Source organism: Pseudomonas fluorescens, from assembly GCF_018614655.1.
Taxonomy (GTDB): Bacteria; Pseudomonadota; Gammaproteobacteria; order Pseudomonadales; family Pseudomonadaceae; genus Aquipseudomonas; species Aquipseudomonas fluorescens_BX.
Genome location: NZ_JAGGOG010000013.1, coordinates 1 through 57,671 on the forward strand (window position 1 = coordinate 1; position 57,671 = coordinate 57,671).

At 59.2% G+C, this 57,671-nt stretch carries 45 protein-coding genes (1 of these 45 running past the window's edge); 24 read left to right on the top strand and 21 right to left on the bottom strand.

Annotated features, from left to right (window positions below; translation table 11 throughout):
* Positions 1 to 296: 296 nt before the first annotated feature.
* Entirely contained in the window at positions 297 to 3,902 is a 3,606-nt protein-coding gene (locus J7E41_RS12150; RefSeq protein ID WP_214993202.1) for a hypothetical protein, read from the bottom strand.
* A 229-nt stretch (positions 3,903 to 4,131) separates the two neighbouring features.
* Here J7E41_RS12150 and J7E41_RS12155 point away from each other — a divergent pair, with 229 nt between their 5' ends.
* The 5 genes from J7E41_RS12155 (at position 4,132) to J7E41_RS12175 (ending at position 10,708) form a co-directional block, all read left to right on the top strand.
* A complete protein-coding gene (locus J7E41_RS12155) occupies positions 4,132 to 7,632 on the top strand; it encodes a response regulator (protein ID WP_214993203.1) in 3,501 nt (1,166 codons plus the stop codon).
* 15 nt (positions 7,633 to 7,647) lie between these two features.
* On the top strand, positions 7,648 to 8,463 hold the full coding sequence (locus J7E41_RS12160; protein ID WP_214993204.1) for a CheR family methyltransferase: 816 nt from the start codon (positions 7,648 to 7,650) through the stop codon (positions 8,461 to 8,463).
* Positions 8,460 to 9,065 (top strand): chemotaxis protein CheB, encoded by a 606-nt coding sequence (locus J7E41_RS12165; protein WP_214993206.1) that lies wholly within the window; start codon positions 8,460 to 8,462, stop codon positions 9,063 to 9,065. Before J7E41_RS12160 ends, J7E41_RS12165 begins: the two co-directional genes overlap by 4 nt.
* Positions 9,059 to 10,252 carry a hybrid sensor histidine kinase/response regulator gene (locus J7E41_RS12170; RefSeq protein ID WP_214993208.1) on the top strand — a complete coding sequence of 398 codons (1,194 nt, stop codon included), beginning with the start codon at positions 9,059 to 9,061 and terminating at the stop codon, positions 10,250 to 10,252. Before J7E41_RS12165 ends, J7E41_RS12170 begins: the two co-directional genes overlap by 7 nt.
* A gap of 78 nt (positions 10,253 to 10,330) precedes the next feature.
* Complete coding sequence (locus tag J7E41_RS12175) at positions 10,331 to 10,708, top strand: response regulator (RefSeq protein WP_214993210.1); 378 nt, start codon at positions 10,331 to 10,333, stop codon at positions 10,706 to 10,708.
* Positions 10,709 to 10,767: 59 nt separating this feature from the next.
* Here J7E41_RS12175 and J7E41_RS12180 read toward each other — a convergent pair whose 3' ends face one another.
* The 5 genes from J7E41_RS12180 to J7E41_RS12200 all read right to left on the bottom strand — a co-directional run bounded on the left by J7E41_RS12180 (position 10,768) and on the right by J7E41_RS12200 (position 20,066).
* Entirely contained in the window at positions 10,768 to 14,562 is a 3,795-nt protein-coding gene (locus J7E41_RS12180; RefSeq protein ID WP_214993211.1) for a hypothetical protein, read from the bottom strand.
* A 167-nt stretch (positions 14,563 to 14,729) separates the two neighbouring features.
* Positions 14,730 to 16,400: a response regulator gene (locus tag J7E41_RS12185; protein WP_214993212.1), complete on the bottom strand. Its 1,671-nt coding sequence runs from the start codon at positions 16,398 to 16,400 to the stop codon at positions 14,730 to 14,732.
* Positions 16,397 to 17,899, bottom strand: coding sequence for an ATPase domain-containing protein (locus J7E41_RS12190; RefSeq protein WP_214993213.1), 1,503 nt, complete (start codon positions 17,897 to 17,899; stop codon positions 16,397 to 16,399). Before J7E41_RS12190 ends, J7E41_RS12185 begins: the two co-directional genes overlap by 4 nt.
* A gap of 139 nt (positions 17,900 to 18,038) precedes the next feature.
* Entirely contained in the window at positions 18,039 to 19,097 is a 1,059-nt protein-coding gene (locus J7E41_RS12195) for a tetratricopeptide repeat protein (protein ID WP_214993214.1), read from the bottom strand.
* 75 nt (positions 19,098 to 19,172) lie between these two features.
* The gene (locus tag J7E41_RS12200; RefSeq protein WP_214993215.1) at positions 19,173 to 20,066 is read right to left on the bottom strand and encodes a bestrophin family protein; all 894 of its coding nucleotides are present in this window, start codon (positions 20,064 to 20,066) and stop codon (positions 19,173 to 19,175) included.
* Positions 20,067 to 20,294: 228 nt separating this feature from the next.
* Between J7E41_RS12200 and J7E41_RS12205 the strand changes: the two genes are divergently transcribed.
* From J7E41_RS12205 to J7E41_RS12225, 5 genes are read left to right on the top strand one after another with little or no spacing between them, the layout of a single operon-like run.
* Positions 20,295 to 21,959, top strand: coding sequence for an AMP-binding protein (locus J7E41_RS12205; RefSeq protein ID WP_214993217.1), 1,665 nt, complete (start codon positions 20,295 to 20,297; stop codon positions 21,957 to 21,959).
* Between the two features lie 23 nt (positions 21,960 to 21,982).
* Positions 21,983 to 22,750 carry an SDR family NAD(P)-dependent oxidoreductase gene (locus tag J7E41_RS12210; protein ID WP_214993218.1) on the top strand — a complete coding sequence of 256 codons (768 nt, stop codon included), beginning with the start codon at positions 21,983 to 21,985 and terminating at the stop codon, positions 22,748 to 22,750.
* Positions 22,751 to 22,762: 12 nt separating this feature from the next.
* Entirely contained in the window at positions 22,763 to 23,956 is a 1,194-nt protein-coding gene (locus J7E41_RS12215; RefSeq protein WP_214993219.1) for an acetyl-CoA C-acyltransferase, read from the top strand.
* A 9-nt stretch (positions 23,957 to 23,965) separates the two neighbouring features.
* Positions 23,966 to 25,093, top strand: coding sequence for an acyl-CoA dehydrogenase (locus J7E41_RS12220; protein WP_214993220.1), 1,128 nt, complete (start codon positions 23,966 to 23,968; stop codon positions 25,091 to 25,093).
* Between the two features lie 10 nt (positions 25,094 to 25,103).
* On the top strand, positions 25,104 to 25,877 hold the full coding sequence (locus J7E41_RS12225; RefSeq protein ID WP_214993221.1) for an enoyl-CoA hydratase: 774 nt from the start codon (positions 25,104 to 25,106) through the stop codon (positions 25,875 to 25,877).
* Between the two features lie 154 nt (positions 25,878 to 26,031).
* Here the strand turns inward: J7E41_RS12225 and J7E41_RS12230 are convergent, their stop codons facing one another.
* The gene (locus tag J7E41_RS12230; protein ID WP_214993222.1) at positions 26,032 to 27,027 is read right to left on the bottom strand and encodes an aldo/keto reductase; all 996 of its coding nucleotides are present in this window, start codon (positions 27,025 to 27,027) and stop codon (positions 26,032 to 26,034) included.
* Between the two features lie 120 nt (positions 27,028 to 27,147).
* Here J7E41_RS12230 and J7E41_RS12235 point away from each other — a divergent pair, with 120 nt between their 5' ends.
* The gene (locus J7E41_RS12235) at positions 27,148 to 28,065 is read left to right on the top strand and encodes a LysR family transcriptional regulator (protein WP_214993223.1); all 918 of its coding nucleotides are present in this window, start codon (positions 27,148 to 27,150) and stop codon (positions 28,063 to 28,065) included.
* On the opposite strand, the gene J7E41_RS12240 is transcribed toward J7E41_RS12235, so the two are convergent.
* Positions 28,056 to 28,961 (bottom strand): AraC family transcriptional regulator, encoded by a 906-nt coding sequence (locus tag J7E41_RS12240; protein WP_214993225.1) that lies wholly within the window; start codon positions 28,959 to 28,961, stop codon positions 28,056 to 28,058. The genes J7E41_RS12235 and J7E41_RS12240 overlap by 10 nt on opposite strands.
* 102 nt (positions 28,962 to 29,063) lie before the next feature.
* On the opposite strand from J7E41_RS12240, the gene J7E41_RS12245 reads away from it, so the two are divergent.
* From J7E41_RS12245 to J7E41_RS12265, 5 genes are all read left to right on the top strand, one after another.
* Positions 29,064 to 29,624, top strand: a complete 561-nt coding sequence (locus tag J7E41_RS12245; RefSeq protein ID WP_214993227.1) for a carboxymuconolactone decarboxylase family protein — start codon at positions 29,064 to 29,066, stop codon at positions 29,622 to 29,624.
* 78 nt (positions 29,625 to 29,702) lie between these two features.
* Complete coding sequence (locus tag J7E41_RS12250; RefSeq protein WP_214993229.1) at positions 29,703 to 30,764, top strand: acyl-CoA dehydrogenase family protein; 1,062 nt, start codon at positions 29,703 to 29,705, stop codon at positions 30,762 to 30,764.
* Positions 30,761 to 31,564, top strand: a complete 804-nt coding sequence (locus tag J7E41_RS12255; protein ID WP_214993230.1) for an ABC transporter ATP-binding protein — start codon at positions 30,761 to 30,763, stop codon at positions 31,562 to 31,564. Before J7E41_RS12250 ends, J7E41_RS12255 begins: the two co-directional genes overlap by 4 nt.
* Positions 31,551 to 32,750, top strand: a complete 1,200-nt coding sequence (locus J7E41_RS12260; protein WP_214993231.1) for an ABC transporter substrate-binding protein — start codon at positions 31,551 to 31,553, stop codon at positions 32,748 to 32,750. Before J7E41_RS12255 ends, J7E41_RS12260 begins: the two co-directional genes overlap by 14 nt.
* Positions 32,751 to 32,764: 14 nt before the next feature.
* Complete coding sequence (locus tag J7E41_RS12265; RefSeq protein ID WP_214993662.1) at positions 32,765 to 33,523, top strand: ABC transporter permease; 759 nt, start codon at positions 32,765 to 32,767, stop codon at positions 33,521 to 33,523.
* Here the strand turns inward: J7E41_RS12265 and J7E41_RS12270 are convergent.
* Positions 33,520 to 33,723 carry a hypothetical protein gene (locus tag J7E41_RS12270; RefSeq protein ID WP_214993677.1) on the bottom strand — a complete coding sequence of 68 codons (204 nt, stop codon included), beginning with the start codon at positions 33,721 to 33,723 and terminating at the stop codon, positions 33,520 to 33,522. The genes J7E41_RS12265 and J7E41_RS12270 overlap by 4 nt on opposite strands.
* A 173-nt stretch (positions 33,724 to 33,896) precedes the next feature.
* Here J7E41_RS12270 and J7E41_RS12275 point away from each other — a divergent pair, with 173 nt between their 5' ends.
* Positions 33,897 to 34,091 (top strand): hypothetical protein, encoded by a 195-nt coding sequence (locus J7E41_RS12275; RefSeq protein WP_214993232.1) that lies wholly within the window; start codon positions 33,897 to 33,899, stop codon positions 34,089 to 34,091.
* Position 34,092: 1 nt separating this feature from the next.
* On the opposite strand, the gene J7E41_RS12280 is transcribed toward J7E41_RS12275, so the two are convergent.
* Complete coding sequence (locus J7E41_RS12280; protein ID WP_214993233.1) at positions 34,093 to 34,473, bottom strand: fe2+ zn2+ uptake regulation protein; 381 nt, start codon at positions 34,471 to 34,473, stop codon at positions 34,093 to 34,095.
* Between the two features lie 247 nt (positions 34,474 to 34,720).
* Between J7E41_RS12280 and pvdQ the strand changes: the two genes are divergently transcribed.
* Positions 34,721 to 37,027 carry a bifunctional acylase PvdQ gene (gene pvdQ / locus J7E41_RS12285; RefSeq protein WP_214993234.1) on the top strand — a complete coding sequence of 769 codons (2,307 nt, stop codon included), beginning with the start codon at positions 34,721 to 34,723 and terminating at the stop codon, positions 37,025 to 37,027.
* On the opposite strand, the gene J7E41_RS12290 is transcribed toward pvdQ, so the two are convergent.
* From J7E41_RS12290 to arnC, 10 genes are all read right to left on the bottom strand, one after another.
* Positions 37,008 to 37,541: an AAA family ATPase gene (locus J7E41_RS12290; RefSeq protein WP_214993236.1), complete on the bottom strand. Its 534-nt coding sequence runs from the start codon at positions 37,539 to 37,541 to the stop codon at positions 37,008 to 37,010. The two genes, pvdQ and J7E41_RS12290, sit on opposite strands and share 20 nt — an antisense overlap.
* Positions 37,538 to 38,101: a nicotinamide riboside transporter PnuC gene (pnuC, locus tag J7E41_RS12295; RefSeq protein ID WP_214993238.1), complete on the bottom strand. Its 564-nt coding sequence runs from the start codon at positions 38,099 to 38,101 to the stop codon at positions 37,538 to 37,540. The genes J7E41_RS12290 and pnuC overlap by 4 nt, the downstream gene beginning before the upstream one ends.
* Positions 38,102 to 38,209: 108 nt before the next feature.
* Positions 38,210 to 39,832 carry an ArnT family glycosyltransferase gene (locus J7E41_RS12300; RefSeq protein WP_214993239.1) on the bottom strand — a complete coding sequence of 541 codons (1,623 nt, stop codon included), beginning with the start codon at positions 39,830 to 39,832 and terminating at the stop codon, positions 38,210 to 38,212.
* 3 nt (positions 39,833 to 39,835) lie between these two features.
* Positions 39,836 to 41,215 carry a UDP-glucose dehydrogenase family protein gene (locus J7E41_RS12305; protein ID WP_214993240.1) on the bottom strand — a complete coding sequence of 460 codons (1,380 nt, stop codon included), beginning with the start codon at positions 41,213 to 41,215 and terminating at the stop codon, positions 39,836 to 39,838.
* Positions 41,212 to 41,625 carry a 4-amino-4-deoxy-L-arabinose-phosphoundecaprenol flippase subunit ArnF gene (gene arnF, locus J7E41_RS12310; RefSeq protein ID WP_214993241.1) on the bottom strand — a complete coding sequence of 138 codons (414 nt, stop codon included), beginning with the start codon at positions 41,623 to 41,625 and terminating at the stop codon, positions 41,212 to 41,214. Before arnF ends, J7E41_RS12305 begins: the two co-directional genes overlap by 4 nt.
* Positions 41,622 to 41,969 carry a 4-amino-4-deoxy-L-arabinose-phosphoundecaprenol flippase subunit ArnE gene (arnE, locus tag J7E41_RS12315; protein WP_214993242.1) on the bottom strand — a complete coding sequence of 116 codons (348 nt, stop codon included), beginning with the start codon at positions 41,967 to 41,969 and terminating at the stop codon, positions 41,622 to 41,624. The genes arnF and arnE overlap by 4 nt, the downstream gene beginning before the upstream one ends.
* Positions 41,966 to 43,621, bottom strand: coding sequence for a lipid IV(A) 4-amino-4-deoxy-L-arabinosyltransferase (gene arnT, locus J7E41_RS12320; protein WP_214993243.1), 1,656 nt, complete (start codon positions 43,619 to 43,621; stop codon positions 41,966 to 41,968). The genes arnE and arnT overlap by 4 nt, the downstream gene beginning before the upstream one ends.
* Entirely contained in the window at positions 43,618 to 44,502 is an 885-nt protein-coding gene (arnD, locus tag J7E41_RS12325; RefSeq protein ID WP_214993245.1) for a 4-deoxy-4-formamido-L-arabinose-phosphoundecaprenol deformylase, read from the bottom strand. The genes arnT and arnD overlap by 4 nt, the downstream gene beginning before the upstream one ends.
* Entirely contained in the window at positions 44,502 to 46,505 is a 2,004-nt protein-coding gene (gene arnA, locus J7E41_RS12330; RefSeq protein ID WP_214993247.1) for a bifunctional UDP-4-amino-4-deoxy-L-arabinose formyltransferase/UDP-glucuronic acid oxidase ArnA, read from the bottom strand. The genes arnD and arnA overlap by 1 nt, the downstream gene beginning before the upstream one ends.
* On the bottom strand, positions 46,502 to 47,536 hold the full coding sequence (gene arnC / locus J7E41_RS12335) for an undecaprenyl-phosphate 4-deoxy-4-formamido-L-arabinose transferase (protein WP_214993249.1): 1,035 nt from the start codon (positions 47,534 to 47,536) through the stop codon (positions 46,502 to 46,504). The genes arnA and arnC overlap by 4 nt, the downstream gene beginning before the upstream one ends.
* Before the next feature lie 611 nt (positions 47,537 to 48,147).
* Here arnC and J7E41_RS12340 point away from each other — a divergent pair.
* Together J7E41_RS12340 and J7E41_RS12345 are read left to right on the top strand one after the other, a co-directional pair.
* Positions 48,148 to 48,951, top strand: a complete 804-nt coding sequence (locus J7E41_RS12340) for a M949_RS01915 family surface polysaccharide biosynthesis protein (protein ID WP_214993251.1) — start codon at positions 48,148 to 48,150, stop codon at positions 48,949 to 48,951.
* Between the two features lie 116 nt (positions 48,952 to 49,067).
* Positions 49,068 to 49,982 (top strand): site-specific integrase, encoded by a 915-nt coding sequence (locus J7E41_RS12345; RefSeq protein ID WP_214993253.1) that lies wholly within the window; start codon positions 49,068 to 49,070, stop codon positions 49,980 to 49,982.
* Positions 49,983 to 50,643: 661 nt separating this feature from the next.
* On the opposite strand, the gene J7E41_RS12350 is transcribed toward J7E41_RS12345, so the two are convergent.
* Positions 50,644 to 50,916, bottom strand: coding sequence for a DUF2790 domain-containing protein (locus J7E41_RS12350; RefSeq protein ID WP_214993255.1), 273 nt, complete (start codon positions 50,914 to 50,916; stop codon positions 50,644 to 50,646).
* Between the two features lie 277 nt (positions 50,917 to 51,193).
* Between J7E41_RS12350 and J7E41_RS12355 the strand changes: the two genes are divergently transcribed.
* The 4 genes from J7E41_RS12355 to J7E41_RS12370 all read left to right on the top strand — a co-directional run.
* On the top strand, positions 51,194 to 51,706 hold the full coding sequence (locus tag J7E41_RS12355) for a sigma-70 family RNA polymerase sigma factor (protein WP_214993256.1): 513 nt from the start codon (positions 51,194 to 51,196) through the stop codon (positions 51,704 to 51,706).
* Positions 51,703 to 52,647 (top strand): FecR domain-containing protein, encoded by a 945-nt coding sequence (locus J7E41_RS12360; protein WP_214993257.1) that lies wholly within the window; start codon positions 51,703 to 51,705, stop codon positions 52,645 to 52,647. Before J7E41_RS12355 ends, J7E41_RS12360 begins: the two co-directional genes overlap by 4 nt.
* A gap of 101 nt (positions 52,648 to 52,748) precedes the next feature.
* Positions 52,749 to 55,658: a TonB-dependent receptor gene (locus J7E41_RS12365; RefSeq protein ID WP_214993258.1), complete on the top strand. Its 2,910-nt coding sequence runs from the start codon at positions 52,749 to 52,751 to the stop codon at positions 55,656 to 55,658.
* 138 nt (positions 55,659 to 55,796) lie between these two features.
* A protein-coding gene (locus J7E41_RS12370) for a TonB-dependent receptor (RefSeq protein ID WP_214993259.1) crosses the window boundary here: on the top strand, positions 55,797 to 57,671 show its 5' portion. 774 nt of this gene lie beyond the right edge of the window; only the first 1,875 of its 2,649 coding nucleotides appear in the window; the start codon lies at positions 55,797 to 55,799; the stop codon falls past the right edge of the window.

A 57,671-nucleotide genomic window follows, 5' to 3' on the forward strand; every position in this document is an offset into this window, starting at 1 on the left:
TAAATCCATCATCAGTTCGGTGCATAAAGCAAAGCTGAGTGCGACCAAAAATAAATTAATGGATTAACCGCTCAGGACACTAGTGAGTCATGGCGATCACGGCAAGTTCCCGAAACTGAGGCAGCATTGTGCCGTCTCCGGGCAGGAATGTCCCGTCTGGTCGTCGCGTGGTAAAGGCGTTTTTGTTCGGTCGGTGATTCGGGCTTTCGACGTGTCAGGGGCGCACCTTGTGCGCTCGATAGTGAGTACCTGGCGGGAGTGCCAGGTACTCGGTGTTGAATGTTTTAGTTTGTGAATTACGCCGCTTTCGAGAATAAACTGGAAAGGCTATGAATGTTTTGGGTGGTGTTTATCAGCTCCAGCTCGTTGAACTCGGAAACTTTATATTCAGGGTTTGCGCGATCTATACCATAGGGCTGGGCGAAGGTAGCAGATTTTCCGCTGTTTAATGTACGCTCCAATGCGATTTCCATCGACTGTTGGTTCTTGAATCTAGCCAGTCCATAGTTGGGGTTGAAGTAGAACCATTCCCGGTTATTGTTTTCTACCGTCACGCCCGCGACAAGGCCGTGCCCCTTGTCACGAATCATGAATGTCTTCGAGGTTTGTGCATTAGCCAAGTCGGAAATTATTGTCTGATAATGTACTTGTCGAGGTGTTTGAGTGCCGTGGAAATTATACCCCAGCACCTCTTGGAAGGCGCTGAGCCTGCTGCGAAAGTTTATGGTTTCAAGTGCGTCGGGTTTGGCCGTGGTCATGAAAAGGTTGTCAATGAGGATGTGTTCTTTTTTGTATTGAATCGCCAGCGCCATGGCGTTGGATAGCGCTGCGCATTCGCCTTCGTTAAGGGCATCGAAGTTACCGAGATAAAAGCCCTGTGGCATTGCTCGGATTTCGCTGTCTGCGCCGCCAGCTCTTACATCAATGCTGAAGTGTTTTGAGTTGGAGATTGAAGTGCTGATTCTATTTTTTTCCATGAGCCTGACAATGCAGCCTATTTCTTCTGATGTGCGGTTTGGCAATACCGCCAGCTCCGCCAACTGGGTGACACTCATTGTTGGAAAGTATCCGCTGACGATATCGGAGTTTCCTGTTTGATAACCATGGTTGTAGGCATCAAGTCCGGTGAATTTTGCCTGGCCGACGGTCTTTTCAAATACCAAGGCCAAATCCTGCGTGGGAGGCGTGGGGGCAACTATGCTGCCGATCTTATTGATGAAGTGGTTAATGCCCTTGACTTCCCCCTCTATCGCACCGATTTTAGGGGTGAACTCTTTCAACGGGGTTCCAAAAGGTTGCATGCTTATGGGGTCGTAGCCATACCATTTACCATTTTGCAGGACGGCACTTCCTTCCATAGTCTTGTCTGCATAGTTGAAGGTGCCTGTTGCCGAAATACCATAGCGCTTGCTGGCCTCTACCAGATCATAGCCACCCGATGCGCCTCGGATTTTATTGATCCCATCGGACACCAGCGACAAGCCAGCGTTGCCAGCGGAACCCAAGCCCCTTGCTGCGACCTTCACGCCACCTGCCACAACCCTTCCTGCACCCACAAGCAGATCCCCGACACCGCCCGCCGGATTGAATGCGTTGATCGTGCCCACGCCAATGATTTTTGCCACTTTCACGGCCTTGGCGGCCGTGCTGGCGGCTGTGGCTCCGACCTTAGCGACTTTTGCTGCCACTCCCACGCCGGCCGTCACGAAGCCAAAGACATCCATCGCCAAGTCTGTCGCACCGTCCAGGTAGTTGCCGTTCTGAAAGTTGACAATGGCCGACCTGAGCGGCACCAGGTTCAGGAAAAAGTCCGCGACTTTCCATTCATGTTCTTTCTGTTTATCGAGTGTGCTGGCTCCCTTGGCTTGTTTCACCACGTCTTCACTGTCGATATCAAGATGCTCAACAAATACATCGGCGATGGACTGTGTTCGAGTGGAGGAAAAGCTGGGAGGCACGGTCGATGAGCCGCCTTGCGGTGTTTGGCTCAGGTCTGATTCGCTGGTTTTGGACGGTGTGAACAGTTCTATTTTTTCTACCTTATTGGCTTGCCGCTCCCTGGTCCTAGTTAGTGCAGATGCTGAAACAGCGGTGATTGCGCCTTTCTTGATGTCAATTTCATAGACGGTCTCCCCATTTACCCCAGTGGTTTTAACCAACAGTTTGTTGTCTTTGTCGTGAAGTGTTTTAGACGTGAAGTCCAAACCCAAGGCGTAAGTTTTTTTCTGGAAAAATTCGAGCTTTCCATGTTCCAGGTTTTGCCTGTCGGCCAATGGGAGCTGGGCAATAAGGTGTTTGATGGTCGTGCCAATACCTGTTTGGCGCGACTCGATGGCTGTTTTGAATTGATCGTTGAATGTCTTGTTTACCTCGAGCTCGAGAGGCGCGTTGATCGCGACAATAGGAATGCGCTCGTCGGTTGTTTTCCATCGGGCGTCGCCTAACTCCATCATGGCAATATCGAGCATCGAATGCAGGCCGGCAGGGCGTCGATTCGGGTTGTAGAGCGGTTCGGCGTAGGGTGTGCCGGGCTCGTCAAGGCGCAAGAGTTTTTCTTCAAACGGGACCTTGTCCCCAAACTCCTGCTTAAGCTTGGCCAGCGCAATTTCTTTTCGGCTCGGGATCGGCGTGTCCAACAAGCCCGAGGCTGCTATCCGTTCACTTTGTTGTTGATTGAAGGCGACTCTTACCGTCTCCAGTTGAGCGGGCGTATAGGTATCGTCGTTAATCTTAGGAACGATGCCATTGGCGACGGCCCAGTCCACCAGCGCGGCTTTCTGCGCAGACTCGGGTGCGGCCGCGTCGGATCCGCCACTGGCTTTCATGACCTGAGCAAACGTCATGTTGGCGGCGGTTCCAGGGGCTTCAGCTTCCACTTTGGCGACCGCAATGCAGAAGTTGGCCCATGCCTGGCTACCGTAAACGGTGGAGGCAGGAATCTCCTTGACCAGAAACTGAGGTGCGGTACGTGCCAGCAGCAGGTGAGTGGCAAGCTTGGCCGTTGCATTTGTAGCTTTGCCTTCGCTGACCAGATGCAGGCTCAGGTTATTGACGACAGATGAGGCTGGTTTGCCCCAGTGTTGTTCCTTTGCCAAGTCAAATCCTGCGACGCTGTTTCTCTGCGCCACAAACAGGGAGTCCGCATCAAGGCCTATGTTGATGGCTGCCAGTACATAATCAGTGACGCTGTTGGCGGTGGGAATACCGTTCAGTTGAGTCTGGATGGCTTGGCCCAACGCTTGTGCTGCGGGGGAGGCAACAAGTTTTTCCAGCGCTTTGGCAGGATCTTGCAGTTCAGCAGTGGACAAGGGGGTACTACTGAGCAGGTAACCAAGCGCGCCCTTGTGTACGTCCTGTAGTGGGAGGCCCGGCAAGTCCGCCGTATTCTTATCTACCAGGGTGCCGACCTTGCTTTGATCCTCCACGCTCAAGGGGATTGGCCAGGACAGACCACCACCAAAATTGCCTAAAGGATGTTGCAGTGCTTTCTGGGCTACAGCATCTGCCAGGTAGACACAGTGGTTTTGGGTTTTTGGCAGGGCCAGGCGACTCTGGGTGATGAATGATTCAAGGCTGACGCTTCGCCTGCTTGCCTGCGGAGTTTCCTGGGGGTAGCTGGAGGCAGGATGAATGTCCATTTGCTGGTTTTTCAGAGCGGCCAATACGGCCTGCTCATCGGCGTTTTTGGGTAAGCCTTGGGCGACTGTATAAAGTGCTTGCGCCAGGTTGTGCCGGTTACCTTGGTCGCCGAGTGCCTGTTGCAGCGCTTGGGGGGTGTTGAGGGTGGAAGTGGTTGTCGCGCTTGTACTCCCAGGCGGGGAAGCAATTGTATCGGAGGTGGTGACAGGTGCTGGTTGGAGGTTGGTGGTGGGGGACAGATGTAGGCTGTTGACTGCATTCATCTCGGATTACCTGTTTGAATGTTCCGGAAAAACGCCTTCCCAAAGGAGCTTCCCTGTACCCGAGGCGTATCGTTGGGTGTTCAAAACAGATAACTGCGTTCCGCCTGGCAGTGCTGGCAGTTGTCAGGTTTTATGTGGGTGACACGCTTGATACACGTCAGAAACATAGCCCTCGACATCGGCTTTGGGGCAAACTCGCGGTTTTTCCGCACTTGGCCAAGGCATGCCCATGACTCCCGCGTCGTCTATCGATGAGAACAGTTTCCGCAAACTCCTGAGCCGCAACGTGGCGTTGCCGCTGGGGGTTGGTGTACTCAGTGCGGTGTTTTTTGTATGCCTGATTACCTATTTGCTGTCGGTGATCCAGTGGGTGGAGCACACCGATCGTGTGATCACCAATCTCAACGAAACCTCGAAACTGACCATTGACCTGGAAACCGGCATGCGTGGTTTCCTGATCACTGGCGACGAGCATTTCCTCGACCCGTATGAAGTGGCCCAGCCACGGATCATTTCCGACCTGCGTGGGCTGCAGGCGCTGGTGTCGGACAACCCGCAGCAGGTCGACCGTCTCCAGCGTCTGGAGTCCTTGCAGAATGAGTGGAATAAGTACGCCCAGGAAATGATCGAAATGCGCCGCCAGAACGGCGATTACCGGGCTGCCGTACAGGCTGGGCGGGGCAAGCGCCTGACCGATGAAATCCGCAAGGAGTACGACCAGGCGGTGGCGATGGAGCAACAGTTTCGCATCACTCGCAATGAGGACGTCACCCGCACCACCGTCCTGAGTGTCACCCTCTATCTGTTGTTTGTCCTGGGCCTGAGTGGTTTTCTAGCCTACGCAGGTAGAAAAAATTTACTATTACTTTCAGATAGTTATAGTTCAAACCTCGCGTCACAAATGAAGATTTCAAAGCGCCTGGAGCAACAAGCCTGGCTGCGCAACGGCCAGACCGAACTGGCGGAACAGGTGCTTGGCCAACTGACCTTGAACCTGCTGGGTCGTAACATCCTGCAATTCTTCGCCCAATACATGGGCTCGGTGGTTGCCGCCCTGTATGTTCGCGAAGAGCACGGTGGCCTGACGCGCGTGGCCGCGTACGGGTTCTCCCGTGAGCAGGAGCAGCAGGAGCAATCGATCTACAACGACGAAGGCATCGTCGGCCAGTCTGCTCAACAACGCCGCCTGATTCGCCTGGATGATGTGCCTGTGGACTACTTCAAGGTCAGTTCCGGCCTTGGCGACGGGGCGCCACGCAGCGTGCTGGTGGTGCCTACCAGTGACGATGACCGGGTCAACGGGGTGCTCGAGCTGGGCTTCTTGCGCCCGCTGGATGAGCGTGATGTCGAATTGATGGAGCTGATCGCCGGCAATATCGGTACCTCCATCGAAGCGGCGCGTTATCGCCAGCGCCTACAGGAAGTGCTGGCCGAGACCCAGCAGCTCAATGAAGAGCTGCAAGTGCAACAGGAAGAACTCAAGACCGCCAACGAGGAACTGGAAGAACAGTCACGCATCCTCAAGGAATCCCAGGCTTACCTGGAAACCCAGCAGGCGGAGCTTGAGCAGACCAACGAGCAACTGGCCGAGCAGACCCAGATCCTGGCCGACCAGCGCGACGCCATGGACCGCAAGAACGTTGAACTCAATCGTGTGCAGGTCGAACTGGAGGATCGCGCCGACGAATTGCAGCGCTCCAGCAAGTACAAGTCCGAGTTCCTCGCCAACATGTCCCACGAGCTGCGCACACCGCTCAACAGTTCGCTGATCCTGGCCAAGTTGCTGGCGGAGAACGCCGAGGAAAATCTCAGCGCCGAACAGGTCAAGTTTGCCGAATCGATCTATTCGGCGGGTAACGATTTGCTCAACCTGATAAACGACATCCTGGATATTGCCAAGGTCGAGGCCGGCAAACTGGAAGTGCGCCCGGAGAACACCAGCGTGGCGCGCCTCGCGGATGGTCTGCGCGGGATGTTCGAACCCTTGGCGGCCGACCGCAAACTGGGGTTCCAGGTGGAGGTGCAGGAGGGTGCGCCACTGATGCTGTTCACCGACCGCCAGCGCCTGGAGCAAATCCTCAAGAACCTGCTGTCCAACGCCGTCAAATTCACCGAGAAGGGCCAGGTCAGCCTGAGCGTTTCCCGTCAGCCCGGGGAGGGCATTGCCTTCACCGTGCGCGATTCCGGGATCGGTATTGCCCCGGACCAGCAGGAAAGTATTTTCGAAGCCTTCCGCCAGGCCGATGGCACCACCAACCGCCGTTATGGCGGCACTGGCCTGGGGCTCTCGATTTCCCGAGACCTGGCCACGTTGCTGGGGGGCTACATCAGCGTCACCAGTGAGCCGGGCCAGGGCAGTATCTTTACCCTGGTGTTGCCGGAACAGTATGTCGAACGTGACGAAGACGCTCCGGCTATCGAGCGCTCCCGCGCGGTGGTGGTTACTCCTGCGCCCACAGTGTCGATCAAGGTTTCACCACTGCCGGTGGCCGACGAAGCACTGATCCCGCGCTTTGCCGACGATCGCGAAAAGGCGCCGTTTGCCACTCGCTGCATTCTGGTGGTGGAGGACGAGCCGAATTTTGCGCGCATCCTCTTCGACCTGGCCCACGAGTTGGGTTACCACTGTTTGGTGGCTCATGGCGCGGACGAGGGTTACAGCCTGGCCGAACAGTATCTGCCGGACGCGATCTTGCTGGACATGCGCCTGCCGGACCACTCCGGACTGACCGTGTTGCAACGCCTCAAGGAACACGCCCAAACCCGGCATATCCCGGTGCATGTGATTTCCGTGGAAGACCGTGTCGAAGCCGCCATGCACATGGGCGCCATCGGTTATGCGGTCAAACCCACCACCCGCGAAGAGCTCAAGGACGTGTTTGCGCGCCTGGAAGCCAAGCTGACGCAAAAGGTCAAACGTATCCTGCTGGTGGAAGACGATGATTTGCAGCGCGACAGCATTGCCCGCCTGATTGGCGACGATGACATCGAAATCACCGCCGTTGGCTTCGCCCAGGAGGCCTTGGACCTGCTACGCAGCAACATTTATGACTGCATGATCATCGACCTCAAGCTGCCGGACATGCTCGGCAACGAGCTGCTCAAGCGCATGGCCACCGAGGATATCTGCTCGTTCCCGCCAGTGATTGTCTACACCGGGCGCAACCTGACCCGGGATGAAGAGGCGGAGCTGCGCAAATATTCACGCTCGATCATCATCAAGGGCGCCCGCTCACCTGAACGGTTGCTGGACGAAGTGACGTTGTTTCTGCACAAAGTCGAATCCCAGTTGTCCCAAGAGCGCCAGAAGATGCTCAAGACCGCCCGCAGCCGCGACAAGGTCTTCGAGGGGCGCAAGGTGCTGTTGGTGGACGACGATGTACGCAACATCTTCGCCCTCACCAGTGCCCTGGAACACAAGGGGGCGATTGTGGTCATTGGCCGTAATGGCCGTGAGGCGATCGAGAAACTCAATGAAGTCGACGATATCGACCTGGTGCTGATGGACGTGATGATGCCGGAGATGGACGGCTATGAAGCCACCGCGCTGATCCGCCAGGACCCGCGCTGGCGCAAGCTGCCAATCATTGCTGTGACGGCCAAGGCCATGAAGGACGATCAGGAGCGCTGCCTGGCGGCAGGCTCTAACGATTACCTGGCCAAGCCCATCGACCTTGATCGACTGTTCTCGTTGATTCGCGTGTGGTTGCCGAAGATGGAACGCATTTAAGTGGAAATACACTAATTGGACCGAAGTACTGATATTGAACTGCGCTTGTTGATTGAGGCGATCTACCTCAAGTACAGCTATGACTTTCGTGACTACTCCGCAGCCTCGGTCAAGCGCCGCGTGGCGCACGCCTTGCGCCAGTTCGACTGCAAGACCATTTCGGCCTTGCAGGAGCGGGTGCTGCACGATCCCACGGCGTTCATGCAGTTGCTGCAGTTCCTGACCATCCCGGTCAGCGAGATGTTTCGCGACCCGTCGCACTTCCTGGCGATTCGTCAGGAAGTGGTGCCGCTGCTCAAGACCTATCCGTCGATCAAGATCTGGATCGCCGGTTGCAGCACGGGGGAGGAGGTGTATTCCATGGCCATCCTGCTGAGGGAGGAGGGTTTGCTGGAGCGCACTATCATTTACGCCACTGATATCAACCCCAGTTCCCTGGAAAAGGCCAAGCAGGGGATCTTCTCCTTGGAGAATATCCGCGCCTACACCCACAACTACCAGCAAGCGGGTGGGCAGCGCTCGTTTGCCGACTACTACACGGCGGCCTACGATTACGCGATTTTCGACAAGACGCTGCGGGAAAATGTGACATTCGCCGACCACAGCCTGGCAACCGACAGTGTCTTTTCAGAAACTCAATTAATTTCATGTCGTAATGTATTGATTTATTTCAATAAAAAATTACAAGACAGAGCGTTTGGATTGTTTCATGAGTCGCTGTGCCATCGCGGCTTCCTGGTGCTGGGCAGCAAGGAAACCCTGGATTTTTCCGCCTACAGCAAACAGTTCGAACCCTTGGTCAAACAAGAACGGATCTACCGAAAATCATGAATGAAGTTGCTGCCACACCGGTGGTTGTACCCGGTATCGAAGCCATTGTCGTTGGCGCATCCGCAGGCGGGGTCGAGGCGTTGTTGAGCATTTATGGCACGTTGCCTCAGGGCTTCCGCCTGCCGATCATCACCGTACTGCACCTGCCGGAAGAGCGCCGCAGCCAGTTGGCCGAGGTCTTTGCCCGGCGGGTGTCGATGCCAGTGGTGGAGGCGCGAGACAAGGAAGCGATCGAGGCCGGCACTCTGTATTTTGCCGGCCCTGGCTACCATTTATCGGTGGAGCACGATCGTAGCCTGTCGTTGAGTCAGGAGGAGCGTGTGCATCACTCCCGGCCAGCCATTGATTATCTGTTTGAATCGGCCGCTGACGCCTACGGCCCGAACCTGCTGGCGATCCTGCTCACCGGCGCCAATCAGGATGGTGCGCGCGGTCTGGCTCACGTCAAGCAGCGCGGCGGTGTCACGGTGGTCCAGGATCCTTCGCAGGCGCGGGTAGACGTCATGCCCCGGGCCGCTCTGGCGCTGCACACACCTGACCATATTCTCACCTTGAGCCGCATTGGCGATTTGCTGGCCACCCTGGAATCTTCCTCATGTTAAGTAATGTCCAGGCCAAACTGCTGATCGTTGACGATCTGCCGGAAAACCTGTTGGCCCTTGAGGCCTTGATCAAACGCGAGGACCGCCAGGTCTACAAGGCGCTGAGCGCCGATGAGGCCTTGTCGCTGTTGCTGGAGCACGAGTTCGCCATGGCGATTCTCGACGTGCAAATGCCTGGTATGAACGGTTTCGAGTTGGCCGAGTTGATGCGTGGCACCGAGAAGACCAAGAACATCCCCATCGTGTTTGTCAGCGCAGCCGGCCGTGAACTCAACTATGCGTTCAAAGGCTACGAAAGTGGTGCGGTGGACTTCCTGCACAAGCCGCTGGATATCCATGCGGTCAAGAGCAAGGTCAATGTCTTCGTCGACCTGTACCGCCAGAGCAAGGCCATGAAACTGCAGGTCGAGGCCCTGGAGCAGAGCCGTCGCGAGCAGGAGCTGTTGCTGACGCGCCTGCAGGCGACCCAGGCGCAACTGGAACAAGCGGTACGCATGCGCGATGACTTCATGTCGATCGTTGCCCACGAGGTGCGCACCCCCCTCAACGGTCTCATCCTGGAAACCCAGTTGCGCAAGATGCACCTGGCCCGGGACAACGCCGCAGCCTTTACCCTGGACAAGATGCACGCCATGGTCGACCGTGATGAGCGGCAGATCCAGAGCCTGATCCGCCTGATCGAAGACATGCTTGACGTGTCGCGAATCCGCACCGGCAAGCTGTCGATTCGCCCGGGGCATTTCGACCTGGCCCAGTTAGTACGCAACCTTCTGGAGAACTTCGCCCCGCAAGTGGCGGCGGCCGAATCTTCGGTGCAGTTTGAAGCGCCGCAACCGGTGGAAGGTAACTGGGATGAATTCAGGATCGAACAAGTGGTGTCCAACCTGTTGACCAATGCCTTACGCTATGGAGCCAAGAGCCCCGTGGAAGTGCGGGTGTACGCCGAGCATGGTGAGGCCCGGGTTGAGGTGCGTGACCACGGGATTGGCATCAGCGAAGACAACCAGAAGCGAATTTTTCAACAGTTCGAGCGGGTTTCCGCCAACCATTCCGTGGCGGGCCTGGGGCTGGGGCTGTTTATTTCCGAGCAGATCGTCGCGGCTCACGGCGGGACGATTGAGGTCGAGAGCCGGATAGGCGAGGGCGCGTTGTTTCGGGTGTGCCTGCCTCTGGAGTCCGGTGGGTGAAATCAATCGATTATCTGACGCAACCTCTGTGTGACCCGATGGTCGTATCAGCAGCAATTGACCGGACAAAGGCTTCCCATGAGTGAAGATGCACAAGATGTTGTACTGATCGTCGAGGATGACCCTTCGATTCTGTTTGTCCTGGGCGAGTATTTATCGGGCTTGGGGTATCGGGTGTTGAAAGCAGAGGACGGTGAGCAGGCGTTCGAGATTCTTGCGTCCAAGCCGCACCTGGACTTGATGGTGACCGACTACCGTCTGCCGGGTGGCATTTCCGGGGTGCAGATCGCTGAACCGGCGGTCAAACTGCGGCCTGAGCTGAAAGTCATCTTTATCAGTGGCTATCCGCAGGAGATTCTGGACTGCAACAGTCCGATTACTCGTAATGCTCCGATCCTGGCCAAGCCGTTTGATCTGGATACGTTGCAGGAGCATATTCAGAAGTTATTGGCGTGAGTACCTGTCAGTGAGGCGGTTCAGGCTCTTTCTGAGCCTGCTCCCGGTTTCTTGTGAAGCTACTTGGCCAATGCCGTGACCCGTGCGTTCAGGCTACTGGTGGGCGTGAACACCATGCTATAGCCCTGTGCCGAGTTCATGAAGTTTTGAATACCTGCTTGTTGCTCAATGCCGAGCTTGTAAACATTGGCTTCGCCTGCTGTCGCCGGTGGTGTGGTCAGACCGCCAAGGTGCTGGTCCAAGGTATGTGAATTGGAGTGATAAAGATAGAGTTCGCCATCGCTGGCTTTTTGAATATATACCGCATGAGTGACTTTTCCCTCGTTGTATCCACCCTTGCTGACAAAAGTTACGACTCCTGACTCGGAAACATCTGCCGCCCTGAAAGTGTCTTTCAGTGTGCTGGGGTTAATGTTCATCAGTTCATTGTAGCGGGGAGTGCCGCCATTCAACACCTCTGAAATAAGGGTTTTGAATGTTTTTTCAGTGATTTTCTTATCTGCCTGTGCGCTACGCAGGGCGGTAGCATAACAAATTCTTAGTTCGGACTTTCCATCTATCACTTTATATAATTTTTCGATATTTCCCTTCAGCTCGTCACTTGAAAGTACTTTGGGCTGGAAGTTTTCGAGTGGTCCTCCGTAGGCCTTTCCTGATTTCGGATCTATGGCGTGCCAATTCCCAGTGGCGTCGTCAAGTTTCGCGAATACCTTGACGTCCTCAACGTTGTTGATTGCTTTCAAGGAACCCTCGGCAATGCCAGGTACTTTAGCCAGTGAAAGCGCATCGACCTTAGTCAGCCCTTTGGATAGCTTATTAAAACCATGGCGTGCCAATTTGGCGCCTCCCCGAAACAGGTCAACGGCACCATCCAGGGGATTCAGGGCGCCAATGGCCGCCCGTCCCACAATTTTGGTAGTTCGGAGTACTTTGCTAAGCGCCGACGCTGCAACTGACGCCGCCTTAGCACCCTTTACGGCCGCGCCGATGCCTACCACAAAACCTAATGCGTCGATTGCCAGATCTGTAAGGCCCTCGACGATTTTACCGTCCATAAAATTGACAATTGCTGATCTACCAGGAATCAGGTTGAGCATGAATTCGTTGATTTTTTTGGAGAGCACGATCTGGCTATCAAACGTCGTCATCCCCTTGGCTTGGTTTTTGAGCTCGGGAAGATCAATGTTTTTTACATAAGCATCTGCGATGTATGATGATCGCTCGCTCTTAAAACTGTAGGGAATGTCGGTGGGGCTGGTTTTTTCATGAGTAATGTCAGATGAGTATTTGCTGGGCGTGCGGGGTTTAACTTCAACATACTCAGTGTCAGGCCGCTTTTGACCGGCTGGATATTTTCCGGGCTGTAGATCCCCTAGGTGTGAGCGGTCCGTGAATAGACCTTTTTTCAGATCGACTTCATAAATGCTAACCCTGCCATTGTTTTTGATCTTTAGTAATAGGTTGTTGTTCTCGCGCTCTTTGGTATGGGGTGTCCAAAAATCGTGCGACTTTACAGTTCTGAGCGTGTAATCAAGCTTGTCCTTTCGCAGAATAGTGAGTTCACCGTTTTCAATGGCTTGTTGTATATGTAGCGGCTGTTGCGATATCAGGTATTTTATTTGGGTGGCGATACTTTTTTCTGTCGTGGTAATGTATTTTGAGAACGCATCATCGAAGGCGGTTGGAAGGGATGGTAGTTGTTTGGAGGCGTACTTTGTTTGGAATTCGTTGATGCTTACGTCGCTTGAGGAAGATACCCAGCGGCTAGAGTTTGGCTCGCCGAAATTGGTGAGAGAGATGATGGCTGGAAAGTTGGACAAAGCGCCGAGTGTTCCGTCGGTGGGTGCTTTGAGTATGTATTCATTTTTCAGATACAAGTCCAGGAGTGAATAAGGTCCGGGATAGTCCAGGTTGACTGGAGACGCGGTTATGCATTTTTTATCAAACAGTGCCGGGTCCATGTCCGGCATGGCAGTTGTCAAATATTTTAATGCCAAGTCTTTGCCTGTTGGCATCGGGGTGCTTAGCGCTTCAGAGGCGGCTTTCAACTCATTGACCTGCGCATTAAAGGCCTCACGCACGGTGTTCATTTGTGCGGCGGTCTGCGGGTAGGACAGGCCGTTGGCAGCGCCCCAATCCTTGAGCGCTTCTTGCTGAGCGAGGTATTCGATCTGGCGTTCTGCCTCCGTGATAGGTGCAACGGACGCGTGACGCATGACGTCGGCGTAGTTCATCGTCGCCGTTGAGCCGGGCGCGATGGCCTCAAGGCGCCCCACGGCGGTGGCAAAGCTGACCCAACTGTGGGAGCCGAAGGCCACTTTATCCGGGATGTCCTTGACCAGAAACTCCGGAGCGCGGGTTGATAGCAGGAGATGAGTTTGAACCCACGCCTTATCTAAGGTTGATGCCTTGCCTGCGAAAACCTCACCTTCGGCCAGACGGAAGATGAACGATGAAGCACTGCGGTTAACCTGATCAGGTACCGCAAACGACCTGCCCGCGATGCTGGCTTTTGGAGACTCCCCCGGGGTGTCCGCCTTATCGTCTTGATGAAGACTCAAGGCAGCCAACAACCAGTCATCGGCACTGCCTTTGACTGATCGAGCGTCGAACAGGGTTTGAATCGCTTTGCCCAGGGCCTGGCCCTTGGGCGACTGGATCAACTTGTCGATTATTTGTCGCGGGTTATTCCGCGATTCGGCATATGTCGGCGTCATGTCGCCCATCAAGTATTCCAGCACGTTCTTGAAGGGGCTCAGGTCAATATCACCGATCTTGCCTTGACGCAGGATGGTCTTGAGGTGTGACTCGCTGGCGCTGTCAAGCGGGATCGGCCATGCCAGTGCGCCGGCATAATTAGCGTTGGGCAGGCTTGTGGGGGCAGGGTTGAGGAGGGCAGCGGCAAGGTTGTTCAGCTCATGACTGTTAGTGGGCACCTTCCAACCGTTGTGTTCCACATATTGCTTGAGGCTTGTTTGGCCCAAGTTGTTTTGTTTATCTTTTGGATAGGTGCTGTCGGGATGGACCAGGAACATCTGCCCGTCCAGGTGTTCGTCAATCAACGAGTTTGCAAGCTGGTTGCTCTGCATGTGATTGAATACAAACTTGAGCGTGCGTTTTGCTTCGTGCTCGGTGATATGGTCGCCCAGTAGAGAAGTTTGCTGTTTGAGCGCGTCCTCGCTACGTACCTCACTCAACGCCGATGGTGCGTCCGGGAAGGTTTTGTCGCGTTGCAGCATGCGGGCGTACTCGAGTGCTTCGTTGGGCGACAACGTCTGCGGCACTCCGTAAAAACGCAGTACCAGCGATAATGGCGCATTGTCCACGGTTGGAGATAATGCAGGATGAAAGCTGGAGGAATCGCTGCCGGCGGCTATGATTTTTGCGGCGGCCAAAATAGGGCCGCTGACGGCTGACCACTCCTTGTCGCCTGGCCCAAAGGTCTTTATTAACCTGTCGGGTTTGGTCTGAAAGGAGATTTCACCTTTTTCGGGAGAGATACTGATCGTGCGGGGATCCGTGATTCCCTGCGCAATCGCCCATTCACGAACAGCCGGATTGGACATGGCTCGACCCAGTTGCGCCCACCACTGGCCGAACGTCGAGTAAGGGTCAATATCCAAACGAGCCTGGCGGCTGGCGTCTGGTCTGGAGTTTCTCGCAATCATCCCGTTGGCAACACGCTCCGCCATGTAGCTGTCATCCCTTGCAAGGGTGTCGTCGTCAGGCTCGGCAGATGTTTCGGTATCGCGCTTGTGCCGGGTGATCTGTGGCGATTCGACGGGAACCTGTGCTGAGGCGCCATTCAAGGGCATTTGACGGGGTGTTTGAATAACGCTGCTGGAAGTGATCATTGGCGGGCTCATTCTGGTTATTGGGACATCTTGGGGGAACATCTCATTCCCTTTGACGTAAACCTTCGTACCCAAACCCCATGGGCGATTCCAACTCGCGGAGAAGTAATAGTTTCAGCGTTTTGCCCTGCCAGCGTGCCTTACAGGCAATAGCCGTACTTATGTCATTACGCCCGAATCATCTCCCGCACTTTCGCCGTCAACAAATCAAACGTAAACGGCTTGGTGATCAACTGCATCCCCGGATCCAGAAACCCGCCGCGCACCGCCGCGTGCTCGGCATACCCTGTGATAAACAACACCTTCAAGTCCGGACGAACCTGTCGCCCGATTTCTGCCAGTTGCCGACCATTCATCCCCGGCAGGCCTACGTCGCTGATCATCAGGTCAATCCGCTGGCCGGATTCGATAATCGGCATGGCACTGTCGGCATCCCCGGCTTCGACAAAGGCGTAACCCAGCTCGCTTAACACCTGACTCACCAGCGCCCGCACTGCCGGGTCATCCTCGACGATCAACACCGTTTCACCGATATTGGCGTAAGGCTGCAGGGCAGGATCGAGGGGGCCATCAACTGCCACTTCACCGGCACAGCGCGGCAGGAACAGGCTGACGGTGGTGCCTTCGCCGACAACGCTGTGAATGGTCACATGGCCGTGGGACTGTCGGGCGAAGCCGTAGATCATCGACAAGCCCAGGCCAGTCCCTTGGCCAATGGGTTTGGTGGTAAAGAAGGGGTCGAATGCGCGGCTGATCACGCTATCGGGCATGCCGCAGCCGGTATCACTGACGCTCAGCTCCACGTAGTCACCGGGGGTGAGGGTGCCATAAGCCGATGTAAAAACGCTGTCCAGATGGCGATTGCTGGTTTCCACCACCAGTTGGCCGCCGTCGGGCATCGCGTCCCGGGCGTTGATCGCCAGGTTGAGCAGGGCGCTTTCCAGTTGATTGGGGTCGGCCTCGGCAACCCAGAGCGGTTCGTTCAGGCGCATATCCAGGACGATGCTTTCGTTGAGGCTGCGCTGCAGCAACTCGCTCATGGATGTCACCAAGTGATTGATCTCCACCGGCTTTGAATCCAGTGACTGGCGACGGGAAAACGCCAGCAGGCGGTGGGTCAGGCCGGCGGCGCGGTTGGCTGAAGTGACGCCCAGGTCGATCAAGCTGTCGAGGTCTTCCAGCCGGCCTCGGGCCAGTCGCCTGCGCAGCAACTCCAGGCTGCCGATGATCCCGGTAAGCATATTGTTGAAGTCATGGGCGATACCGCCGGTCAACTGCCCGACGGCTTCCATTTTCTGTGATTGGCGCAGCGCCTCCTCGTTGTTACGCAACTGTGCGGTGCGCTCTTCAACCTGCTGCTCGAGGGTCTCCAGGGTACGTTGCAGGCGCAACTCGCCCTGGCTCAGGTCGATCAAGCGGTCCCGGGCCTCATATTGTCGGCGTCGACCACGCAGGGCCGTGGTCACGAGGCTGATCAGGGTCACCGGATGAAAAGGGCGCTCCAGCAAGGTGATGTTGCCCAGCAGTGTGCTCAGGTGCGAGGAAGCGTTTTGCTCCGCACCGCCGTGGTGAGTCATCAGCACGATAGGCAGGTCCGACCAGGCAGGCTGTTGATGCAGGTAGTCGAGCAGCGGGTTCAGGTTGACACCGCGCAGGGCTTCGACGGCGATGATCAGCAGGCCGGCGCCCTGTTCGAGTTCGTCACATAACATCTGCAAGTGGGAGGCGATGATGCCGCAGAAGCCTGCTTCATTGAGCATCATTAGCGCCAGTGCGCTGTCGCGTCCCAGCGGCGCGAGAATGATCGCGCGCTCGGAGATGGCTGGCAAGCCACTCATATTCCTTCATCCTGCAGCAATGGACTGCCCGCACCCATATAGTTTGGTACGCCGCGCAGCACACCTTGAAAGGCCTCGAGAGGTTCGCCGATGGTCATGCCTCGGCCACCAATGCGGTATTCACGAATGGTCGACTCATGGCTGCCGGTACGTTTCTTGATGATCGAAATGGCCCGGCGGACTTTACCCAGCGCTTCAAAGTAGCGCAGCAGGATGACCGTGTCGGCCAGGTAGGTAATGTCCACTGGCGCCTGCATATCACCCACCAGGCCGTGCTGGGCCACGGTCATGAAGGTCGCGGCGCCTCGGCGGTTGAGGTAGAGCAGCAGTTCGTGCATGTGCAGGATCAGGGCGTTCTCTTCCGGCATGGCGGCCTGATAGCCGTTGATACTGTCGATCACCACGGTCTTGATCCCGCGCTCATCGATGCAACGTCGGACCCGGTGCGAGAACTCCCCAGGGGACAGCTCCGCGGCATCTACCTGCTCAATCAGCAGATTGCCTGTTTGTTGCAGGGCCTCCAGGTCGATGCCCATGTTCTTCATTCGCTCGAACAGCAGCCCCAGTTCTTCATCAAAAATGAACAACGCCGCTTTTTCGCCTCGTGCCACGGCGGCCGCAGCAAAGATCATCGAGATCAGCGACTTGCCGGTACCCGCAGGGCCGAGGATCAGGGTGCTGGACCCGGTCTCGATACCGCCCCCCAGGAGTGCGTCCATTTCGCGGATGCCACTGGTCAAGGTTTCGCGGCTGTAGCCGCCACGGTGCTCGGCCGCCACCAGGCGAGGGAACACATGGACGCCATCTTCCATGATGGTGAAGTCATGAAAACCACCGCGGTATTTCTGCCCCCGGTACTTCACAATCCGTACACGCCGCCGTTCAGCGCCGTAGTTGGGGGTCAGTTCTTCCAGGCGAATCACCCCATGAGCCACGCTGTGTACGGTTTTATCGAGGGACTCGGTGGTCAGGTCGTCCAGCAGCAGGACGGTGGCGTCGTAGCGTACGAAGTAGTGCTTGATCGCCAGGATCTGCCGGCGATAACGCAAGGAGCTTTGCGCAAGCAGGCGGATTTCCGAGAGGCTATCGATGACCACGCGGGTCGGCTGGACCCGCTCCACCACTTCGAAGATCTGTCGGGTGGCTTCCCCCAGTTCCAGGTCCGAGGAGTACAGCAGGCTTTGCTGGTGCTCGGCGTTGAGCAGGCTTTCCGGCGGGGTCAGCTCGAAGATATGGATGTTTTCATCCAGGTCCCAGCCGTGGGATTTGGCGCCTTGGCGCAGTTCACGCTCGGTTTCCGACAGCGTGATGTACAGCGAGCGCTCGCCCGCCCTGGCCCCTGCCTGGAGAAAATGCAGGGCCACGGTGGTTTTGCCGGTGCCGGGTTCGCCTTCGAGCAGGAACAGATGGCTACGGGACAGCCCGCCGGAAAGGATGTCATCGAGCCCTTCGATACCGGTTGCTGCTTTTGCTGTGAACAGCTCTTTGGATGTAGACAAGGAGTGCCCTCGTTTCACGTTTCAGTAGAAGGGTACGCCGGGTGAGGCGTGCCTTATTCACTTGACCGTGGAGCCGTGGGGCCGTTCAACGTTATCTTTCAATTATGCAAAGTGGCGCGCAGTTCCAACCTTTGCAGGGCTACAGACCCTGTTGCAGCGCAGGATCGTCGGGGTTCTGCTGTTCCAGCTGTGCCAATAATACCTGGACGTTTTGCAACTGGCCGCTTTGCGTCCAGTAGTTAACCAGCAGCACCCGTGCCTTGCGGTTCTCCGGGTGGCGCTGGACGATCTCTTCCAACTGACGCTGGGCAGCTTCCAGTTCCTGCTGGGCGTGCAAGGTAGTGGCCAGGTCGTAGCGGTAATCCTGATTGTCCGGCTCAAGCTCCACGGCCTTGGACAGACCGAGCAGGGCGTATTCGCGTTCGCCATGGTGCAACAACCACATGCCCAGGGCGTGTTGCAGGTAGGCCGACTCAGGATGGGCCTGGAGTTGGTTGGCCAGTAATTGACGGGAATCGTCGACCTTGCCTTGTTTGTCCAGCAACTCGATCTGCGCCACGACGGCCGGCAGGTTGTCCGGCGCAAGGCGTAAGGCCTGTTCCAAAGCACTTTGCGCCTCTACCAGGCGCGCGTTGTGAATGTATAGGCGGGCCAGTTGGATCCAGCCCTCGGCGGTTTCGGGTTGGCCCTTGAGCTGCTTCTCGAATTCATCGAGCACTCGTTGCAACGGGCCGAAATACAAACCGAGGGTGTCGGGCGAAAGGCCCAGCAAGGCGTTGGCGGCGGCAAACCGTACGCTTTGTTCGGGATCTTCCAGCAGAGGGCCGAGCAACAAGGTGCGCTGGCCGCTGGGCACCAGTCCGACAACGCTATGGATGGCCGCCTGGCGCACCATCGGGGCTTCGTTGGCCAGGTCCTTGTCTGCCAGCTTCAAGGCCTGAGGGCTGGGGTAGTTCGGCAGTTCGACATGCAGGGCCGCCCGGCGTACATCGGACAAGTCCGGGCGCCCCAGTTGTTGATACAACACCCGTGCGGCGCCTGGTTCGCCGTTATGGGCTTGTTTCAAGGCTTTGGAATAGCCATGGGCAATGGCGGGTGGCACGGCCACTTGAGCGGTGCGGGTGAAATACCAGGTGATCAGCACGATAAACAACAGGGCGCACAAGCCGATGATGGAGTAACGGCGAGACTTTGACATTCGGGCGTCCAAAAGCTGGGCAGCTATTACAAAGCCATCAGCTTCGGTCAGACCACTCGATGTGTCAAACCTGCATCACGTCAGCACATAGTCCACGGGCTCCAGGGCCGGCGGCAGTTGGGTTTCGCCGAGGGCGGCGAGGATTTCCCGTTCCAGGGTGCGCACGATGGCATCGCAGGGTAGATCGTTTTCGTCGAAGCCGAACGGGTCCTCCAGATCATCGCCGATCGCGTCCAGTCCAAAGAAGGTGTAACTGACGATAGCGGTGAAGATCGGCGTGAGCCAGCCCAGGGGCTCTGCCATGGCGAAGGGCAGCAGAATGCAGAACAGGTAAATGGTGCGGTGCAGCAGCAAGGTGTAGGGGAAGGGCAGCGGGGTACTTTTTATCCGCTCGCAGGCCGCCTGGACCTGACTCAGGCCCACCAGCCGGGTTTCCAACTGAGTGTAGCGCCAGTCGCTGATCCGACCTTGTTCTGCCGCCGTCGAACACTGGGCGCCGACCGCTTGCAGGACGCTGTCGGGAAGGTTGGGGTGGCCTGGGGTCACGGCGATCCATGGCTGGATGACGCGCACCTCATCTTCGCGCCGCAGGTGCGCAACCAGGCCGTGGGCAAACCCGCACAACCCCCGGAGCACGCCGGCACGCTCGGTGGGGTCACGCAAGACCTGGGTTTCACGGATCAACGAGCGTATCTCAATGATCATCTGACCCAGTTGCTTGCGACCTTCCCACCAGCGGTCGTAGCAGGCGTTGTTGCGAAAACTCATGAAGATCGACAGCGACAGGCCCAACAAGGTGAAGGGCGTGGCGTTGACCTTGGAGAAATACGCCGGGTGCAGGGTTTCCACCAGCACGATCACCGAGGCCAGCAACGTGACCATCAGGCTGCGCATGGCGATGCGCTTGGCAATCGAGCCTTTGAGCGAGAACAGGATGCCGAGCAGTTTGGGTTTTGGACGGACGATCATCGGAGGGCTTCATCGCAAGTGCAGGCCATCAGATTAGAAGCCTGGCGGCACAGCGTCCAATCGCCAGTGTCGACCACGTGATCGGCGGGCTCTATGACCCAGGCTATTGGCCAAACCAGTCAGCCATGTTGAAGGCTTTGACCATTGTCCGTCGGGCGCTCTGGGGCGACTATTTCCCCGGTTTACGTAGCCCATCCTGAAAACAAAAACACAGAGGGATTTGAAGCGATGCGTGATTACTCGACGGCCACCACCCAGTTCAACTACCAGCAAACGGTCGATGCCGCACTGTCCGGCAGCCTGCAAGGGCTCAATGCCTGCGTTGAATGCTGCGACCGGCATGCGTTGCCAGGGCGTATTGCGCTGTTCTGGGAGGGCAAGGATGGCCGCAGCGCCACGTGCACCTTCAGCGAGTTGCAGGATCAGGCGGCGCGCTTCGCCAATTTCCTCCTGGCCCAGGGCGTCAAGCGGGGTGACAAAGTGGCCGGCCTGTTGCCGCGTACTGCCGAGTTGCTGGTGGTGGTGTTTGCCACCTGGCGCATCGGCGCGGTCTATCAGCCGCTGTTCACCGCGTTCGGCCCCAAGGCCATCGAGCACCGCCTGAGTAGCTCCGGTGCCGCGCTGGTAGTCACCGATGCGGTCAACCGGCACAAACTCAATGAAGTTGCCGACTGCCCAACCATCGTCACCGTCGCCGGCCCCAAGGGCGAAGGTATTGTGCGTGGCGACTTCAGTTTCTGGGCGGAGTTGCCCAATCATTCCAACGTCTGCGAGCCGGTGCTGCTGGGCGCCGATGATCCCTTTCTGTTGATGTTCACCTCAGGCACCACTGGCCCGTCGAAAGCCTTGGCGGTGCCGCTCAAGGCGATTGTCGCGTTCCAGAGCTACACCCGTGATGCCGTAGACCTGCGTCCCGACGATGCCTTCTGGAACGTGGCCGATCCAGGATGGGCCTATGGCATCTACTTTGGCGTGACCGGTCCCTTGTCCATGGGCCATCCGATCACCTTTTACGATGGCCCGTTCACCTTGGAAAGCACCTGCCGGGTCATCAATAAATACGGCATCACCAACCTCACCGGTTCACCCACGGCCTATCGGTTGCTGATTGCCGGTGGCGAACACTTCGCCGGCTCGATCAAGGGCAAGCTGCGGATTGTCAGCAGCGCCGGCGAACCCTTGAACCCGGAAGTGATCCGCTGGTTCGCCGACAACCTGGGCGTCACCATCCACGACCATTACGGCCAGACCGAACTGGGCATGGTCCTGTGCAACCACCATGGCCTGGATCACCCGGTGCACGTCGGCTCGGCCGGCTTCGCCTCGCCGGGCCATCGCATTGTGGTGCTGGACGATAACCACCAGGAATTGCCCGCCGGCCAGCCGGGGATTCTGGCCATCGACCGCGACCAGTCACCGATGTGCTGGTTCGCCGGCTACGAAGGGGTCAAGACCAAGGCCTTCGTCGGCCAGTACTACCTCAGCGGCGACACCGTGGAATTGAATCCCGACGGCAGCATCAGCTTTGTCGGGCGCAGCGACGATGTGATCACCACCTCCGGCTACCGGGTTGGCCCCTTCGATGTGGAAAGTGCGCTGATCGAACACCCTGCGGTGGTGGAAGCGGCGGTGGTGGGCAAGCCGTGCCCGGAGCGTACCGAGCTGGTCAAGGCGTTTGTGGTGCTCAGCGCGCAATACCGCGCCGCGCCGGAACTGGCCGAGGAGCTGCGCCAACACGTGCGCAAGCGCTTGGCGGCCCACGCGTACCCACGGGAAATCGAATTTGTCAGTGAGCTGCCCAAGACCCCGAGCGGCAAGCTGCAACGCTTTATTTTGCGTAATCAGGAAATTGCCAAGGTCCAGGCGGCGCAAGCTGCTGCCCCTACGGCTTGACCTCATCTTTCAAGGAAACAGTGATGCAGATTGAGAACAAGGTTTTTCTGGTCAGCGGTGGCGCCTCGGGCCTCGGTGCAGCCACCGCAGAAATGCTCGTGGCGGCCGGTGCCAAGGTGATGCTGGTCGACCTGAACGCCGACGCCGTTGCCGCCCAGGCCACCAGACTGGGCGATCAGGCCCGCAGCACCGTGGCTGACATCAGCCAGGAAGCCGCCGCCGAAGCGGCCGTGCAGGCCACCGTTGCCGCCTTCGGTGGTTTGCATGGGCTGGTGAACTGCGCCGGAGTGGTGCGTGGCGAGAAGATCCTTGGCAAGAACGGTCCTCATGCCCTGGGCAGTTTCTCCCAGGTGATCAACGTCAACTTGATTGGCAGCTTCAACCTGTTGCGCCTGTGTGCAGCGGCCATCGCCGAAACCGAGGCCAATGCAGACGGCGAGCGCGGCGTGATCATTAACACCGCCTCGGTGGCCGCCTTCGATGGCCAGATCGGCCAGGCGGCTTATGCGGCCTCCAAGGGCGCGATTGCCAGCCTGACGTTGCCCGCCGCCCGGGAACTGGCGCGTTTCGGCATTCGGGTGATGACCATCGCTCCCGGTCTTTTCGAGACGCCGATGATGGCCGGCATGACCCCAGAGGTGCGCGAGTCCCTGGCCGCCGGCGTGCCGTTTCCGCCACGCCTGGGCAAGCCGAGCGAGTACGCCGCGCTGGTCCGGCATATCATTGAAAATAGCATGCTCAACGGCGAGGTGATCCGTCTCGACGGTGCCTTGCGCATGGCCGCCAAATAAGGAGTATTTGTGATGACTACTAATCACGACCCCATCGTTATCGTCAGCGCCGTCCGCACGCCCATGGGCGGTTTCCAGGGCGACCTCAAGGGGCTGACCGCGTCGCAACTTGGCTCGGCGGCGATTCGCGCAGCGGTTGAACGCGCCGGTATCGCCAGTGATGCGGTGGATGAAGTGCTGTTCGGTTGTGTGCTGCCCGCCGGGTTGGGCCAGGCGCCCGCACGTCAGGCTGCGCTGGGTGCCGGGCTGGACAAATCCACCCGCTGCACCACCCTCAACAAAATGTGCGGTTCGGGCATGGAAGCCACCATCCTCGCCCATGACTCTCTGCTGGCAGGCAGCGTCGACGTGATCATCGCCGGTGGCATGGAAAGCATGTCCAACGCCCCGTACCTGCTGGACCGCGCCCGCAGTGGTTACCGCATGGGCCATGGCCGGGTCATCGACCATATGTTCCTCGATGGCCTGGAAGACGCCTACGACAAGGGCCGCCTGATGGGCACCTTTGCCGAAGACTGCGCCGAACATAACGGCTTCACCCGTGAAGCCCAGGATGCATTCGCCATTGCCTCCCTGACCCGCGCTCAACAGGCCATCACTGAGGGCAACTTCGCCGCGGAGATCGTCCCGGTGCAGGTCACCGTCGGCAAGGAACAGAAAACCATCAGCCACGATGAACAGCCCCCGAAGGCCAAGCTGGACAAGATCGCGACGCTGAAACCTGCATTCCGCGAGGGCGGCACGGTGACGGCGGCCAACTCCAGCTCAATTTCCGACGGCGCGGCGGCGTTGCTGTTGATGCGCCAGTCCGAAGCGCAAAAGCGCGGGCTTAAACCTTTGGCGGTGATTCATGGCCACGCGGCGTTTGCCGATGAGCCTGGCCTGTTTCCGGTAGCGCCAGTGGGGGCAATTCGCAAGCTGATGAGCAAGACCGGTTGGAACCTGGGTGAAGTGGACTTGTTTGAAATCAACGAAGCCTTTGCCGTGGTCAGCCTGGTAACCATGAGCAAGCTGGAGATCCCTCACAGCAAGGTCAACATCCACGGCGGCGCTTGTGCGCTGGGGCATCCGATTGGAGCATCGGGTGCGCGGATTCTGGTGACACTGTTGTCGGCCCTGCGCCAGCAAGGTTTGAAGCGCGGTGTCGCGGCCATCTGCATCGGCGGCGGCGAAGCCACGGCCATGGCCGTTGAATGCCTGTACTAAGGAGCGCCCATGCTACCCAATGACGAACAACTGCAAATCAGCGAAGCGGCGCGGCAATTTGCCCAGGAGCGGCTTAAACCGTTCGCCGCCGAGTGGGATCGCGATCACCGCTTCCCCACGGAGGCCGTTGGCGAAATGGCCGAGTTGGGCTTCTTCGGCATGCTGGTTCCCGAACAATGGGGCGGTTGCGACACCGGTTACCTGGCCTACGCCATGGCGCTGGAAGAAGTCGCCGCCGGTGATGGCGCCTGCTCGACCATCATGAGCGTGCACAACTCGGTGGGTTGTGTGCCGATCCTCAAGTTCGGCACGGACCCGCAGAAAGAGCAATTTCTCAAGCCTCTGGCCAGCGGCGCCATGCTCGGTGCCTTCGCGCTGACCGAGCCTCAGGCCGGTTCCGACGCCAGCAGCCTGAAAACCCGTGCCCGCCTGGACGGTGACCATTACGTGTTGAACGGCTGCAAACAATTCATCACTTCCGGGCAAAACGCCGGGATCGTGATCGTGTTTGCCGTGACGGATCCGGCGGCCGGCAAGCGTGGCATCAGTGCGTTTATCGTGCCCACCGACTCGCCGGGCTACAAGGTGGCGCGGGTCGAGGACAAGCTCGGCCAACATGCATCCGACACCTGCCAGATTCTCTTCGAGGATGTGAAGGTGCCGGTGGCCAACCGTCTGGGCGAGGAGGGCGAAGGCTACAAGATCGCCCTGGCCAACCTGGAGGGCGGTCGTGTCGGCATCGCCTCGCAGTCGGTGGGCATGGCCCGGGCGGCGTTTGAGGCGGCCCGCGATTACGCCCGCGAGCGCGAAAGTTTCGGCAAGGCGCTGATCGAACACCAGGCGGTCGCCTTTCGCTTGGCGGACATGGCAACCCAGATTGCGGTCGCTCGGCAAATGGTGCACTACGCCGCGGCCCTGCGTGACAGCGGCAAGCCGGCACTGGTGGAAGCGTCCATGGCTAAGCTGTTTGCTTCGGAAATGGCCGAAAAGGTCTGTTCGGCAGCCTTGCAAACCCTCGGCGGCTACGGTTACCTGAGCGACTTTCCCCTGGAGCGGATCTATCGCGATGTGCGGGTCTGCCAGATTTACGAAGGCACCAGCGATATTCAACGCATGGTCATCTCACGCAATCTCTGAGGAGCACTAGATGAGTTACGAAACCATTTTGCTGGACGTTCAGGACCGGGTCGGGCTGATTACCCTGAACCGCCCGCAAGCGCTGAACGCTCTGAACGCGCAGTTGGTCAGTGAAGTGAACCAGGCGCTGGACAGTCTGGAGGCCAATCCCCAGATCGGCTGCATCGTGATCACCGGCTCGAAAAAAGCCTTTGCCGCGGGTGCCGACATCAAGGAAATGGCTGAGCTGACCTACCCGCAGATCTACCTGGACGACCTGTTCAGCGACAGTGACCGCGTGGCCAACCGTCGCAAGCCGATCATCGCGGCAGTCAACGGTTTTGCCTTGGGTGGCGGCTGTGAGCTGGCGCTGATGTGCGACTTCATCCTGGCGGGCGACACCGCCAAGTTTGGCCAGCCGGAAGTCAACCTGGGTGTGCTGCCGGGCATGGGCGGCACCCAGCGCCTGACCCGCGCAGTGGGTAAGGCCAAGGCCATGGAAATGTGCCTCACCGGACGGTTTATTGATGCGGTGGAAGCCGAGCGCTGTGGCATCGTCGCGCGGATCGTGCCGGCGGATGAGTTGCTCGAAGAAGCACTGAAAGTCGCGACATTGATCGCCAGTAAATCAGTGCCCATCAGCATGATGGTCAAGGAAAGTGTCAACCGCGCCTTTGAAGTCAGCCTGTCTGAAGGTGTGCGTTTTGAGCGTCGGGTGTTCCATGCGGCGTTTGCCACACAGGATCAGAAGGAAGGGATGGCGGCGTTCGTGGCCAAGCGCGCGCCGGAGTTCAAAGACAAATAACCCCTGTGGCGAGGGGGCTTGCCCCCGTTGGGCTGCGAAGCAGTCCTAAAACCTGCCTGTTCGGTCTTCCTGAAAGAAAGCAGTCGTTTTATCTGGGGCTGCTCCGCAGCCCAACGGGGGCAAGCCCCCTCGCCACAGGTTCGTTTCGTGCTCGTTATTTATCGAGCAACTGCATCACGGCTTCCGGATACCGCTGGCCCGCCGTGGCATTGGCGGGAAATATCGCCTCCAGTGCCGCCAGCTCTTGCGAACTCAGCTTGACCTCCAGCGCCGCCACATTCTCTTCCAGGTATTTACGCTGCTTGGTCCCCGGAATCGGGATCAGGTAATCCCCCTGTGCCAACACCCATGCCAACGCCAACTGGCCCGCGCTCACACCTTTCTCGGCTGCCAGCGCTTGCACCTGATCCACCATTAACAGGTTCTTCGTAAAGTTCTCGCCCTGAAAGCGCGGGCTGAAGCGACGGTAGTCATCCGCCGCAAAGTCATCCGGGCTTTTCAGCGCGCCAGTCAGAAAACCACGACCCAGCGGGCTGTACGGGACGAAGGCGATCCCCAGGCGTTGGCAGGCCGCCAGGCACCCGTTGTCTTCCTGGTCCCGACTCCACAAGGAGTATTCACTTTGCAGCGCACTGATGGGGTGGACCTTGTGCGCCCGCTCCAGGGTGGCGACCGAGGCTTCGCTCAAGCCCAGGTAACGCACTTTGCCTTGTTTGACCAATTCGGCCATGGCGCCGACGGTTTCCTCGATGGCCACGTCGGGGTCGATGCGGTGCTGGTAGTACAAGTCCAGCGTGTCGATACCCAAGCGTTGCAACGTCCCGTCGATGGACTGACGAATGTATTCCGGCCGCCCATTCACGCCACGTAGCGCCGGGTTGGCCGGGTCACGCACGATGCCGAACTTGCTGGCCAGGAACACCTGGTCGCGCTTGCCGGCAATGGCCTTGCCGATCAGGGTTTCGTTGGTATGGGGACCGTACATGTCGGCGGTGTCGAGGAAGTTGATCCCCAGCTCCAGGGCGCGGTGCAAGGTGGCGGTGGCCTCCGTGGTATCAGTGCCGGTGGTGTAGAAATCAGTCATGCCCATGCAGCCGAGGCCGATGGCGCAAACGTGGGGGCCGTTCTTGCCGAGTTGACGAGTGTGCATGGGTCCAGCTCCGTTGAGGGGGAAGGGTTCCATTGTTCTCCTCGACAAAACCAAGATAAACCGGCTAAAAACGCTATCACTATTAGTAAATTCTAAATAATCCATTGAGGAGGCCATCCCATGGGCCGTTTCAACGCCATGCGGGTCTTTACGCGGATTGTCGAATTGGGCGGGTTCGCCAAGGCGGCCGACAGCCTGCAACTGCCGCGTGCGTCGGTGACGATTCTGATCAAGCAGTTGGAAGCGCATTTGGGCGTGCAACTATTGCAACGTACCACGCGCCAGGTCAGCCCGACCCTGGACGGCGCTGCCTACTATCAACGCTGCGTCAGCCTGTTGGCGGACCTGGAGGAAACCGAAGCAGTGTTCTCCACCAGCCGTCGCAACCCGCGCGGCACGTTGCGTCTTGATATGCCGGCGGGAATCGGGCGATTTATCGTGATTCCGGCATTGCCCGAGTTCACCGCACGCTACCCGCAGATCGACCTGGAAATCGGCCTCAATGACCGTCCTGTAGACCTGATCCGCGAAGGCGTGGATTGCGTCTTGCGCGGCGGCCTGGCCCTGGACGAATCACTGGTGGCAAGGCCGCTGGCGATGATGGATCAAGTGACCTGCGCCAGCCCCGATTACCTGCTGCGCGTGGGTGTGCCCAGCAACCTGGACGAGCTGGCCGGCCATCAAGTCGTCGAGTATTTCTCCAGCGCCAGCGGTAAGCGCTACGGTCTGGAATTCCAGATAGACAACGAAATACGTCTGGTAGACCTGCCCAAGAAGATCGCCGTCAACAGTGCCGATGGCTATCTGGCGGCGTGTGCGGCCGGTTATGGGCTGGTGCAGACGCCGTATTATCATGCCAGGCGCGAACTGCAGGCGGGCACCCTGGTGGAGGTGCTGCCGGCCCTGCTGCCGCCGCCATTGCCGTTGACCGCGCTGTACCCGCCGCATCGCCAGTTGTCCCAGCGGGTGCGTGTGTTTGTGGATTGGCTGGTGGAGCTGTGCAACCGCCCGGGCAATGGGTTGCAGCGTTATCCTTGAGCCTTTCGATAGGCGCCGGGTTGTTGTCCGGTGACCTTGTGGAAGGCCCGGGTAAACGCCGCCACTGATTGATACCCCACCGCCAGCGAAACATCCGCCACCGTCTGGTTGCTCTTGAACAACTGGCAGGCGTGACGCATGCGCATCATCAACAGCACCTGCCCCGGTGATTGCCCGCACAGTTCATTGAACCGCTTGAAAAACGCCGAACGGGACAAGCCCGTACAGGTCGCCATGCTCTCCAGGCTCCATGGCTCGGCCGGGTGGGCGATCAATCGCTCCAGCAGGCCGGCAAACGCCGGTTGTCGAGCCAGCGCCGCCAAGCCGCCGAGGTCGGTGTTGTCCACCACCTGTTGGCGCAACACATAGAGAAACAACAGGTGGCAGAGGCGCTCCAGCAGTGCCGAGGACGGCGCGGGTTTGCGCTGGCATTCCTGCAGAATCAGTTCGAACAGGTTGCGTGCGGCCACCAGTGATGGGTCGCCGGCCCGCAGGATGATCCAGTTGGGCAGGGCGTCCACAATCATCGCCGACAAGCCCGAATGAAAGTGAAAGAAGCCGCACACCAGGCCCACACCGTCGGTGGCTTCGGCATCGAGTGGCAGCATCGGGCGGCGCGGGCATTGTCGGGCGCCCTCGGCGGTGGCCTCGCTGGACAGCCGAAAGCCCAGGTCTTGCAGTAGAAACAGGGCGTCGCCGTTGTTCAACAGCACCGGGGTGTCATTGCCGTCCACATGCAGCCAACACTGCCCCTGTACCACCAGGTGAAAACTGGCGTTGGCCAGACCGTGGGTACTGGCATGCCAGCCGCCGCAGTAGCGACCGACGTGGAACAGGCTGGTATCGAGTTCGAGGCTATCTAATAACCAATCGAGGAGTGAATTGGACGAATTCATCTAATGGAAAGACTCTAGAGCAAGTAATCGCTACTTTAGACTATTGAGAGGTTTTTTTATAACCAACAGACTTGGAGCACGAATCAATCAGGAGACCACTCCATGTCCCGTGTACCCATGCTGACCCTGGAAACCGCACCGGAAGCGGCCAAACCGTTCCTCGAAAATGCCCTCAAGGGTTCTGGTTTCATCCCTAATCTGCTGGCGGTGCTGGCCAATGCTCCGGCCGCGCTGGAAACCTACGTCACCGTCTCCGGCCTCAACGCCAAGGCTGAACTGAGTTTGGCGGAAAGGGAAGTGGTGCAATTGATTGCCGCGACTACCCATGGTTGCGATTTCTGCGTCGCTGGGCACACGGCGGTCGCGCGTAACAAGGCCAAGCTCTCGGAGGAAGTGATCGATGCCCTGCGCAAGCGCGGGGAGCTGCCCAACGAGCGTTATGAGACACTGGCCGCCTTTACCCGGGAAGTGATCGCCACCCGTGGTGATGTCAGCAACGTTGGTTACGAACAATTCCGTGCAGCCGGTTACACGGACGGTCATGCTCTGGAAGTTATTCTGGGTGTCAGCCTGGCCACGCTGTGTAACTTCGCCAATGTGTTTGCCCGTACCCCGCTGAACCCGGAACTGGCGCAATACCGTTGGGAAAAACCTGTCGGCTGAAGCTGCTCGAGGCGCTGAGGTAGAAGCGGCGCGTTGGCGCCAGCACTGGTAAACATGCTGTAACAAGGAGAGATACCCATGCTTGACCCTATCTTGAGCCGCTGGCTCGATGTTCAAGCGCAAGCCCTGGATGTGGGCAGTTGCGATCCACAAGAAGTGTTGCCACGGCTGGCAGAAGCCAATGTATTACGAATCGGTGTACCGAAAAGCCTCGGCGGCCTGGGCGGTGACGTGGCCGGTGCCGTAGAAGCCATCGCCGATGTGGCCAGTCATTCCCTGGCGGCGGCCTTTGTTTGCTGGGGACAGCGATCGTTTATCGAGTACCTGCTACTGAGCCCCAATGAGCGCCTGCGCGAACAGCTGCTGCCGGACCTGCTCAGCGGCAAACTCGCCGGGGCCACCGGGCTTTCCAACGCGATGAAATTTCTTTCCGGCATCGAGACCTTGCAGATCAATGCCGAGCCGACTGATGACGGCTGGACCTTCAACGGCCGCCTGCATTGGGTGACCAACCTGCGCAAGAACGGCTTTGTAGTGGCCGCCGCGATCGAACATAACCAGGGCGGTACGCCCTTCATCATGGCAATCCCCGACTCGGTGGCTGGCCTGCAACGTTCCCGTGACCTGGAACTGCTCGGCCTGCAATCGAGCAACACCGCTGCCCTTGGCCTGGAAGGCGTTGAGTTGAGCCGCCACTGGCTGCTGCATGAAGATGCCCGCAAGTTCCTGCCGGCGGTACGTCCAGCCTTCCTTGGCTTGCAATGCGGCATGGCCATCGGCCTGGCCCGGCGCTCCCTGGCGGAGGTGGCCAATCATCTGGGCTCCAGTCGTACGGTCTTGCGTGAGGAATTGGAGGCGCTGCGGGCGACCCTGGATCATCTGGTCACCGAGCTCAAGCAAGGGTTGTTGTCCGGCCGCTTCGGTGCCGAGCCTGCACCGCTGTTCCGCTTGCGCATCGCCCTGGCGGAAACCGTCGCCAGCGCGGTGCAACTTGAGCTACAGGCCAGCGGCGGCAAAGCCTACCTGACCGCCCACGGTAGCGGCTTTGCCCGGCGCTGGAGAGAGTCGGCATTTGTGCCGATTGTCACGCCTAGCCTGGTGCAGTTGCGCACCGAGTTGGCACGTCAGGCCGCCTTATGAGTCAGGCGGTCTTGCAGGCTCAGGGGATCTGCCTGGGTTACGCCAGCGGACCGGTACTGGAAGGTTTCGACCTGCAACTGCAGCCCGGCGAAGTGGTGTCGATCCTCGGCCCCAGCGGTGTTGGCAAATCCAGCCTGCTGCGGGTACTCGCTGGTTTGCAGGCGCCCCAGGGCGGCAGCATCCGCCTGCTCGGCGAGCCGTTGGATGGCCCACACCCACGGGTGGCGGTGGCGTTTCAGGACCCCAGCCTGCTGCCGTGGTTAAGCCTGGAAAAAAACGTCGCCTTCGGCCTGGACTTCGCCCGCCAGCCGCACTTGAGTGGTGAAGAGCGCCGTGCCCGGGTGGACCACGCCATTGCCGCCGTTGGCCTGGAGCACGCCCGCTTGCAGTTCCCGGCGCAACTGTCCGGCGGCATGGCCCAGCGCACGGCGCTGGCTCGCTGCCTGGCCCGCCAGCCCCAGGTGTTGCTGCTGGATGAGCCCTTTGGCGCCCTGGATGAAGTGACCCGTGCCGACATGCAACACCTGCTGCTCAAGGTCAACCGCGAGCAAGGTTCGGCAGCGGTACTGATTACCCACGACATCGATGAAGCGCTGCTGCTTTCCGATCGGATTCTGCTACTGGGTAACCGCCCGGCGCGAACCCTGGGAGAATGGCGCATCGACCTGCCGCAACCGCGGGAAGAGCAGGTCGAGGAAATCGGTGCCCTGCGTATCGACATTCTCAAAACCCTACGGCGGGCGAGCCGCCCTTCACCCCATACCCCTGAACTGCTGGAGCCTCAACATGTGTCTGGATGACCTGACCCACTCGCGCCGTGACTTTCTCAAACTCTCGGCCGTTCTCAGCGCGGCCGGCGCTTTGCCGCTGCTGAGCAGCCTGCAAGCTCGCGCGGCGGCCGAACCGGACGCACCGGTGCGCATCGGTTACCTGCCGATCACCGACGCCACACCGTTGCTGGTCGCTCATAACAACGGCTTGTTCGAAGCCGAAGGCATCAAGGCCGAACGTCCGGTGCTGCTGCGCAGTTGGGCTCAGGTGATCGAGGCGTTTATCTCGGGCCAGGTCAACGTGATTCACCTGTTGTCGCCGATGACCATCTGGGCGCGCTATGGCAGCAAGGTGCCGGCCAAAGTGGTGGCGTGGAACCATGTGGGCGGCTCGGGCCTGACCGTGTCGCCAGGCATTACCGATGTGAAGCAGTTGGGCGGCAAATCCGTGGCGATTCCGTTCTGGTACTCGATCCACAACGTGGTGGTGCAGCAACTGTTTCGCGACAACGGCCTGACCCCGGTCAGCCGCGCCGCCGGCAGCAACCTGGCGGCCAACGAGGTCAACCTGATCGTGTTGCCGCCGTCGGACATGCCGCCGGCGCTGGCCAGCAAACGTATCGACGGCTATATCGTCGCCGAGCCGTTCAACGCCCTGGCGGAGAACCTCAATGTCGGACGCGTGCAGCGTTTCACCGGCGATGTGTGGCGCAATCACGCGTGCTGCGTGGTGTTCATGCATGAGCACGACCTGACCAATCGCCCGGAATGGTCACAGAAGGTGGTCAATGCCATCGTCAAGGCGCAGGTATGGACCCGTGATAACCGCGAAGAAGCGGTGAAGCTACTGTCCAAGGACGGTCCGAATCGCTACACCCCGCACGCTGAACCGGTGTTGAGCAAAGTGTTAGCGCCGCCGGCCAGCGACCGCGCAACCTATCTGGCCGATGGCGCCATCCAGCACGCCAATTGGGATGAGCACCGTATCGACTTCCAACCGTACCCGTTTCCCAGCTACACCGAGGAACTGGTACGTCGCCTGAAAGACACGCTGATCGAAGGCGACAAGCGCTTTCTCGCTGACCTGGACCCGGCGTTCGTTGCCAAGGACCTGGTGGATGACCGCTTTGTGCGCAAGGCCATCGAAGCGGTGGGCGGCATGAAAACCTTCGGCTTGGCCGACAGCTTTGAGCGCAGCGAGGAGATTGGCGTTTGAACAACGGCAAAACCGTGGTGTGGCCGGGCTGGTTGCTCGGCATCACCGGATTGGCAGGGTTGTTGTTGCTCTGGTGGCTGGGGGTGACCGTGTTTGGCGAGGCGGGTGGCTTGTCTGCGCGGTTCTCGTTGTCGGCCACCCTGACCAGTTTGTGGGAGCTATTGGGGCGCAGCGAGCTGTACCTGCATATCGCCGTCAGCCTCAAGCGGATCTTTGTAGGGTTGTTCCTGGCCTTGCTGGTGGGCGTGCCGTTGGGTTTGCTGGTGGGCAGTTCGCGCAACCTGGAGGCGGCCACCACGCCGGCGTTCCAGTTCTTACGGATGATTTCACCGCTGTCGTGGATGCCTATCGTGGTGATGCTGATGGGGGTAGGGGACCAGCCGATCTATTTCCTGCTGGCCTTCGCCGCTGTCTGGCCGATCCTGCTCAATACGGCGGCCGGTGTGCGTCAGTTGGACCCGCGCTGGCTGCAACTGAGCAAAAGCCTGAGCGCCACGCGCTGGGAAACCTTGCGTCGGGTGATTATTCCCGGGGTGATGGGGCATGTGCTGACCGGCGTGCGCCTGGCCATCGGGATCCTGTGGATCGTGCTGGTGCCGTGCGAGATGCTCGGGGTCAGTGCGGGGTTGGGTTACTACATCCTCGACACCCGTGATCGGCTGGCCTATTCAGAGCTGATGGCGATGGTGTTGCTGATCGGGCTGCTGGGTTTTGCTTTGGATGCGTTTGCAAGGTGGTTGCATCAGCGCTGGGTGCATGGCGCGAACAATTAGGAACCTGAAGTGACAAACAAACCCGATTGAATATCGGGTTTGTTGTTTATGCCGCGTGAACAGCGATGGTAGTACCCCGGTCCGCCATCGCTATAACGATGGTCATGGTCATGCCAGCCGCCCCCGTGGGGGAAGATGATGCAGCCGCTCATGCTCAACATGATCAGCAGGGGAATCAGCAGTGTGATTCGACGGAGCATTTGTAAATCCTCTAGGGTTCTCACAAGTTCAATCAGGCGCAAGACAAGCCAAAGCTTTTCATCGCCTGTAACATGAGACCCCGACAACCCCGCGCCATCCCCGTAACCGGGTATGCGCTTGGCATGGTTGTGGATACAAAGTGGATACATATCTTCAAGTTCAGGAACCCGTCATGACCCAGTCGCAACGTTTGAAATACTCGATTCTGATTTCCCTGGTCGTCCTGGGGACGATGTTTGGCCTGTCCTATTTGCAGAACACCGGGGCTATCAGCGAAAAAACATTCCAGTACATCGCCATTGGCGTGGCGGTGGTCGTGGTGGTGATCAACGGCGTCATGCGCCGCAAGGTCAAGCCCAACGCTTGAGTCAGGCGTGACCTTCGAGGACCTTGGCAGCCTGCTCGTGCAGGCTGTAGCTTTTATCGGCATTGAGGGTGATCACGCCCTCGCTGCACAGGCGCTTGAGCACCTCGCGCACGCTGAGAAACGACAGCGGGATGCCCAGATCCAGTAAATGGCTGTGCACCCCTCGAACACCCAGGGTGCGCTGGTTGTCGGCGGCAGTGAGGAGGGCGTCGATGACCTTCAGCCGGATCAGGCTGGTACGCAGGCCAAAACACTTGAGCAAGTAGCGAATGCGCTGGTTGCCGTGTCGCTCCAGCTCCTTGCCGAACGCTTGGGCGCCGGTGCCAAAAGCAGCATCGTGCGTTGATGGGTGACCTTCCGTGGGCCGTTGCGGGTTGTACATGCAAAACTCCTTTTCAGAGCCTGATCAGGAAAATGATGGCGCTCTTAGTGACTAAGACGAACGAGCAGCGCAAATCATGAAGCGCAACATGTAGAAAGTTTGTCGGTATCAGGTCTGTGATATGTGAACGCCGGCGAATAAACGCCTGTGCCCGCTAAATTATTCCCGCTTTTTACGTCTCTACTGGAAGGTCGCGGTGGTCTGTTGGGCCACGTCGTATTTTTTCCGGGTTGAGTGTGGAGTCAGCGTGAATATTTCCAACGGATTGTGCAGGGTATGTGTAGCGGGGGTATGCCTCGGTTTGAGCCTTTCAGTGTCGGCCCGGGTACAGGTCAGCGAGGCGAAGGCCGAGATTCGCCGTACCGGTTTTGGTGTCCCGCACATTCGTGCCAATGATGAGCGCGGTCTGGGTTACGGTATTGGCTACGCCTACGCCCAGGACAATCTGTGCCTGCTGGCCAACGAAGTGGTAACCGTGAACGGTGAGCGCGCCCGGTATTTTGGTGCCGAGAAATCGACCCTGGAGCGGCGTAACAATCTCACCAGCGATGTGTTCTTTACCTGGCTCAATACGCCCGAGGCGGTCTCGGCATTCTGGAAGGCTCAGGCCCCACAGATGCAGCAGCGGATCGAAGGTTATGTCGCAGGCTACAACCGTTATTTGAAAGAACGCACGGCCACCGGCCTGCCCGAGCAGTGCCAAGGCGCCTGGGTGCGGGCTATCACTCCCGAGGACGTGGTCAAGTTGACTCGACGGTTACTGGTGGAAGGTGGTGTCGGTCAGTTCGCCGAAGCCCTGGCAGGCGCCACGCCTCCTCAAACCACAGCGGGTTCGCAGCCTGACACCCAGGCGTTTGAAGTCGCGGCCGCCAATCAACAGCGGTTTGCCCTCGATCGCGGCAGTAACGCGGTGGCGGTGGGGCGCGACCGTTCGTTCAACGGCCGTGGCATGTTGTTGGCCAACCCGCATTTTCCCTGGGTCGGCGGTATGCGTTTCTATGAAATGCACCTGACCATTCCCGGTCAACTGGACGTGATGGGCGCTGCCTTGCCGGGGTTGCCGGTGATCAATATCGGCTTTAACCAGCATGTGGCCTGGACCCACACAGTGGACACCTCCAAGCACTTCACCTTGTACCGCTTGACCCTGGACCCGAAAGATCCGACCCGCTACCTGTTGGACGGAAAGTCTTTGCCGATGGAAAAAACCACCCTTGCAGTGCAAGTGAAAACCGCTGATGGCAGCACCAGGAGCGAGTCGCGTACGGTCTACAGCTCGCAGTTCGGCCCGGTGGTGCAATGGCCGGGCAAGTTGGATTGGAACAACCAATATGCGTTCAGCCTGCGTGACGCCAACCTGGGTAACGACCGGGTGCTGCAGCAGTGGTATGCGATGAACCGCGCCGACAGCCTCAATGAATTGCAAACCTCCGTGCATACGCTGCAAGGGATCCCGTGGGTGAACACCCTGGCGGCGGATGATCAGGGCCAGAGCCTGTATATGAACCTGTCGGTGGTGCCTAACGTCAGCGCGAAGAAACTGGCGCAATGCAGCGACCCGCGTGCGGGCCTGCAATTGATCATGCTCGATGGCTCTCATAGCGCTTGCGCCTGGGACGTGGATCCGCGTGCGGCGCAGGCGGGTATTTTCCCCGCCGACCAATTACCGCAGCTTGCGCGCACGGATTATGTGCAGCACTCCAATGACTCGGCATGGATGGTCAACCCCAAGGCGCTGCTGACAGGGTTCTCACCCGTGATCAGCCAGGACAAGATCGCCTTGGGGCCACGTGCACGCTTCGCTTTGCAGCGCTTGCAGGCGCTGGATAAGCAACCGATCACCCCCACCGACTTGCAGCACATGGTCATGGATAATCAGGTGTACCTCGCCAGCCAAGTCATGCCGGATGTGCTGAAGTTCTGCGAGCAGGACCTGGGCGCTGATGCCGTCACTTTGCAATCGGTGTGCACCAGCCTGAAAAACTGGGACCAGAAAGCCAATCTTGAAAGCGGCCTGGGCCTTGTGCACTTCATCAACCTGTTCAAACAGATGCAGCAAGTGCCTGAGGCGTGGCAAGTCAGTTTCGACCCGGCGCAGCCGCTCACCACGCCGCGTGGGCTGGCCATCGACCGGGCTCCGGTGGCCAAGGCGCTGCGTGAGGCCATGTTGGCGTCCGCGGCTGAGGTGACAAAACTTGGGTTGAACCAGAACAGCCGTTGGGGTGATGTTCAGGTGTCCGGCAAGATCCCGCTCCACGGCGGGCCGCAAGAACTGGGTATTTATAACGCGATGCAGAGCGTGCCTCGGGAAGACGGCAAACGTGAAGTGATCAGTGGCAGCAGCTACTTGCAGATTGTCACCTTCGACGACCAGGGGCCGCGTGCTGATGGGGTGTTGGCGTTCTCGTTGTCCAGCGACCCGGCTTCGCTGTATTCGAAGGACCAGACCCAGGCGTTTTCGCAGAAGACGTTGAGCCCGCTGCCCTTTACCGAGCAGCAGATCAAGGCGGATCCGCAGTATCAACTACAGGTGATCAGCGAGCAGAGCCAATAAGCAGCTGCTCGACGGCTGAGAACGCCTTGGCACGGCGTTCCTCCCAATCCCCTCGGATCACCCGCAGTGGCTGCTGGTGTTGCTCCAGCCATTCTCGGCTTGCCTGGAAAAACGCCAGGCGATCCGTCAGCTCCGGTTGGCAGCGCTGCCCATCTTCCGCCCAGCCAACGTCTTCGGGGGACAGCAGCAGGTGCAGGTCGTAGTGACGAGCCAGCAACTCACTGTCGAGCCATTTCGGGTAGTCGCCAAACAGTGTCAGGCTCCACAACTTGTTGGTCAGCAGGTTCGTATCGAGGATCAACAGCGCAGGCTGTTTGGCGCGAGCCGCGTCTTCCCAGGCCAACTGGCCGTGGGCAATGTCCGGGATATCGTCCAGGGTGGTATCGCGCTGGTGGTGATCGATGAAATAGCGCACATATTCCCCGACCATCAGGCCACCAAAATGCGCCTGTAATTCACCGGCCAACCAGCTTTTACCACTGGATTCGGGGCCGGCCATGACCACTACCTTCATACCTGCAACGCCGGGTCAGCGCGCCATTCCCGCCAGCCTTGCACGGCAATCACGGTGAACAGGGCATACAGTGCGGCGGTGAGGTACAGGCCTTTGTAGAGGAACAAGCCGACAAAGATCACGTCCACGGCAATCCACAACGGCCAGCACTGCACGCGTTTCTGCGCCATCCACATTTGCGCCACCAGGCTGAAACCGGTCAGTGCTGCGTCCAGCCAAGGCTGCGCAGCGTCGGTCCAGTGGGCCATGGCAGCCCCCAGTAGCAGGCTGCCCACGGCGCCGATGGCCAGGCTCAGGAGGATCGATTGCAGTCCGAGGCTGGTGACCTGGCGGCCTTGCTTGACCTCACCGGCCCGGGTCCATTGCCACCAACCGTAGAGTTGCAGGGCGGCGTAGACCACTTGCAGCAACATGTCGGAATACAGCTTCACATCGAAGAACACCCAGGTGTACAGCAATACCATGACCAGGCCGATGGGCCAGCACCAAGGGTTCTGTTTGACTGTCAGCCAGACGGCGATCACCCCCAGCGCGGCGGCAAACAGTTCAAGCCCGGACATTGGGGTTCCTTGGGGAAGTGGCAGAGGGCGCCGATTGTAACCAAACAAGCGCCCTTATAGGCATGGGTATCTCTACATCTTTGCGGACGGCATTTGGCGCCCGGATACCTAAGGCTGGGAATCCTTGACCAGATGCAGAAGCACGTAGGGGTCCTTGTCAAACTGTCCAATCAGCACCGGAGACAACGAACGCAGGCGTGGATCAGTCAGCGCTTCAAAATCAACCTGACTCATCACCAGCCAGGCCGGTGCCTGGATGAGCGTCAGATCGCCAGGCTGCTGGGTAAACAACGGCACCCGGTCACAATCAAGGTTGACCATGAACTTGATCGCTTTCGCGTCCTTGCCCAACGCATGCAGCACAATCGGCGCCGGTTGCGCCTTGATCAACGTATGAGCCTGAACCGTAAAGGTGCGAGTGTCATACAGGCTGCGCTGCAGCGGCTCGACCATCACGATATAGGTGGCCCACACCGCCAACACCGCACCGAAGGCCGGGCCCAGGTAGCGCAGGCGTGGTTTGAACAGCAGCCCCAGGCTCAGCACCTGGAGCGCTATCAAAATCCCGAAGATGGGGTTGAGGCTGCCCAAATCCTTGGCGAAGCGATGACGAGCCACGAACAGCCCCGCGATCAACAGCCCCGGGATCAGCGTCCACAGCCCCAGCATCAGAACTCGCAGCGAGGCGAACAACCGTCCCTGAGCCACCTGGAACGGATAAGCCGCAATGATCGCCGCCATGGGCAACATTGGCAGCACGTAACGGGTTTTTTTCGCCTGCGGAACCGACAGGCCAATCATCACGATCAAACCGGCAGCCGCGCAATACAGCACCAATTGCAAAGCAGGATCCACCGGCCGACGACCACCCGCCAGTACCCCAATCAGTACCAATACCGCCATGGGATAGGCCAGGGCATAGTTGCCCATGGAACTGGTGAAGTAATACAGCAACGGGCTGGCGCCTTCGGTGCCATCCATGCGGCCGAGGAACTGCATGCGGATGACTTCCCGCATGAGCGGTTCGCCGCCGCTGAGCTTGGCCAGCAAGAGCAACAGACTGCTGCACGCTGCCAGCAACGCCAGGGCCAACAGGCCGAAGGTGAACAGTTGGCGCCACTGCCGATTGATCAGGTAATAGCTGCAAAGCATGCCCGTCGGAATCACCAGGCCGATGGGACCTCGAATGGCAAACCCCAGGATGACCAACAGCAAAAGCCAGTGCAGGCGTTTGCTGGCACCGAAGTGATCATGGGCATAAGCCAGATAGAACACGGTCAGGGCCACCGCGGCCAGCATCTGATCGAGCGACACCGCACGGGTTTCGCTGATGAAGGTGCTGCTGAGCAACAGCAATGCAACGCTCAGCAACGCCCAGCGCGGGGAGTAGGGCGCTGTCAGCCGGTAGATCAGCGTCACGATCACGACCGAAGCAATCGCTGTCGGCAGCCACGCGGTGAAGCTGGTCACCTCACCAAACGGTAGCGACAGCAGCCAGACAAACAGCGTCGAGGTCGCCGAGTAGTCGGCATAGGGTTGGCCATAGGTGGTAGGGAAAAACCCCGGGCCATGGCGCAGCATTTCCTGGGCGAAGAGCACGAAGCGTGAATCAAAGCCAATGATTGCCTGGTTCCAGTTACCGGCGACAAACAGGATCAACGCCAGGAGCCCCAGCCCCAATGAGTGTCGGCGAATTGTCGGACTGAGCAGGGGCTGGAGAGCTTTATCCACGGTTTACGCTTCCTTGACCGCAGACACCCATTGCTGTTGCGGAATCGGCAGGTTGCACGAGTCACCACGGCCTATCGGGAAGTACTGGAAACCTTTACGTGCCAGGCGTTCGCCGTCGTACAGGTTGCGCCCGTCGAAGATCACCGGCGTTTTGAGGCGCCCGTGAATAAAATCGAAATCCGGAGCCTTGAATTGCTGCCATTCGGTGCAGATGATCAGGGCGTCGGAACCATTCAGGGTCGATTCCGGTGTGCCCATCAGCATCAGGCGCGGGTCGTCGCCGTACAAACGTTGGGTTTCCTGCATGGCTTCGGGGTCAAACGCCCGAACATTGGCGCCGGCCGCCCACAGGGCTTCCATCAGCACCCGGCTTGGCGCATCGCGCATGTCGTCGGTGTTGGGCTTGAACGCCAAACCCCACAGGGCGAAGGTCTTGCCGCGCAGCTCACCCTTGAAGAAAGCATTGATGCGTTCGAACAGCTTGCTCTTCTGCCGCTGGTTGATGGCTTCCACCGCTTCGAGCAGGTCACTGGAGCAGTTGGCTTCCTTGGCACTGTGGATCAGGGCGCGCATGTCCTTGGGGAAGCACGAGCCGCCATAACCGCAGCCCGGGTAGATAAAGTGGTAACCGATGCGCGAGTCGGCGCCGATGCCCAGGCGTACAGCTTCGATGTCGGCGCCCAGGTGTTCCGCCAGTTCGGCAATTTGGTTGATAAAGCTGATCTTGGTGGCCAGCATGCAGTTGGCGGCGTACTTGGTCAGCTCGGCGCTGCGCAGGTCCATGAAGATGATGCGGTCATGGTTGCGGTTGAACGGTGCATACAGATCGCGCATCACCTCGCGCACTTCTTCGCGCTCGCAGCCGATGACGATACGGTCTGGACGGCGGCAATCGGCGACGGCCGAGCCTTCCTTGAGGAATTCCGGGTTGGAGACGATATCGAACTCAAGGCTGCGTCCGGCCGCGTGCAGGACTTTTTCCATATGTGCGCGCAGCGTATCGCCAGTGCCGACAGGCACGGTTGATTTCTCCACCAGGATGACCGGTGCGACGCGGTGACGGGCGACGGCATCGCCCACCGACAGCACGTATTTCAGGTCTGCCGAACCGTCTTCATCCGAAGGCGTGCCCACGGCAATGAACAGCACTTCACCATGCTCGACAGCGAGCTTCTCGTCATAGGTGAATTGCAGGCGCTTGCTCTCGAGGTTTTCCTTGACCATGGCCGCAAGCCCTGGCTCGAAGATGCTCACGTGGCCTTGTTGCAGCAACTGGACCTTTTTCTCGTCAACATCCATGCAGATGACATCGTGACCAACTTCGGCCAGTACGGTGGCCTGTACCAGGCCGACGTAACCACTACCAAATACACTGATTTTCATGGGGCATTCCTGGGACTTGTGGTGCTAGCACGACGAGAGTTGATAGTCAGGACACCGAAGATGACCAAGGCCACCCCCGCCGTTTTAGAAAGTGAAAAGTGCTCGTTGAATACCGGCAGGCTGGCAGCCAGCAGGTACACCAGCGCATAGCTGATGCTCAGCAGCGAATAGGCACGGCCCAAGGGCAGGTCCCGCAGGGCGCCCAGCCAGCAGAGCATCGACAGGGCATAGGCGATGATCGCCAGGATCACCACACCCAGCGCACCGAGGTCGATGGCGCCGCTGTTGAGAGCATTCAGCCACTCGGCGGGCAACGGCAGGCGGGTCATGCTCCAGCGCATGCCCAACTGGGCGCTGCTGACCAACGCAACGCTGCCCAGGGCCAAGGCAAAACCGCGAACCCGGCTCATACCTGGCGCCCCAGCAACACGACACCGGCAATCACCAAGGCCACGCCCAGCCAGTGCCGACCGTCAATGGGTTCATGAAAGACAAAGCGCGCTACCAACGTCACCAGCACAAAGTTCAGGCTGAGCATGGGGTAGGCGACACCGACTTCCATGCGTTGCAACACCAGCAGCCACACCAGCAAACCCAGGCCCAGGCAGATCAGTGCCGACCACAGCCACGGGGAGCGCAATTTGGCTGCCCAACCATCGGGCTGGTCGCGCCAGCGCTCGACGGCAAACTTCTGGGACACCTGGCCCATACAGGTCAACAGGCAGGCCGCCAGCAACAGGAGCAAGGAGGTCATGGCGCACTCTGCGGGAAAAACAGGATCACGAGATTGCCCTGCTCGTAGCGCTTGCCATCCTGGGGCAGCAAGTCCACTTCGCGCTGCTCATCGTCGCCCTTGACCCGCATGACGACACCCACCGGGCCTTGTTTGCGCGCATCCGTCATCCATTGCTGGACTTCGGCGGTATCGATCTGGCGATAGGCAGTATCCGGGAAGGCGATGCCGTATTTCACTTCACCGACGGTGTTGTAGAGCATGATTTGCGGGTGGGCCAGGCGCCAGGACAAGGCGGAGGCGGCCCCCAGATCGTTGCTCAGCAGTTGTGTGGCCTGCTTGAACTCCGGGATGTGATCAATGATGAACTGGTCGGGGGTCTTGTTATAAACCACCGAGTGAGGCAGCGCGGCCGGAACCAGTGCCACCAGCAGCCAGGTGCCAACCACCGGTGCGGCCCACAGGTGCAACGGACGAGCCGCTTGCAGCAGGTTGGCGATGATCCAGCCGAACAGGAACACGAACACCAGCACCAGGCTCAGCCACTCTTCGTTGTGTTCGTACACCGGCTTCTTCAGTTGGAACCAAGTCAGGGCCAGCAACGCCAGCACGCCGAGGATCAGGTTCAGCCAACCGTTGATACGCAGCACACGACCACGGGCCTGCGCCAGTTTGTCCGCCAGGGTATTGCCCATCAGCAGGGCCAGGGGCACCAGGCACGGCATGATGTAGGACGGCAGTTTGCCTTTGGCCAGGCTGAAGAACGCCAGGGGCATCAACCACCAGAGCAGCAGGTAGGCGGTCTTGTGTGTACGTTTTTCCTGCCACGCCTGTTTCAGGGTCGACGGCAGCAAGGCCATCCACGGCAGACAGAACACGGCCAGCAGCGGCAGGTAATACCAGATGGGCTCTGCGTGCTGGGCATCGTCACCGGCAAAGCGCTGGATGTGCTCGTGCCAGAAAAAGAAGTTCCAGTAGTCCGGTTCCTGGACATGCACGGTCAGCGCCCAAGGCAGGCTCACGACAATTGCCACCACCACGGCCACCAGGCCATAGCCCAGCAACTCACGAAAGCGTTTGTGCCAGATCGCGTAGGGCAGGGCGATCAGTACCGGCAGCAACCAGGCCAGGAAACCCTTGGTCATGAACCCCATGCCACAGGCGAAACCCAACAGGGCCCAGGACCACAACTTGCCCCGACGTGTCGTGCTGTCGAAACAGAACCACAAGGCGGCGCCCGTCAGGTTGACCCAGAAGGTGAACTGCGGATCCAGGTTGGCATAGCCACCCAGAAACGCCACGCTGACAAAACTCATGTACAGCACGGCGCTGGCCAGGCTCTTGCGCGGGTCGTTCCACAGCCGCCGGGCCACGAAATACACCAGCAGGATGCTCAAGCCGGTGCTCAGGGCCGAGGCGAAGCGCACGCCGAACAGGTTCTGGCCAAAAATTGCCTGGCCCAGCGCGATCATCCAGTAGCCGGCCGCCGGTTTTTCGAAGTAGCGGATGCCCATGAAGTGCGGCGATGCCCACTTGCCGGTCAGCAGCATTTCCTGGCTGATTTGCGCATAGCGTGTTTCGTCGGGAATCCACAGGCCATGGGTGGCCAGCGGCAGCAGGTAGAACACACCAAAAGCCAACAGGAGCAGGGGCAAGGCCCAACGGCGGATCATGCCTGTTGCACTCCCAGCCAACCCTCACGACCACTCAATGCACCGCGCACCAGCTGTTGCTGGGGCAGGGTGGCAAGGTCGGCGGGTAACAGGTTACCCAACGGTTGGAAGTTAATGCCGCGCTGCCCAGCCTGAGCCAGCAACTGACGAAACTCATCGGCCATCAGAATCCCTTCTACTTCTGCGTGGATCGTATAGACGTTCAACTTCGATTCGGTAAACCGATCAAGGATGTAGGCATTGAAATCTTTGGCAGCCACCACCGGCCCGACGACTTCGTCGAAGGTCGGCAGGTCCACCGGAATTTGTGGGGTACCAGCGCTGCCATCGGCCAGGGTTGGTCGAAACAGGCTGTCACCGCGGCAATCACTGTTGTAGCGGAAATTGAAACCTTGCTTGGCTTGCACCACGCGCTCATCGGCACGCCAGCCGGCGGCCGCCGAGCAGTCCACGCGATCACCCAGAATGTCGCTCAAGGTGTCGACGCCACGGCGAATCTGCTCGATCAACTGGGCATCGCTCCAGCGCCCGGTGTTGGCCTGCCAGCCGTGGTGATCCCAGGCGTGCAGGCCCACTTCATGGCCGGCCGCCTTGGCCTGGCACATCAGATGCCCCAGGTCACGGCCAATGGGTTTGCCTGGCCAGGCGGTGCCGGCCAGCAAAATGTCCCAGCCATATAAACCGGCTGCATTGGAGCGCAACATCTTCCACAGAAATTGCGGGCGGATCAGGCGCCACAAATGACGCCCCATGTTGTCCGGCCCGACACTGAAAAAGAACGTCGCCTTGATCCCGGCTTCATCGAGCAGTTCCAACAACTTCGGCACCCCATCACGGGTGCCTCGGTAGGTGTCGACGTCAATGCGTAGACCTGCCTCCATCAGTTGGCTTCTTCGGCAGACTGCGCGATTTCGAGCATGGCCTCGCGCAAGAAGAAGTCCAGAGTGTTGCCGATGGTTTCGCTCATTTCCACGGTTGGCGCCCAGTCCAGCAGGCGCTTGGCGTTTTCGATGCTTGGCTTGCGGTGCGCGACGTCCTGGTAACCGGTGCCGTAGAACGCCTTGCTTTCCACGTCACGGAAACCGGCGAACGGAGGGAAGTTGGCGCGCAGCGGGTGAGCTTCGAACTGACGCAGCAGCTCTTCGCCCAACTGGCGGATGCTCGCTTCGTTGTCCGGGTTGCCGATGTTGATGATCTGACCGTTGCAGACGTCATTGTCGTTGTCGATGATCCGCGCCAGCGCTTCGATGCCGTCGGCGATGTCGGTGAAGCAGCGCTTCTGCTCGCCACCGTCGAACAGGCGGATCGGCGTACCTTCCACCAGGTTCAGAATCAGTTGGGTAATGGCCCGGGAGCTGCCGATACGCGCCGAGTCCAGGCGGTCCAGACGCGGGCCCATCCAGTTGAACGGACGGAACAGGGTGAAGTTCAGGCCCTTGGCGCCGTAAGCCCAGATCACCCGGTCCAGCAGTTGCTTGGAGACCGAGTAGATCCAGCGCTGCTTGTTGATCGGGCCGACCACCAGGTTGGAGGTGTCTTCGTCGAAGTTTTCGTCCTGGCACATGCCATAGACTTCGGACGTCGACGGGAAGATCACGCGCTTGTTGTACTTGACGCAGTAGCGAACCAGTTTCAGGTTCTCTTCGAAGTCCAGTTCGAACACGCGCAGCGGGTTACGGGTGTATTCGATCGGGGTGGCGATGGCTACCAGTGGCAGGACCACGTCGCACTTCTTGATGTGGTATTCGATCCACTCGGAGTGAATGCTGATGTCGCCTTCCACGTAATGGAAGTTCGGGTGGCTGCGCAGGCGCTCGATGGCGTCGGAGCCGATGTCCAGGCCGTAGACTTCGTAACGGTCGTCACGCAGCAGGCGCTCGGACAGGTGGTTACCGATAAAACCGTTGACGCCCAGGATCAGCACGCGAGTACGACGCGGCTTGCGACCCGACTCGGCGCCGCGCAGCACGGAACCGTCCACCAGGCCCAACTCATCGGCCAGGGAAGGGCCGGCCAGGTACAGGCCGTTTTCGTTACGTTGACCGAAGGTGATTACCAGCGAGTCTTCACCGCAAGCGATACGCAGCGGGTTGACACTGATCACACGGCCAGGGGCCTGACCTTCGTTGCCTTTGACGACTTCGGCACTCCAGACGATCAGCTTGTGCTCGCCCACGGCGCAGAACGCACCCGGGTACGGCTGGGTAACAGCGCGAACCAGGTTGAACAGTTCTTCAGCCGGCTTTTTCCACTCAATCTTGCCGTCGGCAGCGGTGCGGCGACCGAAGCACGTGGCTTGGCTTTCGTTCTGGGCGGTTTCAGTCAGATTGCCCTGGGCCAGTTGAGGCAGCGCATCACGCAGCAGAGTGCTGGCAGCTTCACGCAGCTTGGCATGCAAAGTCAGGCCGGTGTCGGTGCGTTCGATAGCGACTTTGTGCTGGGCCAGGATCGCGCCGGCATCGGCACGCTTGACCATGCGGTGCAGGGTCACGCCGGTTTCGGTTTCGCCCTTGACCAGCACCCAGTTGGCCGGTGCGCGGCCACGGTATTTCGGCAGCAAGGAGCCGTGCAGGTTGAATGCACCTTTGCTCGCGGTGGCCAGCAGGGCTTCGCTGAGCAGATTGCGGTAGTAGAAGGAGAAGATGTACTCGGGGTTCAGCTTGGCGATGCGCTCGACCCACAGCGGATGGTTGGCGTCTTCCGGTGCGTGCACTGGAATGCCGTTGCGGGCGCACAGCTGTGCCACGGAACCGTAGAAGTTGTTTTCCTTGGGGTCATCGGCATGGGTAAACACGGCGGCGATGTCGTAACCCGCATCGAGCAGGGCTTCAATGCCTGCACAGCCAATATCGTGGTAGGCGAAGACAACAGCTTTTGGATTCATGACGAAACCTGATCGGAAGGAGAAAGGGAGGAATGAGAGGAGCTCAGGCCGTCGACAATGACGGTAGGAGCAGGCACTGCCGGTTGGTTGCGCAGCACTTTTTCAATAAAGAACCGTGGGCGTGCCCGCACGTCGCTGTACATGCGGCCCAGGTATTCACCCAGCAGGCCCATCCCGATGAACTGGCCACCGGTAAACACGAACAATACGGCGAACAGCACAAAGGTACCGTCACCGGCCCAATCGGCACCGAAGGCCAGGCGCATCACGATCAGCGCAAAGGCGAAGATCATGCCCAGGGCCGCCAGGCTGAAACCCACGATGCTCAACAGGCGCAAGGGCGTGGTGGTCATGCAGGTCAGCAGGTCGAACATCAGGCTGATCAGGCGCATCGGGCTGTATTTGGACTCGCCATGTTCACGCTCGGCGTGATGCACCAGGATTTCCGTGGTGTGGCGGGCGAAGCTGTTGGCCAGGATCGGGATAAAGGTGCTGCGCTCGCGGCAGGCCAGCATCGCGTCGACGATGGTGCGGCGGTAAGCGCGCAGCATGCAGCCGTAGTCACTCATGGCAACGCCGGTGGAGCGCTGCACCGCCAGGTTGATCAGGCGTGAAGGCCAGCGGCGGAAGGCCGAGTCCTGGCGGTTGTTGCGAACGGTGGCAACCACGTCGTAGCCCAGGGCGGCTTGCTCGACCAGGCGCGGGATTTCTTCCGGCGGGTTTTGCAGGTCAGCGTCGAGGGTGATCACCACGTCACCGCGGCAGTGCTCGAAGCCCGCCATGATGGCGGCATGTTGGCCGTAGTTACGGTTGAGGATCACCGCCACCACGTTGCTGTCGGGTTCGGCTGCCGCGTCCTCCAGCAGTTGGGCGCTAGTGTCGCGGCTACCGTCGTCCACCAGGATGATTTCGTATTCATAAGCCAACTGCTTGCAGGCGGCGCTGGTGCGACGCAGTAGTTCGGGCAGGCTCTGTTCTTCGTTGTAGACCGGGATAACGATCGACACGCAATGAATTGGGTAGGGTTTCAAAGATTCATTACCTCGGGTTTAGAGCAAGTTAGAGCTTGAGAACAAGGGCAATCAACAGGCATAGATCGTCCACGCTGATTAAACATCGAGAGCTTTCATGACAGTCATGAGCGGTTCCTGGTGGGTCTGGTAAAGCCTTCCGTGAGAATCAAGAGTAAAGCTGAAAAAACTCAAAGATAAAGCCGAATCAACAGGTTAGTCATCAAGATGCAGTTTGTTCTCAAATCCTGCGGCCAAGATTAAGCGCAAAAATGTATAACGAATATGAAACGCAGATGAAAAACTCGTTTATTTAGCGAGCAGACAGCAAGTGTTCAGCTAAACCAACACGAGAGCGGCAAACGAGAACCTTTTCACACTGTAAGCCTTAACTATGAATGCCGTGTTGCACGGCTGAACTAGAGCGTTCTGCGCTGTGCAACTTCTCGCGGTACTACAGATGCATCCAGCAGCCAGCGCGGCTTTTCGAAGGCGGCAGTCCGTGGCATTGAAAAAACTCGTCGTAGGAAGCAGGATCGGACATTAGCATAGGGCCGATTTTGCTGACGAATCTTCTCTCCATTGTCCTGCAAGTGTCGGTAAAGTAAGCCATCTCTCGCCTGGATAGACGAATGAACAGCGTGCAACGTTTACGCGGTCAAATACGGCCGGCCCTGATGGTGATGTGGATGACGATGGCCTGTGCTGCCACCGTGTCGGCCGATGACCGAGTGGTGCTGACGCCGCTGGATCAACTGCCGGATGGTGTCGAGCTGCGCGGCAAGCAGGTGGGTGCCTATACCTGGATGGATCGGCAGGGCAAAAACCTGTTGGTACTGGGGGAACAAACCAGTGAACGCGACGACGATGGCGCGCAGTCGGCCTTCGTCTACGCCGCTCAGTACTTGCTCGATGGCAGCCGACCCAAGCGGGTATGGATGCTCTACGACGACGTGCAGCACTGTGAGTTTGATGCGGGTGTGCACTTCAATCCCGAGGCAACCCAAGTCACTGACCTGCTGGGGGACGGTATCACCCAGGCCACCGTCGGCTATTCCCGCACCTGTACCAGCGATGTCAGCCCCAATGAATTCAAGCTGATCATGCACGTGGGCAAGTCGCAGCGGTACCGCTTGCGGGGCATCGACCGCTATGGTGCCAGTTGGTGGGATGAAGACGCCGGGGCGCTCCAAGGCATGCCGCTGCCCAAGGATTGCAGCACCACCGGGCAACAGGCGCTGGTCAGCCAGTTCAAGGAACAGGGCACCGAGCTGCCATTGCCGGGGTGTTATGGCGATGAGGACGATTTCGCCAAGGCCCCCCAGCCGTACCTGGACTTCCTGCGTCAGCAGTGGTTCGCGCTGATGGCCAAGCAAGACACCACCTGGAGCCAGTCCCAAGAGCGCTCCGACGACCCGCCGGACGATCAGCAATAAGCCCGTGGTTTGGCGGGGGCGCAGAACCTGCGTTAGACTCCGCGCTCGCCAAACCACTAAATACATCGATTAAACAATTGGTTAGTCGCTGTATTTAATCCAAAGGCTGATCTACCTTGACTGAGTCTACCCGTAACCCGCTGACCCTTTACCTCACCCGTCTGGCCCCTTCAAGCCAACTGACCATGCGCTACGTGCTGCAAGATGCCGCCGACCGCCTGGGCTTTGAAGAGGTCAACCTGGAAGACATCCCTTGGCACTTGCTGCAACCCGAACAGGTCATGGCCCTGGTGGCCGTGCTGCGAGAGGACGGTTACGCGCCCAACACCTCGTCGTTGTATGTCAACGCGGTGCGCGGGGTGATGAACGAAGCCTGGCGGATGAGTCTGATCAGCCAGGACCACCTGTTGAAGATGCGCTCGGTCAAGGCCACCCCCGGCACGCGCTTGAGCCAGGGTCGCAACCTGCGACGCTCACTGATTCGTGAATTGATGGACGTTTGTGCGGCCGACCCGCGCCCTCAGGGTCTGCGGGACGCAGCAGTCATTGGGATTCTGTATGGTTCGGGGATGCGTAAGTCCGAGTCGGTCAACCTCGACCTGGCGCAGATCAACTTCGACGAGCGCAGCCTGCGGGTGATCGGCAAGGGCAACAAGGAGCTGATCAAGTACGCTCCGGCTTGGGCCTTTGCCAAACTGCAGGCTTGGTTGGCGTTTCGTCGCGAACAGCTTAAAGAGGGGGAGCAGGACGATGCCTTCCTGTTCAACCGCATCCGTCGGGGTAGCCACATCACCCGGGAACGTATCACCAAACACGCGATTTACTACATCGCCCGTCAGCGCGGGCAGCAAGTGGGGGTGAAGATCATGCCCCACGATTTTCGGCGCTCGTTTATTACTCGGGTGATTGAGGAGCATGACCTGTCTATCGCCCAGAAGTTGGCGCATCACACCAATATCCAGACCACCGCGAGTTATGACGTACGCGATGATAATGAGCGGCGGATGGCGGTGGATCGGTTTGATCTTTGATCTTTGATCTTGGTGGGTGAGGATGCGATGGGGGGGGGCAGATCCGTTGCTGCGGTAATGGCCACTATTGGTTCCGCTCTTACAGCGGGTCACTTTTGGAAAAGAGCCCCAAAAGTAACCAAAAGGGCTCTTGCCCCACCACTCGGCACCTCGCTCAGGCTCGGCGTGCCCTCACTCCGGCATTACTCCGTGGGCCGCCGCGACGGGCCATCCATGGCCCAACGCGGCTATCCCGGCATCCATGCCGGGATGCCCACTGCGTAATACCTGCGTTCGGCCAGCGTGGTTTAACGGGGCGCCTCAGATCAAGATCAAGATCAAGATCAAGATCAAAAGCAGATCAAGAGCACGCAGCCTCGCTGGCGCTCGACAGCTGCTACGCGAAGGTGTGAGGAGGAAACGCATACGTTTCAGATACTAGGTCGGCTACTAGGCCGCCTCGCTCTGTTTTTGATCTTAGGCGCCCCGTTAAACCACGCTGGCTGAACGTAGGCATTGCTCCGTGGGCCGCCGCAATGCCGGAGTGAGGGCATGCCGAGCCACAGCGAGGCACCGAGTGGTGGGGCAAGAGCGTTTTGCTTACTTTGCCGCTTTTGCAAAGTGAGCCGCTGTAAGAGCGGAACCAATAGCCGCCGTGACCGCAGCAACGGATATGCCCCCATCAGCCATGCTGACAAGCATCCCCCAACCGCACATAGTCCAACTCATGCCGCACACCATGACTGTCAACGTAGACCAGATGCCCCTTGACCGGCCCGCACTCTTTCGATGACTCACTGCTACCACGCACGACCTTGGCAATGTCCAGGTCCTGGGAAGAATCATCGGCGTCGCTGGCCTGGACAGTAGCGCTGGCGTTGGCTGCTGGCGCTTCTCCCTGGGCCATGGCAAGGCTGCCGAACACACTCAGCAGGGCAATGAGCAAGTAACGCATGACAACCTCCATCACCACGGCTGTGGCGGTTTGACTGTGGTTGCCATTCTATAAAGCGACCACCGAGAGGCTGAACGAGTGCATGCCAATACTGTTTATCAGCCAAAACGATAAGCACGGTTTCTTATATCCGTTTTACAGCTATATCTTACTTTTTATTACTTCCAAAGCTGATCATCTCTGCTGCAAAGTCGCCCCTTCGAGCCTGAGCCCGTTTCGGGTCAGCGCCAATAGACGATTTTTGAGACCGGTGAGATGTCTCGTAAGGGAGCAAGGCATGGGTGTTCAACAGCCCCCCAATCACGTGTTGATTGGGCAAATGTTCCAAAAGGATTATCAGTGGTTGTGCGGTTCTGTCAGCCGTACGCTGGGCTGTCATCACAGTGCCCAGGATATTGCCTCGGAAACCTTCCTGCGGGTGTTGTCGCTGCCGGACCCGACGGCCATCCGTGAGCCCCGGGCGTTGTTGACCACCATCGCCAGGCGCCTGGTGTATGAAGGCTGGCGCCGGCAGGACTTGGAGCGCGCCTACCTCGAAAGCCTGGCCCACGCACCTGTGCCGGTGCATCCTTCTCCTGAGGAACGAGCACTGGTCATTGAAGCCTTATTGGCGCTGGACCGGCTGTTGGATGGCCTGTCAGCCAAAGCCAAGGCGGCGTTTCTTTACCATCAACTGGACGGCCTGACCTACAGCCAGATTGGCGAACGCTTGCAGGTGTCGACCAGTCGGGTGCAGCAATACATGGCCGATGTGTTCAAGCGCTGTTACCAAGTGATGGCCCAGCCATGAGGCTGTCGCGCCCTGATGCTGCGGTGGTGGATGAAGCAGCACTGTGGATGGCGTTGCTACAGTCGGAACATGTGACTGATCAGGAGCGTGAGGCGTTCGAGGCCTGGTGCGGGGCCGATATCCGGCATCAACAGGTCATCGATCAAATGAGCGGTGGCTTGAGGTTGTTGCACACCAGCGCATTGCGCCGGGTGCCAAGCCAAAGCGTCTTGCACAGTGTGAATGCACCCTCGAGCCGACGGCGCTTTGTCGCTGGCAGTCTGGTGGTGGCGCTGGCGGCGGTGCTGTTGGGGCGCAGTGAGGGCTGGCGATGGTCTTCCGCTGAACTGTACACCGGCACTGGCGAGCGCAAGCCATTTACGCTGGAAGATGGCAGCCTCCTGACGCTGAACGCCCGCAGCCGCGTGACTAACCTGTTCGACGCCCACCAGCGGTTGTTGGCATTGCGTGCGGGGGAGTTGTGGGTGGATGTGGCCAAGGATGTGGGCCGGCCCTTTGTGGTGCAGACCGATCACGGCCAGATCCGTGCCCTGGGCACGCAATTTCTGGTACAGCACGGCGAAGACTCCACCCGTTTGGTGATGCTGCATTCGCGGGTGGAGGTGGTCACCCGCGAGGGTACCCGGCAGGTGGTCGAGGCTGGCCAGAGTGTGCGCTTCGATGAGCATACGATCCTTGCCATGGAACGCACCAAAGGCGATGAAAGTGCCTGGACCCGGGGACGGCTTGAAGTTCATGACCGTACCTTGGCCGAAGTGATCGACAGCCTGGGCAACTATCGCCCAGGGATCCTGCGCCTGAGTCCACAGGTGGCCGGGTTGCGCCTGAGCGGTATTTATCCGCTGGACGACACCGACCGCACCTTGTTGTTGCTGCAGCATTCCTTGCCGATCCGCGTGACGTACCACAGCCCGTACTGGGTCAGCATCGACCCGCGTTAACCGGGTTATAACCCCATAACTTCTTGGCCTATCGGCCGCCCTATAAAAAACCGTCGACCGCTGCTCATTCCCTGTAGACGCACTTAACAGGGAGGCCCTCGATGCACTCATTCAAACAACAATTACCCCGGTTGACGCTGGCTGCAGTCCTGGCGATGGGGATCTGCCCGCCACTGGTCCTGGCCCAGGAACCCGCCCAAAAAGTCTTCACCTTTGATATCGCCGGCGGCCCGTTGGACGAGGTGCTGCTGGATATTTCACGCCAGACCGGGGTGATGATTTCCTTCAGCCAACCCCTGGTGCAAGGCAAGCGCAGTGGGGCCATTCGCGGCGCGCTGGACAGTCAGCAGGCGGTGGACAAGGCGTTGCAGGGCAGTGGGCTGCAAGTGGATAACAGCGAACAGGGGCTGACAGTACGCGCGGCCCCGACCAAGAGCAACGACAGCCCGTCCGTGCAGACAAGCGCCGACTACCGCCTGGAAAAAGTCACGGTGACCGGCTCGCGCATCGCCCGCGCACAAACCGACGGTGCGACCCCGGTGAACGTGATCACCCACGAAGAAATGGAAGCCAAGGGGTATCGCAACGTCTACGACGCACTGGCCAGCCAGACCCAAAATACCGGCATGAGCCAGGGCGAAGACTACGGCAACACCTGGCAACCCGCCGCCAGCGCGCTGAACCTGCGGGGCTTGGGGCCCAACCACACGTTGGTACTGATCAATGGCCGGCGCGTGGCCGATTACCCGACGCCCTATGACGGCAAGGTCAACTTCACCAACCTGGCGAATATTCCTTCGGCGATCATCGACCGCATTGAAATCCTCAGCAGCGGTGCCTCGGCGGTCTACGGTTCGGACGCGATTGCCGGGGTGGTTAACATCATCCTCAAGAACAAGATCAGCGGCATCGACGTCAATCTCAAAGGCGGTACCACGGAGCGGGGCGGCGGTGACAATCAACGGCTGCAGCTCAGCGGTGGCGGCAGTTGGGGGGATTTTGATGGGTTGTTTGGCCTGGAGTTGACCCAGCGCGATCCGATCTGGGCCAGCGACCGTGGTTTCATGAACGGCGGCGCGACCCTGGCCGATGTGGGCTATCGCCGCGACTTGAGCAGCGGCCAGTACCGGGGACCAGGCTGCGGCGGGTATCAGGGCGTGTTCGGCAACAAGTTGGTCAACGGTGGCGGCCGCTGCCGCACCGATCAGATCTACAACGACTACTGGACGATCCAGACGCAAAAGGAAAACTACGATGGCTACACCCGCGGCACCTGGCATTTCAGCGACAGCGGCCAGGTGTTCGCCGACCTGATGTACGGCCTGGACCATATCCAGAACAACACCCGCGGCCCGACCTTTACCTCACCGGACTTCATCAACCAGAACACCGGCAAGCTGGAGCGTTGGTACCGGCGTTTCGGCGAAGAAGAAATCGGCGGGCGTAGCACCAACAACAGTAAATGGACCGACACCTCATGGACCGGCACCCTCGGCTTGTCGGACAAGATCGCCGACAGCAGTTGGAGCTACGAGTTGGCCGCCAACCGCTCGGTGTACCGCAGCGTACGTACAACCCGTTACACGCCGCAGTCGAGCATTCGCGACTTTTACCTGGGGCCGCAAGTGGGTGAGCAGGATGGTCACCCGGTGTTCGCCCCGGACCCCGCGCGCCTGGACCGCGCCTTGACCCCTGAAGAGTGGCAACAGTTTCGGACCAACCAGACCCAGACCAGTCGCTCGGTGTCGCAGAACTACACGGCGTCCCTCAATGGTGAACTGTTCGACCTGCCCGCAGGGCCTGTTGGGTTTGCCGGGGTACTGGAGTCGGGCAAACAGGAATACCGCGTAGACCCGGACGGCGGCCTCAATGACGGCGAATTCTATGGCCTTGCCCCGGCGCAAAGTTCAGGCGGCTCGCGCAAGCGTTACGCAGCGGGCGGCGAGTTCAGTATTCCGGTCACCGACACCTTGCTGGCAACCACCGCTGGGCGCTGGGACCAATACAAATTCAGCGGCCGGACCGAACAACAGACCACCTATAACCTGGGCCTGGAATGGCGCCCGGTGAACAGCCTGTTGGTGCGCGGTAGCTACGGCACCAGCTTCCGCGCGCCGGACCTCAACTACATCTACCAGTCCGACAGCAACGGTTACTACCCCTCGCAGATCGACTACTACGGTTGCAGCAAGGGCGTGGACGGCGCCTGTGACAAGGGCATCGTCAACTATACCCAGAGTGGCAGCAGCGACCTCAAGTCCGAACGTGGCAAATCCTGGACCTATGGTTTCGTGTGGTCGCCCTCGCGCAATTTTGATTTCTCCGCCGATTACTGGCGCGTACAAATCGACGACCTGCTGACCAACGTCGACGAAAACCGCCTGCTGCAAGATGAAAACGCCTGCCGCAGCGGCCAACAGGACATCAACTCGGCCAGTTGCCAGGCGACGCTTGCGCGCATTGACCGTAATCCGGGGAACGCAGCGGTGGACCCCAACAAGTTGCAGCGGGTAAAGGTCAATGCGATCAACGCGGCCAGCCAGCGGGTCAGCGGGCTGGATTTCAAGAGCAATATTCGCTGGGGCGCGGGGCGTTACGGGGCCTTCAATGCCGGTCTGGGCTATACGCTGGTGCTGTCCAACTTCTACAAGGAGTCGGACGACGCGCCGACCCAGGACTGGCGCAGTTCACGGACTGTTTTCGACTGGCGCAGCAAGGTCAACGCCAGCTTGACCTGGGACTACGAGAAGACCACTGCAACGCTGACCGGTATCCGTTATGGCAGCGTGACCAATGCGGCGGGCGATGGGCGTTTGTCGCCGTGGACGGTGTTTAACGCCAGCGCGCGTTATCAGCTCAGTGACCGGGCGAGTGTGGGGCTGACCGTGAATAACCTGTTGAACCAGATCAAGCATGACGATTCGGCGGGGTGGCCTAATTATCCGACCGGTAATTATGACCCGTATGGGCGGCAGTGGTGGCTGGATGTGAGTTATCATTTTGGGGGGTAACCCTATACCCGATGTAGGAGCTGTCGAGGCCCAGCGATGCCATCGCATAAGCTCATTACCCAACGGTCTAATCCCCACCCTATAAAAACCCCACCCCCAACGCACATCCCTGCATAACCACACCGCAGGGATGTCGCGATGACACGATTCAGACCACTTGAAGCTCCACTGGGCATGGCCTTGTTGCTGGCCATCAATGCCATGCCCGCGCTGGCCGACCACAACTCTGGCACCGAGCCCCAATTACAGCGAGTGGAAGTCACTGGCACTGCCATCCGCCGCGCCGATGCCGAGACGGCTGTCCCCGTGACCATCCTGCGCGTCGAGCAACTGCGCGAGCAGGGCGTCACCACCACCGAAGAGTTGATCAACCGTATTTCCGCCAACCAGTCCTCGGTCGGCTCCGGGCGCTCCGTGGGTTCCAGCAGCGGTGGCGCATCGTTTGCCGACCTGCGGGGGATCGGCGCGAACAAGACCCTGGTGCTGCTCAATGGCAGGCGTCTGGGCAATAACGCCGTCAGCAATTCAAACGGCTCCGGGGTGGACCTGAACACCATTCCATTCGCCGCGATTGATCGTGTAGAAGTGCTGCGTGACGGTGCCTCGGCGCTGTACGGCACCGATGCCATCGGCGGGGTGATCAACTTCATCACCAAGAAAAGTGTGACCGGCGGCCAGCTCTCCACCGGTTATGATACGCCCACCCACAGCGGCGGCGGTGACAGCCACAACTTCAGTGGCAGCTATGGTTTCGGTGACCTGGAAGACGACCGTTTCAACGTGTTTGGTGTGGTCAGCTACGACAAACAGACCCGCCTGGCCGCCAAGGACCGCGACTACACCTATAACTATCAGCCCGGCCGCGGCCTGGATTACACCTCGGGCACTGCGGCGCCGGCCAACTGGAGCCAGGGCAGCCATGCCACCAACCCGTTGGCGGGCTCGGGCTGCAATTCACCGGGCCTGTTATCGCGCAATGGCATCTGCCGCCAGAGCCTGTGGAGTTACCTGGACCTGGTGCCGGAAACCGAAAAGACCTCGGCTTTTGCCAAAGCCACCGGCAAGCTTGCTGATGATCACAACGTTAGCCTTGAGTATTTCTGGGCCCGCAACGAGAACCGCACGCAAATCGGCCCAGGCACCCTGATGGGCAATCAGGTCAACCCTGGCACGCCGTTCTACCCCGGCAATGGCATCACCCCGGGGCCCAGCGGTTTCGCCCTGGACCCGACACAACCGGTGGATGTGAACTGGCGTGAAACCGACGCCGGGGCACGCCAGCACGAAGACGACAACGTCAGCCAGCGCCTGTTGCTGAGTTTCGATGGCACCGCTGCCGGCTGGGACTACAACGTCGGCGCCTCGTATAACCAGAACAAAGTGGTGCAAACCATCCTCGACGGCTATGTGAACGACCAGTCCATCAGCCAGGGCATTGCCAACGGCGTGATCAACCCATTCGGCCCGCAGACCGAAGCGGGCAGGGCGTTGCTGGCCTCCAGCCGCGTTGACGGTGACTACGCAACGGCGGTGGGTCGAGTCAAAGCCATTGACGGACGCGTCAGCCGGGAAATCGGCGATTGGTTTGGCGCAGGCCCCTCGGCGCTGGCGCTGGGCGGTGAATACCGCAAGGAAGACTTCCACCAGGACTTCGCCCAGTTTGCCGAAACCGTGCAAAGCCTGGGCGTGGACCCGAACGGCGCGGTACACGGCGATCGCAGCGTCTCGGCGCAATACGCCGAGGTCAATGTGCCGGTGCTCGACAGCCTGGAGTTGTCCGCCGCCATACGCCATGACAAATACAGCGACTTTGGCAGCACCACCAACCCGAAATACTCGTTCCGCTTCCAGCCTTTCAAGGAACTGGTGGTGCGCGGAGCCTACAGTGAAGGCTTCCGTGCACCCTCGCTGTATGAGTTGTACAACCCGACTTACACCAGCTACACCGTGGCCAATTACAACGACCCACGTCTATGCCCCGGCGGTAACCCGGCCAATGGCGGGCTCGCTAAC

Coding starts and splice junctions, on each gene's coding strand:
- J7E41_RS12270 (WP_214993677.1), bottom strand. CDS start 33,723: ATGCTCCGTCGAATCACACTGCTGATTCCCCTGCTGATCATGTTGAGC.
- J7E41_RS12355 (WP_214993256.1), top strand. CDS start 51,194: ATGGGTGTTCAACAGCCCCCCAATCACGTGTTGATTGGGCAAATGTTC.
- J7E41_RS12225 (WP_214993221.1), top strand. CDS start 25,104: ATGAGTTACGAAACCATTTTGCTGGACGTTCAGGACCGGGTCGGGCTG.
- J7E41_RS12170 (WP_214993208.1), top strand. CDS start 9,059: ATGTTAAGTAATGTCCAGGCCAAACTGCTGATCGTTGACGATCTGCCG.
- J7E41_RS12275 (WP_214993232.1), top strand. CDS start 33,897: ATGACCCAGTCGCAACGTTTGAAATACTCGATTCTGATTTCCCTGGTC.
- J7E41_RS12205 (WP_214993217.1), top strand. CDS start 20,295: ATGCGTGATTACTCGACGGCCACCACCCAGTTCAACTACCAGCAAACG.
- J7E41_RS12235 (WP_214993223.1), top strand. CDS start 27,148: ATGGGCCGTTTCAACGCCATGCGGGTCTTTACGCGGATTGTCGAATTG.
- J7E41_RS12245 (WP_214993227.1), top strand. CDS start 29,064: ATGTCCCGTGTACCCATGCTGACCCTGGAAACCGCACCGGAAGCGGCC.
- J7E41_RS12305 (WP_214993240.1), bottom strand. CDS start 41,215: ATGAAAATCAGTGTATTTGGTAGTGGTTACGTCGGCCTGGTACAGGCC.
- J7E41_RS12165 (WP_214993206.1), top strand. CDS start 8,460: ATGAATGAAGTTGCTGCCACACCGGTGGTTGTACCCGGTATCGAAGCC.
- J7E41_RS12250 (WP_214993229.1), top strand. CDS start 29,703: ATGCTTGACCCTATCTTGAGCCGCTGGCTCGATGTTCAAGCGCAAGCC.
- J7E41_RS12180 (WP_214993211.1), bottom strand. CDS start 14,562: ATGATCACTTCCAGCAGCGTTATTCAAACACCCCGTCAAATGCCCTTG.
- J7E41_RS12220 (WP_214993220.1), top strand. CDS start 23,966: ATGCTACCCAATGACGAACAACTGCAAATCAGCGAAGCGGCGCGGCAA.
- J7E41_RS12210 (WP_214993218.1), top strand. CDS start 21,983: ATGCAGATTGAGAACAAGGTTTTTCTGGTCAGCGGTGGCGCCTCGGGC.
- J7E41_RS12215 (WP_214993219.1), top strand. CDS start 22,763: ATGACTACTAATCACGACCCCATCGTTATCGTCAGCGCCGTCCGCACG.
- J7E41_RS12230 (WP_214993222.1), bottom strand. CDS start 27,027: ATGCACACTCGTCAACTCGGCAAGAACGGCCCCCACGTTTGCGCCATC.
- J7E41_RS12185 (WP_214993212.1), bottom strand. CDS start 16,400: ATGAGTGGCTTGCCAGCCATCTCCGAGCGCGCGATCATTCTCGCGCCG.
- J7E41_RS12260 (WP_214993231.1), top strand. CDS start 31,551: ATGTGTCTGGATGACCTGACCCACTCGCGCCGTGACTTTCTCAAACTC.
- arnT (WP_214993243.1), bottom strand. CDS start 43,621: ATGATCCGCCGTTGGGCCTTGCCCCTGCTCCTGTTGGCTTTTGGTGTG.
- J7E41_RS12350 (WP_214993255.1), bottom strand. CDS start 50,916: ATGCGTTACTTGCTCATTGCCCTGCTGAGTGTGTTCGGCAGCCTTGCC.
- pnuC (WP_214993238.1), bottom strand. CDS start 38,101: ATGTCCGGGCTTGAACTGTTTGCCGCCGCGCTGGGGGTGATCGCCGTC.
- arnA (WP_214993247.1), bottom strand. CDS start 46,505: ATGAATCCAAAAGCTGTTGTCTTCGCCTACCACGATATTGGCTGTGCA.
- J7E41_RS12200 (WP_214993215.1), bottom strand. CDS start 20,066: ATGATCGTCCGTCCAAAACCCAAACTGCTCGGCATCCTGTTCTCGCTC.
- J7E41_RS12175 (WP_214993210.1), top strand. CDS start 10,331: ATGAGTGAAGATGCACAAGATGTTGTACTGATCGTCGAGGATGACCCT.
- J7E41_RS12155 (WP_214993203.1), top strand. CDS start 4,132: ATGACTCCCGCGTCGTCTATCGATGAGAACAGTTTCCGCAAACTCCTG.
- J7E41_RS12340 (WP_214993251.1), top strand. CDS start 48,148: ATGAACAGCGTGCAACGTTTACGCGGTCAAATACGGCCGGCCCTGATG.
- arnF (WP_214993241.1), bottom strand. CDS start 41,625: ATGAGCCGGGTTCGCGGTTTTGCCTTGGCCCTGGGCAGCGTTGCGTTG.
- arnE (WP_214993242.1), bottom strand. CDS start 41,969: ATGACCTCCTTGCTCCTGTTGCTGGCGGCCTGCCTGTTGACCTGTATG.
- J7E41_RS12240 (WP_214993225.1), bottom strand. CDS start 28,961: ATGAATTCGTCCAATTCACTCCTCGATTGGTTATTAGATAGCCTCGAA.
- J7E41_RS12255 (WP_214993230.1), top strand. CDS start 30,761: ATGAGTCAGGCGGTCTTGCAGGCTCAGGGGATCTGCCTGGGTTACGCC.
- arnD (WP_214993245.1), bottom strand. CDS start 44,502: ATGGAGGCAGGTCTACGCATTGACGTCGACACCTACCGAGGCACCCGT.
- J7E41_RS12360 (WP_214993257.1), top strand. CDS start 51,703: ATGAGGCTGTCGCGCCCTGATGCTGCGGTGGTGGATGAAGCAGCACTG.
- J7E41_RS12290 (WP_214993236.1), bottom strand. CDS start 37,541: ATGAAGGTAGTGGTCATGGCCGGCCCCGAATCCAGTGGTAAAAGCTGG.
- J7E41_RS12150 (WP_214993202.1), bottom strand. CDS start 3,902: ATGAATGCAGTCAACAGCCTACATCTGTCCCCCACCACCAACCTCCAA.
- J7E41_RS12365 (WP_214993258.1), top strand. CDS start 52,749: ATGCACTCATTCAAACAACAATTACCCCGGTTGACGCTGGCTGCAGTC.
- J7E41_RS12280 (WP_214993233.1), bottom strand. CDS start 34,473: ATGTACAACCCGCAACGGCCCACGGAAGGTCACCCATCAACGCACGAT.
- J7E41_RS12195 (WP_214993214.1), bottom strand. CDS start 19,097: ATGTCAAAGTCTCGCCGTTACTCCATCATCGGCTTGTGCGCCCTGTTG.